Origin of the sequence: Terrimonas ginsenosidimutans (assembly GCF_022012415.1) — a bacterium.
Lineage (GTDB): Bacteria > Bacteroidota > Bacteroidia > Chitinophagales > Chitinophagaceae > Terrimonas_A > Terrimonas_A ginsenosidimutans.
In genome coordinates this window covers 519044-576714 of sequence record NZ_JAKLTR010000003.1, presented here as the reverse complement: position 1 = coordinate 576714, position 57671 = coordinate 519044, and the positions used below count along the sequence as shown (strand labels likewise).

The 57671-nt window shown below is 46.0% G+C and carries 47 protein-coding genes (1 of these 47 cut by a window edge); 29 read left to right on the top strand and 18 right to left on the bottom strand.

The window, feature by feature from the left end; genetic code table 11:
• The 3 genes from LZZ85_RS07445 to LZZ85_RS07435 form a co-directional block, all read left to right on the top strand.
• Window positions 1-370 carry the 3' end of a helix-turn-helix domain-containing protein gene (locus LZZ85_RS07445; RefSeq protein ID WP_237870201.1) on the top strand. Its footprint begins 494 nt before the window's first position, so 370 of the gene's 864 nt are visible here — the last part of the coding sequence; the start codon falls outside the window, past its left edge; its stop codon occupies window positions 368-370.
• Between the two features lie 177 nt (window positions 371-547).
• Complete coding sequence (locus tag LZZ85_RS07440; protein WP_237870199.1) at window positions 548-862, top strand: PadR family transcriptional regulator; 315 nt, start codon at window positions 548-550, stop codon at window positions 860-862.
• An 11-nt stretch (window positions 863-873) separates the two neighbouring features.
• A complete protein-coding gene (locus LZZ85_RS07435; protein WP_237870197.1) occupies window positions 874-3504 on the top strand; it encodes an ABC transporter permease in 2631 nt (876 codons plus the stop codon).
• A 50-nt stretch (window positions 3505-3554) separates the two neighbouring features.
• Here LZZ85_RS07435 and LZZ85_RS07430 read toward each other — a convergent pair whose 3' ends face one another.
• The 5 genes from LZZ85_RS07430 to LZZ85_RS07410 form a co-directional block, all read right to left on the bottom strand.
• On the bottom strand, window positions 3555-4616 hold the full coding sequence (locus LZZ85_RS07430) for a sensor histidine kinase (RefSeq protein ID WP_237870195.1): 1062 nt from the start codon (window positions 4614-4616) through the stop codon (window positions 3555-3557).
• Entirely contained in the window at window positions 4613-5671 is a 1059-nt protein-coding gene (locus LZZ85_RS07425) for a sensor histidine kinase (protein WP_237870193.1), read from the bottom strand. The genes LZZ85_RS07430 and LZZ85_RS07425 overlap by 4 nt, the downstream gene beginning before the upstream one ends.
• A 321-nt stretch (window positions 5672-5992) precedes the next feature.
• Window positions 5993-7378, bottom strand: a complete 1386-nt coding sequence (locus LZZ85_RS07420; RefSeq protein WP_237870192.1) for a hypothetical protein — start codon at window positions 7376-7378, stop codon at window positions 5993-5995.
• 209 nt (window positions 7379-7587) lie between these two features.
• A complete protein-coding gene (locus LZZ85_RS07415) occupies window positions 7588-8283 on the bottom strand; it encodes a LytR/AlgR family response regulator transcription factor (RefSeq protein WP_237870190.1) in 696 nt (231 codons plus the stop codon).
• Window positions 8280-9335 (bottom strand): sensor histidine kinase, encoded by a 1056-nt coding sequence (locus LZZ85_RS07410; protein WP_237870188.1) that lies wholly within the window; start codon window positions 9333-9335, stop codon window positions 8280-8282. Before LZZ85_RS07410 ends, LZZ85_RS07415 begins: the two co-directional genes overlap by 4 nt.
• A 206-nt stretch (window positions 9336-9541) precedes the next feature.
• Between LZZ85_RS07410 and LZZ85_RS07405 the strand changes: the two genes are divergently transcribed.
• The 18 genes from LZZ85_RS07405 to LZZ85_RS07320 all read left to right on the top strand — a co-directional run bounded on the left by LZZ85_RS07405 (window position 9542) and on the right by LZZ85_RS07320 (window position 29048).
• Window positions 9542-11959 carry an outer membrane beta-barrel protein gene (locus tag LZZ85_RS07405; RefSeq protein WP_237870187.1) on the top strand — a complete coding sequence of 806 codons (2418 nt, stop codon included), beginning with the start codon at window positions 9542-9544 and terminating at the stop codon, window positions 11957-11959.
• Window positions 11960-12299: 340 nt separating this feature from the next.
• On the top strand, window positions 12300-13001 hold the full coding sequence (locus tag LZZ85_RS07400) for a RibD family protein (protein WP_237870185.1): 702 nt from the start codon (window positions 12300-12302) through the stop codon (window positions 12999-13001).
• Between the two features lie 197 nt (window positions 13002-13198).
• Window positions 13199-13786: a (2Fe-2S)-binding protein gene (locus LZZ85_RS07395; RefSeq protein WP_237870183.1), complete on the top strand. Its 588-nt coding sequence runs from the start codon at window positions 13199-13201 to the stop codon at window positions 13784-13786.
• Complete coding sequence (locus tag LZZ85_RS07390) at window positions 13783-14760, top strand: FAD binding domain-containing protein (RefSeq protein ID WP_237870181.1); 978 nt, start codon at window positions 13783-13785, stop codon at window positions 14758-14760. The genes LZZ85_RS07395 and LZZ85_RS07390 overlap by 4 nt, the downstream gene beginning before the upstream one ends.
• Before the next feature lie 8 nt (window positions 14761-14768).
• On the top strand, window positions 14769-16991 hold the full coding sequence (locus LZZ85_RS07385; RefSeq protein WP_237870179.1) for a xanthine dehydrogenase family protein molybdopterin-binding subunit: 2223 nt from the start codon (window positions 14769-14771) through the stop codon (window positions 16989-16991).
• Window positions 16992-16998: 7 nt separating this feature from the next.
• Complete coding sequence (locus LZZ85_RS07380; protein ID WP_237870177.1) at window positions 16999-18177, top strand: cysteine desulfurase family protein; 1179 nt, start codon at window positions 16999-17001, stop codon at window positions 18175-18177.
• A gap of 31 nt (window positions 18178-18208) precedes the next feature.
• Entirely contained in the window at window positions 18209-19963 is a 1755-nt protein-coding gene (locus LZZ85_RS07375; protein WP_237870175.1) for an XdhC family protein, read from the top strand.
• Entirely contained in the window at window positions 19953-20936 is a 984-nt protein-coding gene (gene moaA / locus LZZ85_RS07370) for a GTP 3',8-cyclase MoaA (protein WP_237870173.1), read from the top strand. Before LZZ85_RS07375 ends, moaA begins: the two co-directional genes overlap by 11 nt.
• Window positions 20937-21015: 79 nt before the next feature.
• Window positions 21016-22221, top strand: a complete 1206-nt coding sequence (locus LZZ85_RS07365) for a molybdopterin molybdotransferase MoeA (protein WP_237870171.1) — start codon at window positions 21016-21018, stop codon at window positions 22219-22221.
• Window positions 22214-22954 carry a sulfite exporter TauE/SafE family protein gene (locus LZZ85_RS07360; RefSeq protein ID WP_237870169.1) on the top strand — a complete coding sequence of 247 codons (741 nt, stop codon included), beginning with the start codon at window positions 22214-22216 and terminating at the stop codon, window positions 22952-22954. The genes LZZ85_RS07365 and LZZ85_RS07360 overlap by 8 nt, the downstream gene beginning before the upstream one ends.
• Window positions 22951-23190 (top strand): MoaD/ThiS family protein, encoded by a 240-nt coding sequence (locus LZZ85_RS07355; protein ID WP_237870167.1) that lies wholly within the window; start codon window positions 22951-22953, stop codon window positions 23188-23190. The genes LZZ85_RS07360 and LZZ85_RS07355 overlap by 4 nt, the downstream gene beginning before the upstream one ends.
• A 6-nt stretch (window positions 23191-23196) precedes the next feature.
• Complete coding sequence (locus tag LZZ85_RS07350) at window positions 23197-24294, top strand: HesA/MoeB/ThiF family protein (protein WP_237870165.1); 1098 nt, start codon at window positions 23197-23199, stop codon at window positions 24292-24294.
• A gap of 7 nt (window positions 24295-24301) precedes the next feature.
• Window positions 24302-24742, top strand: a complete 441-nt coding sequence (locus LZZ85_RS07345) for a molybdenum cofactor biosynthesis protein MoaE (RefSeq protein ID WP_237870163.1) — start codon at window positions 24302-24304, stop codon at window positions 24740-24742.
• Between the two features lie 4 nt (window positions 24743-24746).
• Window positions 24747-25643, top strand: coding sequence for a bifunctional molybdenum cofactor biosynthesis protein MoaC/MoaB (gene moaCB, locus LZZ85_RS07340; RefSeq protein ID WP_237870161.1), 897 nt, complete (start codon window positions 24747-24749; stop codon window positions 25641-25643).
• Window positions 25644-25808: 165 nt separating this feature from the next.
• Window positions 25809-26774 (top strand): cytochrome-c peroxidase, encoded by a 966-nt coding sequence (locus LZZ85_RS07335; protein WP_237870159.1) that lies wholly within the window; start codon window positions 25809-25811, stop codon window positions 26772-26774.
• A 2-nt stretch (window positions 26775-26776) separates the two neighbouring features.
• Entirely contained in the window at window positions 26777-27271 is a 495-nt protein-coding gene (locus tag LZZ85_RS07330) for a molybdopterin-dependent oxidoreductase (RefSeq protein ID WP_237870157.1), read from the top strand.
• Window positions 27272-27416: 145 nt separating this feature from the next.
• A complete protein-coding gene (locus LZZ85_RS07325) occupies window positions 27417-28271 on the top strand; it encodes a class I SAM-dependent methyltransferase (RefSeq protein ID WP_237870155.1) in 855 nt (284 codons plus the stop codon).
• Window positions 28272-28340: 69 nt separating this feature from the next.
• Window positions 28341-29048, top strand: a complete 708-nt coding sequence (locus LZZ85_RS07320; RefSeq protein ID WP_237870153.1) for a DNA alkylation repair protein — start codon at window positions 28341-28343, stop codon at window positions 29046-29048.
• Window positions 29049-29058: 10 nt separating this feature from the next.
• On the opposite strand, the gene LZZ85_RS07315 is transcribed toward LZZ85_RS07320, so the two are convergent.
• The 3 genes from LZZ85_RS07315 to LZZ85_RS07305 all read right to left on the bottom strand — a co-directional run bounded on the left by LZZ85_RS07315 (window position 29059) and on the right by LZZ85_RS07305 (window position 31044).
• Window positions 29059-29493, bottom strand: coding sequence for a hypothetical protein (locus tag LZZ85_RS07315; RefSeq protein ID WP_237870151.1), 435 nt, complete (start codon window positions 29491-29493; stop codon window positions 29059-29061).
• Window positions 29494-29518: 25 nt separating this feature from the next.
• Window positions 29519-30223 carry a hypothetical protein gene (locus tag LZZ85_RS07310; protein WP_237870149.1) on the bottom strand — a complete coding sequence of 235 codons (705 nt, stop codon included), beginning with the start codon at window positions 30221-30223 and terminating at the stop codon, window positions 29519-29521.
• A gap of 140 nt (window positions 30224-30363) precedes the next feature.
• Entirely contained in the window at window positions 30364-31044 is a 681-nt protein-coding gene (locus LZZ85_RS07305) for a GNAT family N-acetyltransferase (protein ID WP_237870147.1), read from the bottom strand.
• Window positions 31045-31157: 113 nt separating this feature from the next.
• On the opposite strand from LZZ85_RS07305, the gene LZZ85_RS07300 reads away from it, so the two are divergent.
• The 5 genes from LZZ85_RS07300 (at window position 31158) to LZZ85_RS07280 (ending at window position 33743) form a co-directional block, all read left to right on the top strand.
• On the top strand, window positions 31158-31748 hold the full coding sequence (locus LZZ85_RS07300) for a TetR/AcrR family transcriptional regulator (RefSeq protein ID WP_237870145.1): 591 nt from the start codon (window positions 31158-31160) through the stop codon (window positions 31746-31748).
• 29 nt (window positions 31749-31777) lie between these two features.
• Complete coding sequence (locus LZZ85_RS07295; RefSeq protein WP_237870143.1) at window positions 31778-32275, top strand: hypothetical protein; 498 nt, start codon at window positions 31778-31780, stop codon at window positions 32273-32275.
• A gap of 1 nt (window position 32276) precedes the next feature.
• Entirely contained in the window at window positions 32277-32579 is a 303-nt protein-coding gene (locus LZZ85_RS07290) for a DUF3817 domain-containing protein (RefSeq protein WP_237870141.1), read from the top strand.
• Window positions 32580-32583: 4 nt separating this feature from the next.
• Window positions 32584-32946, top strand: a complete 363-nt coding sequence (locus LZZ85_RS07285) for a rhodanese-like domain-containing protein (protein ID WP_237870139.1) — start codon at window positions 32584-32586, stop codon at window positions 32944-32946.
• A 101-nt stretch (window positions 32947-33047) separates the two neighbouring features.
• Window positions 33048-33743, top strand: coding sequence for an ATP-grasp domain-containing protein (locus LZZ85_RS07280; RefSeq protein WP_237870137.1), 696 nt, complete (start codon window positions 33048-33050; stop codon window positions 33741-33743).
• 532 nt (window positions 33744-34275) lie between these two features.
• On the opposite strand, the gene selD is transcribed toward LZZ85_RS07280, so the two are convergent.
• The 9 genes from selD to LZZ85_RS07235 all read right to left on the bottom strand — a co-directional run bounded on the left by selD (window position 34276) and on the right by LZZ85_RS07235 (window position 49701).
• A complete protein-coding gene (gene selD, locus LZZ85_RS07275; protein WP_237870135.1) occupies window positions 34276-35334 on the bottom strand; it encodes a selenide, water dikinase SelD in 1059 nt (352 codons plus the stop codon).
• A gap of 12 nt (window positions 35335-35346) precedes the next feature.
• A complete protein-coding gene (gene mnmH / locus LZZ85_RS07270; protein WP_237870133.1) occupies window positions 35347-36387 on the bottom strand; it encodes a tRNA 2-selenouridine(34) synthase MnmH in 1041 nt (346 codons plus the stop codon).
• Between the two features lie 53 nt (window positions 36388-36440).
• The gene (locus LZZ85_RS07265; RefSeq protein WP_237870131.1) at window positions 36441-37286 is read right to left on the bottom strand and encodes an ion transporter; all 846 of its coding nucleotides are present in this window, start codon (window positions 37284-37286) and stop codon (window positions 36441-36443) included.
• A 235-nt stretch (window positions 37287-37521) separates the two neighbouring features.
• Window positions 37522-40239, bottom strand: coding sequence for a glycoside hydrolase family 78 protein (locus LZZ85_RS07260; protein WP_237870129.1), 2718 nt, complete (start codon window positions 40237-40239; stop codon window positions 37522-37524).
• A gap of 151 nt (window positions 40240-40390) precedes the next feature.
• Window positions 40391-42427, bottom strand: coding sequence for a family 43 glycosylhydrolase (locus LZZ85_RS07255; protein WP_237870127.1), 2037 nt, complete (start codon window positions 42425-42427; stop codon window positions 40391-40393).
• 161 nt (window positions 42428-42588) lie between these two features.
• Entirely contained in the window at window positions 42589-43773 is a 1185-nt protein-coding gene (locus tag LZZ85_RS07250) for a cellulase family glycosylhydrolase (RefSeq protein WP_237870125.1), read from the bottom strand.
• 59 nt (window positions 43774-43832) lie between these two features.
• The gene (locus LZZ85_RS07245) at window positions 43833-44825 is read right to left on the bottom strand and encodes a glycoside hydrolase family 43 protein (protein ID WP_237870123.1); all 993 of its coding nucleotides are present in this window, start codon (window positions 44823-44825) and stop codon (window positions 43833-43835) included.
• Between the two features lie 148 nt (window positions 44826-44973).
• On the bottom strand, window positions 44974-46509 hold the full coding sequence (locus tag LZZ85_RS07240; protein ID WP_237870121.1) for a RagB/SusD family nutrient uptake outer membrane protein: 1536 nt from the start codon (window positions 46507-46509) through the stop codon (window positions 44974-44976).
• A gap of 138 nt (window positions 46510-46647) precedes the next feature.
• Entirely contained in the window at window positions 46648-49701 is a 3054-nt protein-coding gene (locus LZZ85_RS07235; protein WP_237870119.1) for a SusC/RagA family TonB-linked outer membrane protein, read from the bottom strand.
• A gap of 294 nt (window positions 49702-49995) precedes the next feature.
• Here LZZ85_RS07235 and LZZ85_RS07230 point away from each other — a divergent pair, with 294 nt between their 5' ends.
• Complete coding sequence (locus LZZ85_RS07230; RefSeq protein ID WP_237870117.1) at window positions 49996-53142, top strand: ligand-binding sensor domain-containing protein; 3147 nt, start codon at window positions 49996-49998, stop codon at window positions 53140-53142.
• A 72-nt stretch (window positions 53143-53214) separates the two neighbouring features.
• Window positions 53215-54003: a response regulator transcription factor gene (locus tag LZZ85_RS07225; RefSeq protein ID WP_349291737.1), complete on the top strand. Its 789-nt coding sequence runs from the start codon at window positions 53215-53217 to the stop codon at window positions 54001-54003.
• 84 nt (window positions 54004-54087) lie between these two features.
• Here the strand turns inward: LZZ85_RS07225 and LZZ85_RS28630 are convergent, their stop codons facing one another.
• Window positions 54088-54969 carry a helix-turn-helix domain-containing protein gene (locus tag LZZ85_RS28630; RefSeq protein ID WP_237870115.1) on the bottom strand — a complete coding sequence of 294 codons (882 nt, stop codon included), beginning with the start codon at window positions 54967-54969 and terminating at the stop codon, window positions 54088-54090.
• A gap of 1047 nt (window positions 54970-56016) precedes the next feature.
• On the opposite strand from LZZ85_RS28630, the gene LZZ85_RS07215 reads away from it, so the two are divergent.
• On the top strand, window positions 56017-57624 hold the full coding sequence (locus tag LZZ85_RS07215) for an NADP-dependent glyceraldehyde-3-phosphate dehydrogenase (protein ID WP_237870113.1): 1608 nt from the start codon (window positions 56017-56019) through the stop codon (window positions 57622-57624).
• Window positions 57625-57671 lie beyond the last annotated feature (47 nt).

The following is a 57671-nucleotide window of genomic DNA, read 5'->3' as shown; positions in this document are numbered from 1 at the left end:
ACATCTGGAAAGCGCGGTATCTGAGCAGCACAGCAGCCTGGACTTTTTCAGAAAGTTTACAATGCTTGTTGATGCACATTATAAAGAGAAACATACAGTCGCAGACTATGCAGATGTGCTGGCGATGGCCCCCAAAACCGTCACCCATAAATTTAAACGGCTTAATCTTCCACAGCCAAATGAGATCATCAAGAACAGGATCATCCTGGAAGCTAAAAGACTGCTGGTACATACCGCAATGACAGCAAAAGAGATTGCGCACAGCCTGGGCTATGAAGATCCTGCTTATTTTAGTCGCCAGTTTATGGTAAAAACCGGGGAGTCTCCCTCGGGCTTCCGGAATAAGTTCCTGGAATCAGGCAAGGCATAATGCTGATGGTGCGGGTCAGTTACTTTTATGATCCATTATACATACACTGTCTGAAAATCGCACACCCACCGTCCGGTTCCGTACACCCCTGTCTTCTCCCCTTCAACCCAACGCTTCTGAAAAACAACCACTTACCTTCTGGCAGCCTATTTGTTTAGCAAATATCAATCAAATAATATGTACAGAAATTACCTGGGGGAATTTGAAGAGATCGTACTGCTGACAGTAGCAGCAATGGATGGTGAAGCATACGGAGCTCTCCTGCTGGATAATATCACTGCCTATACCGGCAGGTCTGTTCAGCTAAGTGCCATCCATGTTGCACTGTATCGCCTTGAAGAAAAGAAATTCGTTACGTCAACACTTGGCGGCGCTACGGGAGAACGTGGAGGAAGACGCAAACGCCTGTTTACTATTACCCCTGACGGCATGCAGATCCTTAAAGATATCCGCACTGTCCGCGAAGAACTCTGGCAATTGATCCGCGGATAAAACTGCTTATAATGAAAAAGTATTCAGATAAACCTCCACAATGGCTGCACTTCCTGTTACGAAGGCGGCTCAATGAAGACGCGCTTGAAGAAACACTCGGCGACCTTCATGAACTGTATTCGCGGTGGAGATCAGAATCTGGCGTATTTATCGCAAAGCTCCGTTACCTGTTGCAGATACTATTCTACCTGCGACCGCTGCCGGATAGCCTGAAGAAAAAAACCGTACCCGATCATTTCAAATCTAAAACAACCATCAACCCTGCTATGTTCAAGTCTTCTTTAAAAATCGCCTGGCGTCAGCTATTGCGCAGCAAAGGATATGCTGCTATTAACATCGGCGGACTGGCTGTAGGAATGGCCATTGTGCTGATGATCGGAATATGGGTATGGGATGAATTATCATTTGACCGCTACCATAAGAATCACCACAGGCTGGCCCAGGCCTGGCAAATGGTAAATTTTGATGGCAATAACTCCTTTTACAATTCCGTGCCCGTACCGCTTGCGGCAGAACTTCGCAGTAAATATGCAGACATTGAAGCTTCCAGTGTTACAACCAACGTAAAAGAGTTCATGGTGGGTTATAATGATAAGAAACTGATGCAGACCGGCATCTTCGCGGAAGCTTCCTTTCCGGATATGTTCAGCTTCGAAATGAAAGAAGGCGATATCCATTCACTTACAGATATACAATCCGTCCTGGTATCCGAGTCAACCGCAAAAGCATTCTTTGGCCATGAACCTGCGATCGGAAAGACGATCAGGATAAATGACAAGACCGATGTTAAGGTAACAGGCATCTATAAAGATCTTCCGTCAAACAGCACATTCAGCGAAGTCGGTTTCGTCGGAGCCTGGCCGCTGTATGTACAACTGGATTCTTACGCGAAAACCGCCGAACAGGAATGGGACGAAAACTCTTTCCAGGTATTTGCATTACTAAAAGAAGGCAGCAGCTCAACCCAACTTTCGGGAAAGATCCGTGATATACGCATGCACATGGAAAACCCGCCACCATACAAACCGGCTTTCTTTCTTCACCCCATGAGCAAATGGCATTTGTATAGCGACTTCACTGGCTGGGCGGAAAGCTCAGGGATGATCAAGCTGGTACGCCTTTTTGCCATTGCAGGCATTTTCATTCTGCTATTGGCCTGTATCAATTTCATGAACCTCAGTACTGCAAGAAGTGAAAAAAGAGCAAAAGAAGTCGGGATCCGCAAAACGCTGGGGTCGAAAAAAATCCAACTTCTTTATCAATTCTTTTCAGAATCTGTCCTCATTGCATTTCTCAGTCTGTTGCTTTGTTTGTTGCTGGCGCAACTTGCCTTACCGTTCTTCAACAATGTTACCGGAAAGAACATGCATCTTCCGTGGGACAACTGGATATTCTGGCTGGCGATGGTACTTTTCACACTGGTGACCGGCCTGCTCGCCGGTAGCTATCCTGCGCTATTCCTGTCTTCATTCCGCCCGGTAAGGGTTTTGAAAGGAACCTACAGAACAGGAACGGGTAATGTGTTTTCGAGAAAGATCCTTGTCGTGTTTCAATTTACAGTATCCGTTGCTCTGATCATCGGCACATTGATCATGGGAATGCAGATCGACCACGTGAAGGACAGGCCAACGGGATATCATCAGGAGCGATTGCTTGAAATAACCATGCATTCATCCAAACTCCGGAAAAGCTATGATGCGCTGCGCGCAGACTTCCTGAAGACGGGAATGGTATATGATATGGCAGAATCAGTGGGCAGTATCACCTCGGACTTTGGCGGCTCTACCGCCATCTCCTGGAAAGGCAAAACGCCAGGCACCAGCCCCCTGATTATGGCTTCGCAGGTAACACACGATTTTGGAAATACTGTTGGCTGGAATATTATGACGGGGCGTGATTTTTCACGGCAATATGTGGCAGATTCAACATCAGTGATCCTTAACGAAGAAGCTGCAAAACTGATGGGTTCAAAAGATCCTGTGAACGGATTGATCAACATCAGCGGAAAAGAATTCCGGGTGATCGGTGTTATAAGCAATATCATAAAAGGAGATCCGTTCAGACCCGTTCCTCCCAGCCTTTTCACGCTTAACTATAAAAGCGCTACACAGGTTATACTGCGGATCAAGGATGACGCGAGTACAGGCAAGGCGCTGGCGGCGATTGAAAAAATCTTTCATCAATACAGCCTGGCAGAGCCTTTCGACTTCAAATTTGTTGACGATAAATACGCAACAAAGTTTACAACAGAAGTCCGTATCGGCAAGCTTGCCGGCTTTTTCGCAGCCTTCGCTATCTTTATTTCGTTGCTTGGCTTATTCGGCCTCGCCTCGTTCATGGCGGCAAGAAGAACAAAAGAGATCGGTATAAGGAAAGTTCTTGGCGCAAATATCCTGCAGGTGTGGACATTGTTATCCCGGGAGTTCATTATTCTTTCGGGTATCGCATTTATCATCGCATCCCCGATCGCCTATTATTTCATGAATAACTGGCTGGCAAACTATCAATACAGGATCAGCATCCCCGTGTGGATCTTTATTGCAGTGGCCGGGGTGACCGTCTTCTTCACATTACTCACCGTGAGTCTCCAGGCGATACGCGCCGCAATGATGAACCCGGTGAGAAGTATGAGAAATGAATAGTCGAGATAAAATAAAAAAAATAACGAAGTAAATGAGATAGGTGATTGTTGCTATGGGGCTTTAATTGTTTCCCCGTAAGGATTTATCAAAGGAAGATTTACTGAAAAATATTCTTCGCCCTGGTGAATGGAAAATCCTTCATGGTTTAACAACTCATACTTCAGTTGGATATTTCGTAAACCGATCCTGTTGCTCGGCGCTTTTACATGCCTGCGCTGGATATTATTTCTTACCACGAGGCAGGGATTTCCGGCAGCTATAAAGATCTCTATCTGTAATGGAGCGGCGCGTGAAAGGATGTTGTGCTTTACTGCATTTTCTATCAACAGTTGTAAGCTCAGTGAGGGTAAAAGGAACTGATCGAAATCAGGATCAGTTTGAACACTGAGACTTACGGCTTCCCCATAACGGGTTTGCAGCAATTGAAAATACGAATGAACAAAACGCATTTCAGCGGCAACGGTACTTATACCCTCTTCGTTATTTTTTAGCAGATAACGGTAAACCTTGCTCAGTTCATCCAGGAATTGAATGGCTGTCACCTTATCCTCACGGATGAGTGATGAGACTGTATTAAAACAATTAAAAAGAAAGTGGGGATTTACCTGGTTCTTCAATGAATCAAACTCTGCGGTAAATGATTGCTGCCTTAGTAATTCTTTTTCTTCCTCGGCCTGCCTGTATTTGCTGATGGCATATTCCGCGTCATACAACGTTTCAAAAATAACATTCACACAGAAGGCTAGAATTGCACCTTGCCAGATATCAGAGAACCTGAAAGAATATTCCAGGATATTGAACAGACTGTAAACCGCAAGGACAGTGATAACAGAAGTCACCATCGAGATACAGCACACCAACATCTTCGAACGTAAACGCTTCCATGTTTGGTTAAGTTCGGGATACCTGCGTTCCGCAGCCGCGGAAGCGGTAATACGCATCAGCCAGGAAAAACAGCCGAGCAGGAAGACAAGCGGAAAAGAGATCACCCAGATCTCCCATTCACTCCATAGTCGTTCGCGGTAAAGGATCTGGTTAATAGCAACGTCAATGATCGGCATGGAAAAGAGGAACGAGTAGATCTTCAACCGGGGAATTGCCTTCACGATCATAATGCAGCTGATTTTTGAGGCTTGAACAATGGCACTTTTACTTCTCTTTCATTCCTGCTATCCAGGATCCTGATCTGCGCCTGATGAAGCAATGAATACCTTGTCACAAGATTATCGATCCCCGATTCAACATCCTGGTCTTCTGTAATGGTCTTGGGCTGAACGTTATTTCGGATCACAAGCCCTTCCTGATCCCTTCCGATCCTGATCATCAGCGGCTGATCTTTCATCATCACGTTCTGTGTAAATGCATTTTCAACGATGGTTTGCAGTGTTAATGGAGGGAGGCATTTATCCAGATCAGCAGGAAGAACATCGATCTCAACCAGCAGTCCGTCCCCATATCTTTCCTTTAACAAGTAATAATAAGACCCGATAAAATTCAGTTCAGCAGCCAGGGACACGAGCGACTCTTCTTCCGTGCGCAGCATATATCGATACACTTTACTCATCTCATCAAGAAACTTCTCGGCGCTATCTTCATCCGTATCGATCAGACTGGAGAGAGAGTTCAGACTGTTGAACAAAAAATGAGGGTTCACCTGGCTTTTCAACCCCTGAAGCCTGCTTTGACGGTTCATTCGGCTTAGCTGTTCATTTTCCTTCATCTTATTCTTCCAGATCTCATAACGTGCAAGACCTTCGATTAGGAACGTAATGAAAACGACATAGATCCCGGTGCCGATACAGGCCCAGGCAAACGATAGATCATCAAATTGGTAATGGAAAAAAGGGATCCATTCATATCCGTAAAAAAGGATCAGGAGGAACACGATCGTCATGATCAGGAAAACAAAGATCATCAGCAGCAAACGTACGCCAATGCCTTCTTCCCCTTTGAATAGCCGCCTCAGCCATACGCCGATCATAAGGCAAATGATAAACCCTATCGAAAAATCCGCAGCTGCCACAACCGTTGCAAGAAAGAATACCGACCAGTCAGAAAAATAGCGGGAGCCGAGCAAAAGGCTGTTAATGCTGATCGTAAACGGACCCACAAAAAAAGACAATATCAGGTGATCCTTTGCACTATATCGGGGTAGGTTCCATTTCATACATCCTGCTCAGCCTACAAAATAGCTCATAATAAAAATCCGTAGGAGCAGAACAGCCCAGATGCTTTTTTTAATGCAGGAATTGAGGAATATATATAATGAATTGCCTGGCCTGACCATGGCTGAATAAAGCAGGCGCTGCATCCGTACAAAGCAGGTCTTACAAGCGGTACATGACAATGCCTCGTTGATCAAAACAATAACCGTCACTCAATTTTTTCCAGGCACGTCTATGTCTGTTCCTCCTGCCCGGGTTTTCCGGTAAATCGGGAAGAATAGTGCGCGGTCCTGGTGAGATCATGGGTCAATTCCACTCAAAAATCACTTCCTGGTATAACCGGTGAATATGCCTGAACCCGGGTATTTTGCATCATTCATAAATAAGACCCGGCCGTCTTTTATTGCTGAAAAATAAACGTCATACAATTTTTCCTTGCCCTCGATCTTATTAAAAGAAAGCTGCCAGTTGTTAACGACTGTAAATTTTCCACCGCCTTTTGCACCGGCGGCTTTCGTTACACCGCCCATAGAATTCGCAGCAATGAGCTCCCAGGTGAATGTTTGGCTATTCCCGAAAACAAACCATTGTGACGAGGAATACGTACTCATTCCCGCATAGGCACCGGTGTAGTAGTTGGAGTAAAAAGTATTGCTTGAAAAGCGATTATCCCATTTGCCCGTACCATTCAGATCTGATGCAGCTACAGCAAACCGGTTGCGGCTGATCATACCATCCAGCGTTTTTAGAACATCCGGATCGCTGTCCCATCTGATCACCTCAGGATCAAAATTGAAATACTGAATAAATGTGTTCTTATCCGGCGATACCACTTCAATCCAACCCGCGCTTTGATGGAACAACACAACAAACACCTTTTGCTGTGTGCTGTTATCCGTCAGATAGCCCATTCCAAGGTAAGGACGATTATACGTATTGACATACGAAGTTTTATATTGTTGAAGATGACTGTACCGCGGAGCAACAAGAATATTCCACGCAGCATCCGTCATCGGTCCCGGATCAGCCGGAAAGATCGTTCCGTCTTTGGGGTAGTGCAACAATACTTTTACCTTCCCTTTCGTCACACTTACCCAATCCGCCTGCACCGCACTGACCCAGCCATCATCAAAATTAGTTGTGTTAAAAGCAAACCTATCCTTAAAAGCCGGCGTATTCTCCGGAACCTGGGTAACCGGAACAATCTCCTGCACCGGCTGTGTAGTCTCCGGTCTGGACAATTTCAAGCCTGATAAAAAATCCTGGATCGCGGGGAGATAATCCGCGCTGTTTGTATTACCGATCACACTCAGACAAACATTATAACCGCTGAAGACAGTCAGTGAAGAGGAAGCATTGCTGCCGTTGAAACTAAACGTCCCGAAACCGCTTTTCATCTTCCAGCCATCGAATTCCTGTGCCTCAGAAGTCTGCGGCGGGTTTGCTGCCCCCATAGGTTTCACGATCTCATTCCACTCACTTTCAAAGTCCGCATCGATCGACCCCTTGGATGCTGTTTCTTTATACACACCGATCTGGCACCATGTCCGTTTTTTCTTATCAGAGGATGAGAACGATACAAAGTTCTGTTTGGCATCCTTCTGCCATCCGGAAGGTATGGTATAGGTGACCAAACTAAACGTTTCCTGCTGCGAAAAGCATGCAGAGACCAATGTCATTGAAACGAAAAGAGACAGGATACTTTTCATGCCGAGATGTTTGAATAAAAATAGAAGATTGCCGTCCAGCGGAAAATCCCTCTTTCAAGGGATTTATAGACATTGAGTGAGCTGCCCGTTAGGATCGCTAAGGAGGGGCATTTGAAACCGTTGAGGTTGGAAAGCGCTACCGGCGAGTGGAGTATCAAGCCTTGCAAGACCCGCCCCGATGAGCGCTAAAAGCTAAAATGCCGTTGATCTTAACTATTCCTGCTTTTGTTGATCGATGCGAGGAACTCACTTTTATGGATTTCTCCTATCGGCAGAAAATGCTCGCCTATCACAACGCGGCTCTTCTCGATAGCATCTATCTTATCCACTGCCACTATAAACGACTTATGGATCCTTGCAAAAAGTGAAGAAGGCAATACATCTTCCAGATTCTTCAGGCTATCGAGTGTAATGAGCTTATCCTTCCTGGTATGTATAAATACATAATCACGCGCTCCTTCAAGGTAAAGGATCTCATCAAAATCCACCTTCACCAGCTTATTGTCTGTTTTCACAAAAATATGGGAAGCTGTATTCGTGGTTTCCGGAAGAGACAACTGCCCGGCAGCCTTTTGAACAGCCTTGCAAAACCGTTCAAAGGAGATCGGCTTCAGGAGATAATCCGTTACATTGTGTTCAAACCCCTCTACGGCATATTCAGCATAAGCAGAAGTAATGATCACCTTACACTGCTGATTGACTGCCTGCATAAATTTAATGCCGTTCAGTTCAGGCATTTGAATATCCAAAAAGATCAGGTCGGTTTTCTCGGGGTTTGCAAGCATCAACGCCTCCAATGGCTTTGTTGTTGCTGCAACAAGTTCAAGAGAAGGCAAACGCGAGATATAACTCGTCAGCAATTCAAGCGCCCAGGGTTCATCATCAACCAGTAAACATCTGATCATAATTGCTGCTCTTTTAGTGAATCAATGGATAAACTGGCTTCAAAAATACCATTCTCCGTTTTTACCGCCAGTGAGTGCGTCCCGGGATACTGGAGACCAAGGCGGCTTTCAACATTTTTCAACCCGATCCCGGATACGCTATCTTTTGAGTCCGGGTTGATCTTATTTGCGATATAAAACTTAAGGCTGTCGTTCATTATTTCCATCCTGATCACGACGGGGTTTGCCTGGTCCGTAACGATCCCGTGTTTGAATGCATTTTCAACAAACGAGATCAGTATAAGCGGCGCAATTACTTTGCTGGCGGGATCACCCATTATCGTATATTGAATGGCTGCATCTTTGATGCGGTATTTCTGGAGCTGTATATAATCATCAAGATAGAGAAGCTCTTTTGTAAGATCGATCCATACAGAATGGCTTTCCGAAATGATGTACCGCATCATACCTGAAAGTTTTTGAATGGCAGGCAAAGAATCCTCCGACCCATGATACACCATCGAATATATATTATTCAGGCTGTTAAAAAGAAAATGCGGACTGACCTGCGCTTGAAGAAATGCGCGCTCCGCTTCCACCTTTTCTTTCTGCAATCTCATTTTCTGCTTCTCCGATCTCAACCAGTCATCCGCAAACCAGATGATCGTTCCCGCCATTATAAAACTACTCAACCCCTGGAAGAAATTATTTACGGCATAAATAGGCCATGTCCTGCCGTAATCTGTGTAGCAGAAATTACAGGTATTGAAATATTTTAAGAACAGATATTCCTGGAAAAAGTATCGGAGCCCTACAAAACTTATTGACAACAAGATCCAGGACAGGATCAGTTGAAGGAATTTTCTGCGTTTAAAAAATCGGGGAAGAAGGACCAGGTAATTGAAATAAAATATAAAGCCAAAGATCACCAGGTTACTTATAAACAGCAAACCGATATTATCAGAAAGAGCGAACCACCTGTTCTTATAGGCAAGGTTATTAGCGAATTCGGTCACTATCATAAAGTAAAACCAATACGCCAGGTGTACGCCGATCAGTGCTTTTTTCGTCATTTGCGCACCAAAATAACGAAAAAGCCCCGCAAGGGCCGTTCGGACAATGAACAGCCCTTTTTATACTATCAACCTGCCTGGATACTCTGCAAACACCACTTCTCCCACCGACATACGTCAGACTTCGTAGTACGATAAGGGGCGTTTGCAGAAAATAAATGATCCGCGCGCCACAGGGAAATACTTTCGACAGCAAATACCTGCTAATGCGTTTACTCATCATCCTTTTGTTATTAACGGCCATTTCCATTGTTGGAGAAGCACAGACAGCCATCATCGTCAAAGTTCTTGACAGCCTTGAAACTCCTGTATCAAAAGCAACGGTTTCTCTCCATAAAGCTGATACAAGAACTATCCTGAAGAACAGTCTTACAGATTCATCCGGCAACGCTGCTTTCACGGGAATTGTCTCCGGCGAATATTTCATATCCGCAGCTTCAGTTGGATTTCTAAATGCTTCCACCGGGTCCTTCCTGATAGATACAGATCAAAAAAAAACAGTAACACGAACGGTTCTGCTGACGAGAAATGTAAGGGAACTATCAGGGGTGACAGTGACGGCAACAAAGCCGTTGATCGAGGCCAATGAAGACCGCATCGCTTACAATGTGGAACTGGACCTTTCCCTGCAGGGACGTTCTGCATCAGAAGCACTGGCAAAACTTCCCTTCGTGAGCGTGGACGGAAACGGTGGTGTGTATCTTAAGGGGCAAACGAGTTTTCAGATCTTATTGAATGGCAAACAAACTTCCATGTTTGCTTCCAATGCCGGCGAAGTACTGAAGTCCTTTCCTGCAAATACGATCAGCAGGATCGAAGTGATCACGAACCCATCCGCGAAGTATGAAGGGGAAGGACTCACCGGGCTGATCAATATCATCACAAAGAAAAAAGTTGCTGGCTACAATGGTCACGCAAGTTTCAACTATAACACCATCGGGCAGGTTAACCCGAATGCCAGCTTCAATCTTAAATATGGAAAGCTCGGCATTACTTCTTTTTTTTACTACGCGAGGAATCTGGGATTTAATACTCATGGTACGCAGGAATATACAGCATTGACAAATTCATCCCAGTTCTCCCGCCGCTATTTCGCTGATACGGGAAGACATGCAGGTTATAATTCGGGCGGCAACCTTGAATTAGCCTACGATATAGATTCCTTGCAAACTATCAGCCTGTATGGCCGGTTGAGCAATGGTGGCAACGAACCGAAACAACGCAGCCATATCTATACCTATGATCCTGCAGGAACCCTAATTCAGCAAAGCTATTTCGAGACAAAAGAAAACAGCGACTTTCCCGGCGGGGAGATCGGGTTTGATTATCTCAGGAAATTAAAAAAACCAGGACGATCTGTATCACTGAATGCAAACAGGCAATTCAGAAAAACAATAGCTATTGTCAACAGCGACCAGTATAACTCCGCTTCAGATGATCGTTTCCTCGAAAATATTTCCCGTGCGAAGAACATTCAAACCACCGTACAGGCAGATTATACTGTTTCGTTTGCCCGCCGTTCAAAAATCGAAGCAGGTCTCAGAGGCATCTTCCGTGAAGTAAGCTCCGCCTATATTAGTAATGTTAAAAAATTTCATAGTGATCCATACCTTTCTGATCCTAACAATTCAAATCAGTTGAAGTATACGCAGAATGTTGGCGGTATATATGCCGTTTACACTTATTCAATTTCAGAAAAGAAGCTCATGGTCAAAGCAGGTGGACGGTTGGAGAAGACGACGGTCAACGGCAATTTCGTTTCAAACAATACAAAAGTAGAACAGGATTATTATTCATTCCTTCCGAGCATATCATTAAATAAAACATTAAAGAATGGCAAGCGCCTTTCGCTTGCCTGGAACAGGCGGATGGCACGTCCCGGTCTTGGCTTTTTAAATCCTTTCCGCGACAACCGTGATCCTCTTTTCATCACCTTCGGCAATGAACGGTTAAGACCTGAATTTGCAAACAACATTGAAGTGTCCGTCGCTTCTTTCACTCAAAAGATCACCTACAGCATCGCCGCAAACGCCTCATTCGTAAGATCCGGCATACAGCGGTTCATCACGTTCGATGAAAGTACCGGTATATCAGCACAAACATACGAGAACATCGGACAGACAGACCTTTTTGGCTTGAACGGATATCTGTCCTATAATATCAGTCAAAAATTATCGATGACAGTTTCATCTAATCTGAATTATGCAGCGATAAAGAATGCGGCAATAAAAACGGAACACAGAAGCGGCTGGTACGGCTCTGCAAACGCCTCAATCAGCTATCACCTTTCCGGCAAAACAGATCTGTTCAGCAATATCAACTATAGTATGGCTCCGGTTCAGCTGCAAGGTCAAAATGGCGACTACCTTTTTTACAACATTGGAAGCTCTTACTGGATCTATAAAAAGAAACTGATGCTAAGTGTCGCACTGCTTAACCTGTTCAATAAATACTGGAAGACGGATAATGAGTTTGCGTCTGCAAGCTTCCGGCAACAAATCAGCACCTTCCGGCCAATGCGCGCATTCTCCGTTGGCTTACGATTCAATTTCGGTAAGCTAAACGAAACAACTTCCAGAAAAAAGGGAATAGCGGTGGACGATACAAAACAGGATATTAACTAATAAAAACGGCGAAACGCTTCCTGCATTTTGCCGTTTTCGTCTTAAGTGTTGTCTAAATCAACACTAACAAAAAACTTAGCCGGCTTATTTACTGATCACCCATAAAAAAATAAGAACTTCGGATTGTAATCCAGTGTCGCTTAGTTAAGAGATCTTCCTTCAGTGTTTCGATGGCCGATGTCTGAAAATAAGAAGACCTATTAGAGACAGTAATCTATACCGGCTGGTAGCAATAGCTTCCACCCCGGTGCGGCCATCGTCCATCTAATAAACTTTCGCGGGGAATTCTCAACTGAATGACATTGGATAGTAATTCCTAACCCGCATAAATATTTTTGCAATGCAGCAAAGACCCTATATCATCTGTCTCATGATGACCTCCCTCGACGGAAAGATCCTTGCGGACAAATGGGGAGATAGTGATACGGTGCAACGTTTGTCCAAAAGTTTCGAAGAAATACATGAAGAGATCGGGATCAACGCATGGATCGTTGGGCGGAAGACGATGGAAAGAGATTTCACAAAAGGTGCAGAACCTGTATTGAAAGAAGGAGCACCGCCTGTTCCCCGGACTGATTTTGTTGCCGATCCGGCTGCAACCTCCTTTGCAATTGCCGTAGATCCGAAGGCGAAACTGGGCTGGCACAGATCAACCATGCAGGGGGATCATGTCATCACCGTTCTGACAGAAGAAGCCAGCGACGCATATCTCGCCAACCTGCAGGATATCGGAGTGTCCTACATTTTTGCCGGAAAGTCCGGAATAGACCTCCATACAGCGACAAAAAAGCTGTACACACTTTTCGGAATTGAAAAGCTGATGCTTGAAGGAGGAGGTCTGCTTAATGGCAGTTTTCTGAATGAAGGGCTCGTTGATGAATTCAATCAGTTGCTTCTCCCGATCGTGGACGGTTCTGCGGAAAATTCAAGTGTGTTTGAGATCCCGAAAAAGAAAAATGACTCAACCTTGTTTAAATTAGAAGAGATCAAGAAATTACCGGACGATATCCTGTGGCTGAAATATAAGACAGCCATCGCGTAAGTACAGGCGCGGCCTACTGTGCTGCAGAGACCGCTCGCCGATATTCATGCAGAACACTTTTTTTCTACGCCGGTGCGGGTTCTAACTGAATTGTTAGTACGCTTTCGCCATTTCTGGACAAATCTTTGCGGATGAGTTGGAGAAGTTTATGCTAACTTCATTACGTCGCGTTTTACTGATCCACATAACCACATTTTATGGAAAAACAGAAGTACAGCAGAAGATTTTTCCTTTCTACCTCTGCCATGGCTGCTACACTTGCGTTCATACCTGTGGGCGTGAAGGCATTTTACAACAACGTAAAGAAACTGGTCATTCCGCTTAAGGAAAAGATGGCCATTAAACTCAGCATTAATAAAGCGAAGTATAACCTTACGGTTGATACCCGCACAACCCTCCTTGACCTGGTTCGTGAGCAACTCGATCTTACCGGTACAAAAAAAGGCTGTGATCACGGCCAATGCGGCGCGTGCACCGTGCATGTGAACGGTCAGCGGGTATTGAGCTGTTTAACCCTCGCGGCAACTGTACAGGGTAAGGAAGTAACGACCATAGAAGGGCTTTCCCAGGGTAGCGAACTTCACCCGATGCAGCAGGCCTTTATTGAGTGTGATGGTTTCCAGTGCGGTTATTGCACCCCCGGGCAGATCATGTCTGCGGTTGGCTGCGTGAATGAGGGCCACACTCACTCTGTGGAAGAGATCAAAGAATTTATGAGCGGCAACCTTTGCCGCTGCGGCGCATATAACGGTATTGTTCAATCCATTCAAAAAGTTGCGAAATGAGACCATTCACACTCCAGAAACCAACCACGATCGGCCAGGCTGTTTCCGGTAAAAAGGAATCAGCGCAATTTTTAGCAGGCGGGACGAACCTGCTTGATCTGATGAAAAAACATATCTCGCAGCCAGACAGGTTGCTGGATATCAATTCAGTATTATCCGAAAAAATTGAATCCACGGCGGGTGGTATTCGGATCGGGGCAAATGTGCGTAACAGTGCAGCGGCAGCAAATGAATTGATCCTGTCAAAATTCCCGCTTGTGTCTCACGCAATCCTGAAAGGCGCTTCACCACAGATCAGGAATATGGCATCTATGGCAGGCAATCTATTGCAGCGGACCAGATGCCCTTACTTCTACGACACATCACTTCCCTGCAATAAACGTAAAGCCGGAAGTGGATGCGGCGCACTGAAAGGAGAAACAAGAATGGCCGCGATCGTTGGGCACAACCCACAGTGCGTAGCCGTTCATCCCTCCGATCTTTGTATCGCTCTATCAGCACTGGACGCCAGAGTGATCATCAACGGAAAAGACAATAAGGAAACCAGCATTCCTTTCAAAGACTTTCATAAGCTGCCAGGCACAAATCCTGAAAAGGACAATAACCTTCCGGCAAATGCGATCATCACGGCCATTGAAATTCCATCCAACCCTTTTAATAAAAACTGCAGCTATCTGAAACTGAGAGATCGTGAATCTTATGCGTTTGCACTGGTCTCTGTTGCCGCAGCTTTACAATTGAATGGCAATCGCATTGTAGAGGCCCGGCTTGCTTCAGGTGGCGTTGCGCATAAACCATGGAGATGGTATGAGGCGGAAAAATTCCTGAAAGGAAAAACAGCCGACCTGAGCAACTTCAAACAAGCTGCAGAGATCATCGCAAGAGAGACGCATCCCTTGAACGGCAACGAATTCAAAGTGCCGATGTTAAAGGGCGCGATCGAAGTAGCTCTTCAAAATTGTCTAACCGCTTAATCTATTCTATGGGATTTTTTAAACGTAAGCACGAACCCAAAAAAGTACCGGAAGGACGGGTGGAAGGTTTCTACAAAGTGACCGGCAGTGGCAAATATGCTGCGGAATACAAGCTGGAGAACGTTTGCTATGCAGTACTCGTCGGAAGCACCATTGCTGCCGGTGAGATCGTAGATATCAATACAGATAATGCTAAAGATATTGAAGGCGTTCTTGATGTATTGACTCACCGGAATCGCCCGCAGATCCCCGCATTCGCAGATGAAGCCAAAGCAAAAAGAGCTGGTTTCAGCCTGCCTGTACTTCATACGAACAAAATATTTTTTCGCGGCCAACCTGTGGCATTGGTAATTGCCGAAACACTTGAAGACGCCAACTATGCGGCATCACTTGTAACGGTCTCCTATAAGACCGATCAGGCTAAGGTTGATTTTGATAAAGAGCATGCAACTGTGCCCATCGCTGCAACAGGAAAAGAACGCGGTTCTATGGACGCCTGGAGCAATGCGCCGCATATCAGGGAGCAGGCCTATACCATCCGCAACCAGGTCCATAATCCAATGGAAATGCATGCGACCATTGCAGTATGGGACGGAGATAAGAAATTAAAACTGTACGATAAAAACCAGGGAGTGAACAATGTTCAGCAGACGATCTCCCGCTTGTTCGACATTCCCCCAGCCAATATCGAGGTCTTCAGCGAATATGTCGGTGGCGGATTCGGGTCAGGCCTGAAGGTCTGGAGCAATGTTCCGCTGGCGATCATGGCTGCAAAGCAGGTCAATCGACCGGTAAAACTGATGCTTACAAGACCTCAGATGTTCACGCTTGTAGGATACCGTCCTCAGTCCTGGCAGAACGTCAGGATCGGCGCCGATGCAAACGGAAAATTCCTTGGCATACTTCACCAGGCCAAACATGGCACTTCCGTATTTGACAATTATGGCGAAGGAATCACGCGCATTTCCAGGCTGGTTTACAACTTTGGCAACCTGAAAACTGAATCAGCAACCGTTCCGCTGAATCTCGGCGCGCCAACATGGATGCGGGGTCCGGGCGACTGCACTGGTGCTTTCGCACTGGAATCAGCCATTGACGAACTCAGCTATGATATAAAGAAAGACCCGCTTCAACTGCGCCTGGATAATCTTGCAGTGATCAATGACCCCGATACAGGTAAACCCTGGTCGACGAACTTTCTGAACGAGTGCATGACAAAAGGCGCCGAGATGATCAACTGGAAAAGCCGCAACCCCCTCCCCGCACAAACGAAAGAAGGCGAATGGATGATCGGCTATGGCGTGGCAAACGGAATGTGGTTTGCCGGCAGAAGTAAAGCAAGCGCTTCGATCATTATGCAGAAAGATGGATCAATTACGGTACAGACTGCTATGACAGATATTGGTACAGGTACGGGTACCGGTATGCAGAATATTGCACACCTGGAGCTGGGCATTTCACATGATAAGATCCGGATAAAACTGGGCAACTCTAATCTACCCGCCGCGCCAAGCCAGGGAGGAAGTACCGGTCTGTCAACGATCAGCGGCGCTGTTGCCGCAGTCTGTGACGCGTTGAAAATGAAACTCGCTGGCTATGCCTCTTTACAGGATGCCATATATAAAGACGCAAAACCCGAAAGCATTGTGCTGTCTGACAGCGGCATCGCTTATCAACAGGCGGGAAATCATTTGATCTCTTTTGACAAGATCTTCTCGAAAGAGAATCTTCAAACAATAGAAGTTGAAGCCAGCTCAGGCCCCGGTGAAGAAAGACAGAAATATGCGTTCTGCTCCGGCGCTTCTCATTTCTGCAAGGTCAGAGTGCACACCAAAACAGGAAAAGTAAAGATCGACAGGCATGTCTGTGTAGTGGACGCTGGCTATGTTGTAAACAAACTTGCCGCAGCTAACCAGGTTTCAGGGGCCGCTGTCGGAGGAATTGGAATGACATTATCTGAAGAACAGGTGGTGGATAGTACCCATGGTTGTTTTATTGGCGGAGATCTGGCGGGTTACCATTTCGCCGTAAATGCAGATGCCCCGATCATAGAAGTTGATTTCATCAATAAGATCGATCCGAATATAAACCCGTCCGGAGCAAAAGGTGTAGGCGAAGTTGGCATTATCGGTGCCGCCGCAGCTATTGCCAATGCGATCTTTCATGCAACCGGCAAGCGTCTTCGTGATCTTCCGATCACTCCGGATAAAGTGCTGCTCGCTAAATCGTGAGATGTAAATGAAGAACAGGCCAATATATCTTGACTACAATGCTACAACGCCCTGCGATCCGGCTGTACTGGAAGCAATGCTTCCCTATTTCAGCGATCACTTCGGTAATGCGGCCAGCAAAGATCACTGGTATGGCTGGCATGCGCGCGATGGAGTTGACGAAGCACGCGAACAGGTGTCGTCACTGATTGGCGCAAAACCCGGCGAGATCGTGTTTACTTCCGGAGCAACCGAAGCGATCAACCTGGCATTGAAAGGGATCGCTGAAGCAGAGCACCGGCTGGGTGATCATATTATCACCTGCCAGACAGAACATAAGGCTATCCTGGATACATGTGCGTTTCTTGAAACAAAAGGAATCAGGGTTACTTACCTGAAGGTGGATCACAAAGGAAATCTTGATCCTGCAGAACTAAGTTCCGCTATCTCGGCAAGAACGATTTGTATTGCGCTGATGTTCGCCAATAACGAAACAGGTGTGATCCACCCTGTAAAAAAGATCAGCGAAATTGCGCGCAAACATAACATACCTTTTTTTTGTGATGCAACCCAGGCCGTTGGTAAGATTCCCGTAAATGTTATAACCGAAGGAATCGATCTGATGGCATTCTCCGCGCACAAGATGTACGGACCGAAAGGTGCTGGCGCGTTGTTCATTTCAGGATCGTTCTCAGCCCGTAAGTCTTTTCGGGCACAGCAACACGGCGGATCACATGAGAATGGCTTACGTAGCGGCACACTGAACACTCCCGCCATTGCCGGATTTGGAAAAGCCGCAGAGATCTGTAAAAGCAATTTGACTACAGAAATGCTGCGCATCGCCGGGCTAAGAGACTTGTTCGAAAAAAGGCTTTCTGAAAAACTTCCGGGAATTATCATCAACGGAGGCCCGAACAGATCATCCCAGGTTTGCAACTTCAGCTTGCCCGAAGGAAATGCCGAACAGCTGCTACTCTCCATTTCCGCACATGTCGCAGCCAGTCGCGGCAGCGCCTGTTCAGGACTTATCCAGCAACCTTCACATGTGCTGGCGGCTATGGGATTATCAACTGAACAAAATTTACGCTCAATCAGGATAAGTCTCGGTAAATTTACAACAGCCGAAGAGATCGAAAAAGCTGTCAGCTCTATAGCAAGTGCGGCACTGGAAAAGCAACAACTATCCCACTCATTACAGGTCAGGTAGTTTAAAATCGTTGGCCGGCAACACAGAAGTTATGAAGGAAATCAAACAGATCATCGCCGCTTATGATACAGCTATAAGTCAGCAGAAAAATGTTGTACTGGCAACGGTAGTACATATAGAAGGATCAGCTTATCGCGCGCCAGGCGCACGCATGCTGATCAGGGAGGATGGTTTTTTTACCGGAGCTATCAGCGGAGGTTGTCTGGAGGGCGATGTGCTGCGCAAAGCACTGATGGTGATAGCAGATCTCCGTCCCGCGTTGATCACCTATGACACATCGGATGAACCGGGAAATAACGGGATCGGCGCCAGCCTTGGCTGTAATGGGATCATCCGCATACTGATCGAACCTGTCGATCCGGATAACGAAACCAACCCTATTGCCCTGCTTCGTTCCGCAACAAAAGAAAGAACGCCGTCCATCCTCGTTACGTTTTTCAATCCCGATGACAAAAAGAATAAACAGCAGGGCACAAGATTATTACTGAAGGAAGACAATTTCGATCTCACATCAGTTGATCAGCCTGTCGAATCTGCGGATATCAAACAGTCATTTGCAACCCGCTCTTCGGCATTTATACGTTATAACGGACAGCCGGGATCTGTCCATGCATTTTACCAGTATATTGCCCCTAACTGCTCGCTCGTTATTGCCGGTGCGGGGAATGACGTCATTCCTGTTGTCCAAATAGCAGAGATCCTTGGCTGGGATATCACGCTGATGGACGGACGCACTGTGTACAATACGGCGGAAAGATTTCCTGGCTGCCAGCTCATCACAGGAAACCCGGAAGAGATCTGGAATAATATACGAACGGACGCCCAAACAGCTATCGTTCTTATGTCTCACAATTATGCTTACGATAAGGCTATTCTGAAACTCGCGCTAAATAGTGATGCCTCCTATATTGGCATACTTGGTCCGCCGAATAAGCGTGACAGAATGTTCAAGGAACTGAAAGAGGAAGGCATAGAGCTGAGTGCAGAACAGATAGAACGTGTCCATGGACCGACTGGTATTAACATCGGCGCAGAAACATCAGAAGAGATAGCACTCTCTATTATAAGCGAGATCAAGGGATATTTTGCGGGAGCTCCATCTGATACTTCATTAAAAAATCAAAGCAGGTCGGTTCATAAAAGACGAACCCGCATTTCCGCATCAATAAAAACGTACGGAATACTGATACTTGCGGCCGGCAGCTCAAAACGTCTTGGTGTGCCTAAACAACAATTAGTATACCAGGGAAACACGTTGCTCGGTAATGCTGTAAAGTCGGCGATGGAGATAGACACAGGTGCGACGGTTGTCGTTACCACTCCATCAGACGCAGACACACTGTCGCAGCTAAAAGAACTTAATGTCGAAATAGTGATCAACGGGGAAAGTTCGGAGGGAATGTCAAGCTCTATCCGTGCAGGAGTTCGCCATTTACAAAACGAATATCCCTCTATTCAACAGATCCTGATCATGCTTTGCGATCAGCCTTATGTTGACACTGCTCATCTGCGACAATTGATCCATCAGCAACAGAGCTCCGGCGCGCCAATTACAGCCAGCCTGTACGCAGGACGTAAAGGAGTTCCTGCAATATTTCACTCATCGATGTTCGACGAACTTTTATCACTGACCGGCGACACCGGCGCGAAACACCTGATCGAACAGTCTGACGAAAAGGTCGCCATCGTCCCTTTTCCCAAAGGCGCTATCGATATCGATACAGCCGCTATGTATCAAGAGTTGGTTTCGGGAAAAATACAGAAGGAGGCAGATCATGATCGTTGATAGCTATAACCGGACACACGATTACCTGCGGATATCACTGACAGATGTCTGCAATCTCCGTTGCACATATTGCATGCCGGACGAACATTACGCTTTTATGCAGTCTGAACGCCTGATGCAACCGAAAGAGATTGCAACTATTGCCGCAACATTTGTTTCTATGGGGGTAAGAAGGATCCGTCTGACCGGAGGCGAACCTCTCGCCCGCCCCGACTTTCATGAAATACTGCAACGCCTTTCTGTTTTACCGGTAACGATCACGTTAACGACCAACGGAACACTGCTCCACCGGCATCTTGATCAACTGATCAATGCTGGCGTAACAAGCCTTAACATCAGTCTCGATACATTGTCCCAGGATAAATTCCGCCTTCTCACAAGAAGAGATCAGTTCACACAAATCATGCGCAACATCCTGACAGCAGTAGAAAAAGGCCTACAGGTAAAGCTCAATGTTGTTGTCATGAAAGGAGTGAATGAAGAAGAGATCCTTGATTTTATTGCCTGGACAAAACATTCACCTATAGATGTTCGCTTTATAGAGTTCATGCCTTTCGATGGAAATAAATGGAGTGGCGAACAGGTAGTGTCCGAGAAAGAGATCCTCGATCTTATCGGCAGCAAATATTCTTTTCAGGCCGTACACAGGCCATTACAGTCGACGAGTAATCCCTACATCATTCCGGGACATGCGGGCTCTTTCGCGATCATCAGCACAATGAGTTCTCCTTTTTGTGCCGGTTGCAACAGGATGAGATTAACCGCAGATGGCCGGATGAAGAACTGCCTGTTCTCCAAAGGAGAAACAGATCTGTTATCCGCGTTAAGAGAAGGCCGGGAACTGAAGCCTCTCATTGAACAAAATGTTTTCGGGAAAGCGGAAAAGCTCGGAGGCCAGTTCGAAGAGAACTCCTTCCGTGAATTAAATGGGGAAGATCTGATCAACCGGTCAATGATCAGCATCGGAGGCTAATACGCCTGATTTTCTAAAATATGTTATTCACAGGTATTGCATCGTTTACATGAACAACATTTTCTAAACAGACTTAGGAATGATTAAAGACTCTTTAATTGCTGTAGAGGAAGCAAAAGCAATCCTTCGCCAGCAGGAATATATGCGTAAAACGGTACAGCTTCCATTAAAGGAAGCCGGAGGGCGGATCCTTGCAACATCACTGATCGCGCCAGTCAACATCCCGGCATTCGACCAATCTTCCATGGATGGATACGCTTTTGCTTATGACGCGTGGAAAACAGGAGACACACTGCGAGTGATCGGCGAGGTCCCTGCCGGTAGAAAAGATTTGCTGCATGTCAATAACGGGGAAGCCATGCGCGTGTTCACCGGCGCACCTTTACCCGATGGAACAGACACGGTGATCATGCAGGAACATTGCTCCGAAGAAAATGGCATACTGACACTATCTCCCAAAAACCTCAAGGCAGGCGATAACCGCCGCAGGATCGGAACAGATATTCGCCACGGCGATCTGGCGTTACCGGCAAATTCATTTCTCAACGACGCTGCTGTGGGTTTCCTTGCCGGACTCGGGTTCTGCACCGTACCCGTCTACGCAACACCTGCCGTGGCGCTTGTGATCACCGGGGACGAACTACAACAACCTGGCGAACCCCTGGATTTCGGACAGGTATATGAAGCGTCATCCACCATGCTCCAGGCCGCTTTGACACGCATGGGCATTTCTCAAATTAAAGTTTTCAGATCTCCGGATATACTGGAAGAAACGATACAGGTATTACAAACAGCACTCTCTTCGAGCGATGTGGTATTACTGACCGGAGGAGTTAGCGTTGGAAATTATGATTTCGTCGTAAAAGCGGCAGAGCATTGTGGCGTTCAGAAATTATTTCACCGTGTAAAACAACGCCCCGGAAAACCTTTGTTTGCAGGACGGAAAGATGATCAGCCGGTGTTTGGCCTGCCCGGAAATCCATCATCAGTGCTCACCTGCTTCTATCAATATGTGTGGCCTGTATTAAGAAAATTCTCGGGGCACCCGGATAACCTGGTAACATTTACCGCACCACTGTCGACGCCGTTTGAAAAAACTGTTCCCCTTACGCAATTTCTGAAAGCAGTATATAAAGACGGAGTAGTGGAAATATTATCGGCACAGGAGTCATATCGCATGAGTAGCTTTGCTGTTTGCAACTGTTTGGTAGAACTGAAGGAGGAAGTGCGTAATTACAACCATCAGGAACTGGTCACCATTCACCTATTGCCAAGCTATGGATAATTTAATGCTGATGCTGCCGCTTCTTTTCGCGGTAGCCTTTTTATATTCTTCTGTGGGCCACGGCGGCGCAAGCGGCTACCTGGCACTAATGGCAATGTTCAGCGTGGCACCGGCGGTGATGAAACCCACCGCTCTTCTGTTGAACCTGTTTGTTGCACTCACTTCGTTTATTTTTTACTACAAGGGGAAATATTTCAATAAGAAATTGTTTTTACCCCTCGCACTTGCGTCCATTCCAATGGCTTTCGTTGGAGGAAGCATGGTGATCCATTCGGATGTATACCGGAAGATGCTGGCGATTTTCCTGTTGATCCCTGTGATCCGTTTTATATTCTTCACGGACATCAAAGTAAATGAGACAGCCAGTCCCAAAACAGGATGGCTGTTACTTATTGGCGGCTCTATCGGCTTGCTTTCAGGAATGCTTGGCATAGGAGGAGGAGTGATCCTCTCTCCCATTCTACTTTTACTCCGCTGGACTGATCAGAAACAAGCCGCTGCGATCAGCGCATTGTTTATTTTCGTAAACTCGCTCGCAGGACTTTTTGGTCAACTCAGAAAAGGTGTGACATTTACACCAGATATGGTATATTTTGTAATGGCCGCATTTATCGGCGGGCTGCTGGGCTCTTACTTTGGCGCCATCAAATTCCAGCAAAAGACCATCAAATACCTGCTTGCGGCAGTGCTGGCCGTCGCTTCGTTTAAATTACTTTTACCTAACATGTCATGACGGATACTTTAACGATACGATGCTTTGGACAATTGACGGATATTCTGGGAAGCGCCAGGCTGGAAGTGCCCATCACCAACGATTCGGAAGAATTAATGCACTTACTGTTGAAAGAGTATCCTTTACTTAAAACGACCAGGTTCATTGTATCGGTCGACAGAAAAGTGATCAGGGAAAAAACAGTATTGACCCCCGGATCAGAAATAGCGTTGCTGCCACCATTTTCGGGAGGATAGAATTGTATGGAAATAAATTCTTCACATAACAGATATCATCGCCAGTTGATCCTGCCGGGCTTCGGAAAGGAAGCACAGGAAAAATTGCGGAACGCCCGTGTCCTTGTGGTAGGAGCGGGAGGCCTTGGCTGTCCGGTATTGATGAATTTAACAGGAATGGGCGTCGGCGAGATCGGGATCATTGATAATGGGATTGTTGAACTAAGCAATCTTCACCGGCAATTGCTTTATGACATGAACGATATCGGAGAGTTCAAAACAACTGCTGCCAGTAAGAAACTGCAACGGATGAACCCGGAGATCAGGATCAGCAGTCAGTCAATCATGCTGACAAATGATCACGCTTTAAAGACCCTTGAATATTACGACCTGGTTGTTGATTGCACCGATAACTTCCCTACTCGTTACATGCTGACAGACGCATGCTGGCTGCTGAAAAAACCAATGGTTTTTGGCGCGGTAGCCAGGTATGACGGACAGGTTGCTGTTTTTCATAAAAACGTCACCTATCGCGATCTTTTCCCCGAACCTCCGTCAGAAGGAGAAGTACCTGACTGTAATGAAGCAGGCGTCCTCGGAGTGCTTCCAAATATTATTGGCAATATCATGGCTGCCGAATGTATAAAGGCCATCACCGGGATTGGAGAGATCCTTTCAGGAAAGCTGTTCACCTATTCCGCCTTAACCAATGACTCGCTGATAGTTGAAATAAATGCCTCAGCAAACAAAAAACTTCAGCAGCCTCAATCCGCCGGGGAATTCGAAGCAATGAACTATCCGGCACTATGCGCGACAAGAACAGAGATCGAGATAGATAAGGATCAATTTGAAAAGCTGATCCAACAGAAAGACGTTCTGCTAATAGATGTACGTGAGCCGGACGAAGTACCGCAGCTGAACATTCACCATAAAAGAATCCCGTTGAACGAATTAATGGGTATGAGCCTGGAAGAGAATAAGACAGTCGTATTCATTTGCCAAAGCGGTAAGCGGAGTATAAGAGCCGTCAGGATCTGCGAAGAATCAAACCCGGCATTGGCCGGTAACATTTTCAGTCTCGCAGGCGGTATCAATTCGCTGCACGAAAAATTCAAAACTAATTGAGTAAAAAATGATCCTGCAAGGCGAACAACTATTTCACCAGGGCGCGATCCCTGCCGGTAAACTGGCTGACTACATTCAGCAATGGGGTGGCGATCATTCTACCGGGGCATTTGCATCGTTTCTTGGACAGGTTCGTGCTGATCTGGTCAATAACGAACCGGTCACCGCGATCGAGTATACTGCATATGAAACAATGGCTGAGGAAAAAATGCAGGAGATCGCAACCGGGGTTCAACAACAATACGGTCTAAATGCGTTGCAGGTAAAACATAGTTTAGGCCTTGTAAGGTCCGGGGAAATATGCTTAATGGTGATCACAGCTTCTGCACACCGGAAAGCCGCGATAGAGGGATGCAACGAACTGGTAGAACGCGTAAAGAAAGAATTACCAATCTGGGGTAAAGAGATAACCGGATCGGCTAATCATCAATGGAAAATCAATCAATAATTCTATGGTCGACATTACACATAAACAATTCACTTTACGGAAGGCTATTGCATTAGCGATCGTAAAAGTCTCTTCACCCGAAACAATTGCGGCCATCGAAGAGAAACGCGTTCCTAAAGGCGATGTATTTGAATTCTCCCGTGCCGCGGGTTTATTTGCTGTAAAGAAAACCAGCGACGTCGTACCTGATTGCCACCCGCTGCCTGTGGAATATACAGGATTTAATTTCGTCATCAATGAAATGCAGATCGAGATACGTGCCGAAGTACATACTGTCTACAAGACCGGCGTTGAAGTGGAAGCAATGCATGGAGCAATGATCGCCGCATTGACGATGTATGACATGTTAAAACCTATCGATAAAGAGATAGAGATCCGGTCTGTTAAACTGGAAAGCAAAACAGGTGGTAAATCAAACATACGCGTGGCAACGGAACGGCCATTAAAAGTTGCCATAGTTGTTTGTTCTGACCGGGCTTATAACGGCGTGTACGATGATATCTCCGGGAAATTACTGGCAGAGCTGATCGGAAAACATGGACTGACACCACAGGAAATAGTGATCGTTCCTGATGAGATAGAGAAGATCCAGGCCGCATTGCGGCAATTTAAAGAGCAGGAGTACGATCTTCTGCTATTTTCCGGAGGCACAGGAGCATCTTACAGGGATGTAACTCCTGAAGCCATCAAACCACTTCTTGATCTGGAATTACCGGGTTTGATGGAAGCTGCACGACAATACGGACAGCAGCGAACTCCATTCGCAATGCTGTCAAGGGGGATTGCCGGTTTCGCAGGAAATATGCTGGTGATCACCATGCCCGGTTCGCCAAGAGCAGTGGAGGAAACAACGGCAGCATTGTTCCCTTATGTATTGCATTTATTTAAAGTACGGGTCTGATAAACGAGACATTCAACCGGATTGAGATTTACGCGGCTCTATATAAAACCTCTGTTCATCTACTGCATCGCCGTGCTGTGCATTGCCTGCGCCGGCTCCGCATTCAGGACCATGCACAACCTGCAGGAACCTTACAAGCTGGAGTACCCGGCCAACTTCGGGAACATGATCTACATACCAGCAGACAATCCCTTAACGGTTGCAGGTGTTGAACTTGGAAGAAAGCTATTCTATGAAACCGCTTTATCCGGCAACAACCAGCTTTCCTGCGCATCCTGCCATAAGCAGGAACTCGCGTTCACAGATGGAAAGCAATTCAGCACAGGAGTAGACGGGTCGTCTACAAAAAGGAACTCCATGGCGCTCGTCAACCTTCTATGGACAGATAACTTCTTTTGGGATGGCCGCGCAAAGGGGCTGGAGCAACAGGTAAAATTCCCATTGGAAGATCAACATGAAATGGGGCAATCATTGAACATCTTGTCGCGTAAACTGAGCGAAATAAGATCTTATCCCGGGTTATTCAGGAAAGCGTTCGGTACAGCAACTATCAGCGGAGAACTTATTGCAAAAGCACTTGCGCAATTTGAAAGAACATTGATCTCATCCAACTCACCCTATGATCAGTATCTCGCGGGAAAATATTCACCGGATTCATCGCAACTCCGTGGCATGAAACTCTTCTTCATAAACCCACAGCCTGAAAAAGGGATCAGAGGAGGCGCTTGCGGCCATTGCCATAGCGGCGTAAAAACAACCAGTCAGCTTTATCATAATACCGGACTGGATACAATTTTTACAGATGGTGGAAGAGCTGATGTTACCGGGCAGACAACCGACAAAGGAAGATTCAGGGTTGCCACTCTCCGCAATATCACATTAACCTCTCCGTACATGCACGACGGAAGATTCAAATCACTCAACGAGGTACTGGATCATTACAGTGATCATATTGACGAACAGCCAAAGCTGAGTCCGTTTTTAAAAGATCTGTCTAACCAGAAAAATACAAAAGGGCTGCGCCTGACACTGCAGGAAAAAGAAGATATCATCCAATTCCTTCAAATGCTGACGGACTCAACATTTATTAAAGATCCCCGCTTTTCAAACCCATCACTCATCAGTCAATAGATATGAAACATAAAATAGCAGGAGCAATCTTACTCACAATATTATCTCTTACAACATCCGGTCAGACAGGCCAGGGTACACTGACCGTAAAAGGAGAGGTCGGATTACCTCTTACCATCACCACCGCAGGTTTGTCGGAATTCAGGCACGCTGAGGCAAATATGAAAGACCGGGAAGGTAACATGCACAAATACACCGGCGTCTCCGTGTTATCAATCCTTGATTCAGCAAAGGTCACATTGGGCAAACAACTCCGTGGCGAACATCTTAAAAAGTATCTGTTAGTAAAATGCGCTGATGGTTACCAGGTATTGTTTTCTCTTGCCGAACTTGACCCTGACTTCGGAAATAAAACAGTCATACTTGCAGACCGGGTAGATGGAAAACCTTTACCCGAAGGAAAGGGACCGTTCCGGCTTATTATTCCTGATGATAAAGCGCTTGCGCGAAACAGTTACGAAGTAATTGAAATGATCGTTAGCTTTGCAAAGGATTAACAGTTGCCCTTAGTTTGCGTTAAGCAAATCTTAAAGAACGTTCAGTTCCGATGATGGAACTTTTCAGTCAAGTATCTGGACGTTTTAGTAATCTCATCCGTGTCCCCGTCTTCTATTTTCGTGTCATAAACAAAAACTCTATTTTATGAACACACAAACAATTTCACCAGCGTCTACACAACAAGCCATTCATCCCAATAAAGTACTTTGGGAGAAAGGGGATTTTACTAAACTGGCCGCCACAATGCGGGATAGCGGAGCTAACCTTATACACCAGCTTGGCATCAAACCGGGTATGGAAGTACTTGATCTTGGCTGCGGTGATGGCACTACAGCCATTCCCGCTGCTCAACTTGGCGCCAACGTGCTGGGCGTGGATATCGCAGCAAACCTTGTGGAAGCCGGCAATAAACGCGTAAAAGAAGAAGGTTTGAAGAACTGTACTTTCCGGGAAGGTGACGCCGCTGACCTGAAAGGAATTGAAAACGATCGCTTTGATGTACTGGTAACTGTTTTTGGAGCAATGTTCGCTTCCAGGCCACTGGACGTAGCAAAAGAAATGGTACGCGTTACGAAACCCGGCGGAAAGATCGTAATGGGCAACTGGATCCCTAATGATCCAACCCTTGTTGCTCAGATCCTCAAGATCAGCTCTGCCTATACACCTGCCCCTCCCGCAGGCTTCGTTAGCCCAATGCTTTGGGGAATTGAAAATGAAGTTATCGAACGATTTGCCCAGGCGGGTATTCCGAAAGAACGTATTTCTTTTCAAAAAGATACATTTACATTCCGCGCACCGTTCTCGTCTGCGCAATTCCTCGATACGTTTAAAACGTATTACGGACCGATGATGAATGCATTTGAAGCAGCAAAACAAAACGGAAAAGAACTGGAACTGGAGAATGAACTGAAAGCATTGTTCAAAAGATGTAATGAAAGCAAAGATGAAAATGCCACGTTGATCCCGGCGACCTTACTCCGGGTCACAGCGATCAAGTAAAACACAATAAAGGACCTGCCTGTCATGATGTATTATCACCATGACAGGCTTTTTTTGTATCGTTGTATAATGGAAGATAAATTACGCTCCATTATACAGCAACTGAAAAAGCTGACAACTAAAGAAGGCCAGGTTAATGCAAGCCGTTTTCATAAAGAAGAGATCAAAACTTATGGCATAAAAGTTCCCATTGTAAGAAGTCTTGCGAGGGAAGCTTTCCGTGAAATAAAGCCAGTTGGCAGGGAAAAGATCTTTGGAATGTGCGATAAGCTTTTTGCCTCCGGTTTTATAGAAGAAACGCTGATCGCCTGCGAATGGACCTTCTCACTCAGGCGACATTATGAAAAGCATGATCTTAAACAATTCAAATACTGGATCGAAACTTATATAAACAATTGGGCAACCTGTGATAACTTTTGCAACAACACTGTCGGATCTTTTTTATTGATGTATCCCGAATTTGTACCGCAGCTGAAGAAATGGGCAGTAGCAAAAAACCGCTGGATGCAGCGAGCTTCCGCCGTCTCCCTGATCCTCCCCGCAAGAGATGGTCAATTTTTAGAAGAATCGTTCGCCATTTCAGATATACTGCTAAAGAGCGAAGATGACCTTGTACAGAAGGGATACGGATGGTTGCTAAAATCACAAAGCAAAACGCATCCGGAAGAAGTATTACAGTTTATAGATGAAAGGAAAGCTATTATGCCAAGGACCGCGTTACGATATGCGATCGAACATTTTTCAATTCCGCAGAGGAAAAAACTAATGACGAAATAAAACCGGCGCTTTACATTTTCTCATTCAGCCGGGCGAGCCCACGCTGAATATTCCTGCCAGACATCATTCTTATCGTGCAATATGCAAGCGGCAGCATCAGGGGAACTGGAATGACCATATAAGCTTTGTTCATGGAAGCGTATTTCCACAAAACAAGACTGCCCCAAAGTAATATTATTCCCGAAATCAGCATCCAACTTTCTCTTACCCGCGACATGCGAATGCAACTCCCGGGTATGAACAGATAGCCCACAACACCTGAAAGAGAACCGATGAACATATATTTCTCAAAGGGATCATCGCCGGCAAGGAGAGTCCAATTAGAAATATCAGCCAGGTAATAAAATTGAACGAAGCCAAGAGGGGCAAATCCGTGCCCTTCCAGCATAATGATCAGTGCATGACAGAGGAGAATAGAGATCTTCAGCGAATTGGATCGAATCATTGTCCGTGAACTTAGGCAAATTCTGCTAACCTATCACCAGAAATTCAACATAAATTCCCAGCAAAACATGCCATAATAAATAATGGCCGCATCTTACCATCAAAGCAGCAAACCAGCCGGACTTCCGCAGAAAATAGATCGCCAGTAAGTTGAAAGCAAATCCGCTTACAGTGGAATAGATAACGAGAGCCACCGATCCATCAGGCATTTGCTCAAGTGGTTCGTACAATGCCAGCATGGAAGCTGATACCCAGAATACGATCTCTGCAATTTTTGAAGTACCAATTCTGCGGGTGATCGCCATTATAATTGTCATCGGTAACAACTTGAACAGAACGTCAACATATATCGCACCACAGAAATACAAAAAAATGGAATGAGGAAAAGGCTGAAGAAAGGGAGGTAACTCCTTATAAGGCGGATGTTGTAAAATAACTTCGAACACCACTACATCCGCCACACCAAACAGAAAGCCTTTACATAAAGGCAGCATAAAACGCGATCTATTACTGATCCCTGGATCCAGCCAGTCAGGAAAACCCGCTGCACGCTGCAGGAATAATGCGCCCAACGCGAAAAGCCAGATCACCAGGATATTCCACCCCACGAGGCGGATGCTGTTATCTCCTCCCTCCCACCGGACACTCTCCAGTACCGATATGGCAAGAAATACCAACACGACAAGATAGCTGACCAAAGAGCTTTTCAGAGAGGTGGCTGGCTGGCGCATTTCGTTTTATCTAAAACTAGCATTCACCGGTGAAACTGAAAAACATGCAATATATGAATTGAGTTTTTTACCCACTGAGATGCCCGCACTTCAAGCTTCTGTGAATGACCTCTAACACGCGATCGATCGCTCTTTACAGATCACACTCTCTTCATAAAGTAAAAATGCATCGGCCGGCTCTCTGTGAAACCAAGACGTTTATACAAGGCGATAGCCCTTTCGTTATCATCCCGTGAATGCAAAAAGGCCCGTTGTCCCTGTTCACGGATAAGATACAACTGGTGGGTTATAAGCGCTGCGGCAAACCCTTTACCCAGATGATCAGGGTGGGTGCATACCGCACTGACCTCGGAATAATTACCCGGATGCAGCCTTTGCCCCGTCATGGCCGCAAGCCGTCCATTTTCAAACACACCATAGTAGTGGCCGAATTCTATAGTGCGTAAGCTGAATGGACCGGGCTTGGTGAGTTGAGCAAGCTGTATCATTTCTTCCACGTTGGTCCCGTCCAGCAGGACCGGAGTAACTGCAGATCTTTGCGGAAGTTCATCAGCGGTAAATACAAATTGAAGCCCGGGTATAGAAGCTACTACCTGCCAACCCGGCGGTTGTTCGATCGGCTCCGGCGTTGCGTACAGGATCCTGCGGCCGGAAGGAAAAAGGTCATACAGGTCCGAAAAGCCTTTGCTGTAATTGGTTGGGAAACCAACAAAAGGAGAAACAGCTTCGTCAAAATACTTTACCCGGTCTGTTCCTGCACCAAGATGAGCATCACGTAACAGTAGCGCATTATACACGGGATTATACAGCAAGTCTTCCATACTGGCAAATGTACGAAGCCGATGATTCTGATTCTTGCGGTGTTAAAAATCCGGTCTCATATCTCTCATCCCGTATATTTGCCTGTCACAAAAAAGTACCATACAGTATTTTTATGAAGAAATCCGAAGCGACCCGGCTCAATATCCTGCAAAAAGCGTTTGAGCTGATCTATATAAAAGGCTACCAGACAACCAGTATTGATGAGATCATCGCAACTACTCAGGTTACAAAGGGTGCTTTTTTTTATCATTTTAAAAATAAAGATGAAATGGGGCTTGCAATCATTAATGAATTGCTAAAGCCTGTATTGAACAACAGCTTTATTGATCCGCTGACCAATCAGCCCGATCCGCTGGATGCTATTTACAAGATGATGCACTACCTGCTGATCGAAAACAAATTCCTTAAACCCGAGTATGGTTGCCCTGCCGCAAACTTCACACAGGAGATGGGTTCCTGGAATACAGACTTCAATAATGCACTGAATGAGCTGAGCAAACAATGGCAAAAAGCAATGACCCATGCCATTGATAAAGGAAAGAAAGACGGTACTGTAAGAAGCGATGTAACAGCAAAACAGGTCACAACGTTCGTACTGTCTGGTTATTGGGGTGTTCGAAATCTTGGCAAGCTTGGTAATAGTAAAAGTGTTTATTCCGCCTACCTGAAAGAGCTGAAAAACTACCTCTCTCTATTGAAATAATTTTTTTGATCAGAAACATACTAATTAGTATGTTTTCAATACTTTTGCTTTGCACCGACAGAAAAGATATGTATCAAACTCTGACCTTTTACCATTCATTTTTCCGATGGCTGGTTCTTGCAAGCCTGGTATTAGCAATATATCGGGGATGCGCAGGACTTATAAAAAATGCAGCGTTCAGCAGAAGTGACAATCTGGTCAGGCACTGGACGGCAACGATCGCACATATCCAGTTAATGATCGGGATCACGCTGTATGCGCAAAGCCCGGTCATAAAGTACTTTTGGAACAATAAAAGCGCGGCGCTCAAAAACCTGGATACAACATTTTTTGCACTGATACATCTTATATTGATGCTTACGGCGATCGTGTTGATCACAATTGGCTCTGCACTGGCAAAGAGAAGAACTGCAGACAAAGAAAAATTCCGGACAATGCTGACCTGGTTCGCCTTCGCGCTGCTGATCATTCTCGCTGCGATCCCCTGGCCATTCTCCCCTTTAGCAAACAGACCTTACTGGAGATAATATGATACATCTGTTTAAAACAAAAATTGGCCGTCTGCGCATCATTGGATTTCTTGAAGGAATATCCCTGCTTGTACTGGTATTCATTGCTATGCCGCTGAAATATTTCGCCGACGATCCCGAACTGACATCAACCCTTGGCAGAATCCATGGCGCCTTATTCCTGCTCTTTTTATTCAGTACGCTGAGCGTGGCAATTGAACAAAACTGGAAATTCAAAACACTTACATGGAAAGTGATGCTGGCCTGCTTAATTCCATTCGGGACCTTTTACATCGACTACAAATACCTGAGAAAACAATAGACTGATGAGATCCATTTTAGTTATCGTTGGAGCACTGGTATTAGTTTATTTATGTTACCGGACATACCGCGTGCTGACGCTGGACAGGGGGCTTGAAAACAGAATTGCCACGGGGGCAATAATTTTAGATGTAAGAACTGAGCAGGAATTCAATACAGGCCATATAGAAGGAGCGATCAATATTTCACTCGGAACGATCAGGGAAAGATATACGGAACTTGATCCTTCGAAAACATACATCACCGTTTGTTCTCATGGCTTGCGAAGTGTAAAGGCGGAAAATATTCTGAAGGAACGCGGGTTTAAATATGTGTTTAACGGAGGAGCATGGACTGACCTGGAAAAGATCGTTGCAAAGAAAAAATAACTGAAAGGCAGACACGTCCCGGCAGAACTTCATAATTTCCCGCCTGCAGCAGGATCATGTATTTTCAATAACACTACAATCAAACCTTCAAGCCAGGTGATATGTCAGAAAAAGTATTATTAATTCCAGAAAAGGCAGATAGCGAAACACATGAAGTTGCGGCTGCCTGGGCAAAGTTTGGCAGACCCGTCAGAAAGCTGGGAAAATACTGGATAAAAGAGGATGATCTTAATGGCCAACTGCTGACAGTTTATGGTAATCAGACATTCTCACTCATACTTGCGCAGATCTACGACCTTGAACTAATATCGCCGGATGATTCTTTAATTGCAAACCTGGATCAAAGGTGGACAAAGCGGAATATAAAGCTTTCCGAAGCGGGCAAAGTTAGTCACAGTAGCTTTCCCGTATTTATCAAACCTGTTGTTCACAAACAATTCCAGGCGGCCATATTTATTTCGCCTGCGGAGCTTCAAAAGGCTGTAGAGGGCCTTCCTGAAAACGAACCAGTGCTGGTTTCGGAGATAATTCCGGTTATACGGGCGGAGGCGCGGGCGTATATAATGGATAACACCATCTGTGATATCGCTTTCTATGAAGGAAGCGGCAACCAACAACAAGCCATTTTATTCTTAGAATCATTCCTTCGTACAAACGCGGAGGATGGAACCTGGCCCCGTCGCCCAAAAGATTTATCGCCCTCAGCCTGTCAGCTTGTCACCATGTTTCACTCCCTACGATCCCGTCCAACTTTGGACGACCAAAGGACGACCAAGAGACGAACTAACGACGACTAACAAGCATTTCAAAAACACGCGAAGTTTGACCCTGAATGATTATCATCAGTCAACACATCAGCTGGCTTCGCGTGCCAGAATGTCGTATCTAAGGAGCATATATCGCTTCAAGGCGTGCTCACGTTTTTTGTGCCCGATCAGACAGCTATCGCTTAAAAACCTGTAAGTAGCCAAGTGATAATAACCCGTCTGCACAATACCGGCAAGCCTGATTACATCAGGCGAGGTACCGAGGCAAAAGCAAAAACTTTAAACTTTTAAACCATTAAACACTTAAACACTTAGACAACCATCCCACAACTTTTACGCTTGATCCAAAATAAATAGCTTTTACCACTCCGCGCATAAAAAAGGAACGGGCAAGACTACCCATTCCGTGTTTATTGCTTGTTAAAAATGAAAAATGTATAGCGCCGGGTTTCCCCTTCACCTATTTAAACATTGAAATTTTACATCCGGAATACATTTTCCCCTCTCCATTCTCTACTGTCCCCTCCACATATATACCAGAAGACTTTCAGGAAGTGTGAGATCACCTTACCGTGATCAGTTCGTCTCCGGCCTTCTCCACGATCCGTCCAAACGATCTGCAGCATTCTTCCGCTATTCCCCTCTCTCGCAAGAGCAGCTCAAACTCGTCAGCACTAGCCTCTTCTACCGCAACCAGTAATCCGCCACTTGTCTGAGGATCTGCCAGCAGATAACGTTGCAGGTCGGAAAGCTGACTGATCTTATGCCCATAGCTATTCCAGTTACGCGTTGTTCCGCCAGGATAACACCGTTGCTCAAGGTAACCGTTCAATGACGGAATAACCGGAACCTTATCCATTTCAATTTCCGCTGCCACGCCACTTCCTTCACACATTTCCGATAAATGACCGAGCAAGCCGAAACCGGTCACATCCGTCATCGCTTTCACGTATTGAAGCTGTCCAAAATCTTCACCCACACTATTTAATGTCACCATGCTTTTCAGCGCAATGGCTGCATCCTCTTCTTTCAGTAAACCTTTCTTTTGCGCGGTGGAAAGGATCCCTACACCTAATGCTTTGGTCAGGTAAAGGCGGCAGCCTTTGGTAGCCGTTGAGTTTTGTTTTAAATGACCGATATTAACCATACCGTTTACAGCCAGACCAAAGACCGGCTCAGGACAGTCGATACTATGTCCGCCAGCAAGGGTAATACCTGCCGCAACGCAAATGGCCCGTGAACCTTCCAAAACCTGTTGCGCGATCTCCGGCGCCAGTTTATCGATCGGCCAGCCCAGTATCGCAATGGCGAGCACCGGTTTACCTCCCATGGCGTAGACATCGCTGATCGCATTGGCAGAAGCGATCCGGCCAAAATCGTATGCATCATCCACGATCGGCATAAAGAAATCTGTAGTAGAGATCAGTGCAGTTCCATTACCAAGGTCAAGCACCGCTGCATCGTCCCGCTTATCATTTCCAACCAGGAGACGCGCATCAGGCAGCTGAGCAGATGTACTGTGAAGTATTCTGTCCAGTATTGCAGGACTGATCTTACATCCACATCCTGCGCCGTGAGAATAAGAAGTAAGTTTTATTTTATCCGGAGTATTTGTGCTCATTTCTTTGAAGATTTAGAAGAGACTTTTATTGTTCTGCTCCTGCGCTGCACTTAACAGCACGGAGCCTTGTAATGAAATATCCTGGCTGCCCAGGCTTACCGGTATAACGAGATCAGGGGAACGATCCGCGATCCCCTTCTTATAGGTCTTATCATAATAAACAATAACCTGCCTTATGAAATCGTCCATCCTGTCTTCCTCTATGGCTGTGATGGCCTTTTTAGTCTGATCCGGTCCAAGTCTTTTGCGGATCCTTTGTGTGCATTCGATCAGGAATTCTTTATCAAGGCAGCCGTATTCCTCCACGAGGTTTTGCAAGCGGGTTTCGGGTGGTATTTGAAGATCAAACAGTATTGCCTGCTGAATTTGTTGCCAGAATTTCCTGGGGATATATCGCTTCCCGATAGAAATGCTTTCGTCTTCCACCCAAATTGCAGCCGCGCTGAAACGATTCAGCTCGAAGGCGAGGCGGTTCTCAAACTGCTCCTGCGTTGGTTGAACCAGCTTATTGAGCGAGCCATAGGCAGATCCCTGGTGTTGTGCAATATCTTCCAGGTCAATGACCGGTTGGCCGATGTTTTTTAACTGTCTTAACAATTTTGTTTTGCCGCTACCTGTCATCCCGCCTATCACTTTCAGCCGGTACTCCTTTTCAAATTGCTGGAGCGCCCATCTTCTGTAAGCCTTGTAACCGCCCTGCAAAACATACACCTCAAAGCCATAGAGATTCAGGGCCCAGGCCATTGCACCGCTACGCATGCCGCCCCGCCAGCAATGCAAGGTGATCTTTTTATCCGGCGCAAAGGTTAGCGCCTGCCGGATAAAACCCGACCATTTATTCCCTGTCAGATCAAACCCTAATAATATTGCAGCTTGCTTGCCCACCTGTTTATAGGTTGTGCCGACCTGCACTCTTTCCTCATTGCTGAAAAGCGGCAGGTTGACTGCACCCGGAATATGCGCCTGTTCAAATTCTGCGGGCGTGCGCACATCAGCCACAGGCATTGAAAAAGAAGGATCGAGGAGATCGGAGACATTGATCGAATGAATCATTAGCAGGTTATCGATGAACGGTAAAGATATCAGATATTTTCCCGAGCAAAAAACTAATCACCGCCCGGCCGTGCTGCTGAAACCTCAAGCGAAGATCCGCATCTCTTGCAATACAGGGCATCTGTATCATGCTCTTCAAAACCACAATTAGGACACGACTCAGCTAAAGCCGTTTTGCCCCTGAACGCAATCGCGAGGTCGTGTGTAATTATACCAGTCGGTACCGCGATGATCGAATACCCGATCAACATGACAAGAGAGGCAAGTAACTTTCCAAATGGAGTGATCGGTGATATATCTCCATATCCGACAGTTGTGATCGTTACAATAGCCCAGTAAACACTTTCAGGGATGCTGTTGAATCCGTTTTGCCTTTTCTCCACCAGGTACATGATTGAGCCAATGATCACGGCTATTGTAAGTACGGTCAGTAAGAAGATGGAGATCTTGCGAACACTTCCTTTCAAAGCCTGCTTTAGAAAATGGATCTCAGAAATAAAATGGCCCAGTTTAAAGATCCGGAATACCCGTAACAGTCTTAGTGCCCGGAATACGAGCAGCGATTGCGCACCGGCAAAGAAGATACTGAGGTAAGAGGGAATGAGTGCGATGAGATCGACCATACCGAGAAAACTGAATACATAACGCCAGGGACGGCGGATGCTGATCAGTCTGAGAATGTATTCGAGTGTAAACAGAATCGAAAAGACCCATTCCCAAATAAACAGTGTATCTCCATAACGCTGATGTATAGAGGGAACACTATCCAGCATCACCACTACGATGCTGGCAAGGATCACGATCAGCAGGGCAAGATCGAACATCTTACCAGCGGTTGTATTGGCTTCGTAGATAGTTTCGTGCAACCTGGTGCGCCAGTCTTTTCGGGTTTCTGCCATGGGAGCTGATTGAGTTAATCCCGGCACTTCAGTCCGGGACATCAATCAGTCAATCAATTTTTGAGCCATTGGTGATTTATACGCTGTTCAGACCGAATAGTAAGGCTGGGAACTGATCCGTATACAAGCCGCCCGGTTAAGGATGACTGGTGTAGTGTTCCGCTACAACGATCTGTTGCCAGAGGCTGATCTGTGGGATCTGCGGAAACCCATGCCATTTGATCTTAACGCTTGCTCAACGTAAATTCCCTTTAAACAAATACTTCCCCGCACCAACCTCCACGACTACTGCATCTTTTTCACTCTTCATGTTTTTCAGATCCTTTACCAAACTTAAGGGCTTATCACTTTCCGTAAGCCCTTCTGCGGACATCACCGGTACATATACAGTAGCTGTTGTATTTGGCGGCACTTCTATTTCCAGAACCAACTGCTTGCCGTTTACGGTCCAGTGAGAAGAAACTTTACCATAATAAGTCTGCAGACTCGCAGACACGTCTGTTAACCCTCCGCCAATATGCGGCGCAATGCGGATATGCTTATACCCCGGCGCATCATTATAGGTATCTATTCCAGCAGCTACCCTATACATCCAATCTCCGATCGCTCCATAAGCATAGTGATTGAACGAGTTCATGGATGCAGGTTCGAAACTTCCATCCGTTCGGATCCCGTTCCATCTTTCCCAGATAGTGGTCGCGCCCATTTTGACCGGGTATAGCCAGGAAGGATAACTTTCCTGCAATAGTAATTTATATGCCCAGTCAGTATAACCAAACCGGCTCAGGACATGACACAGGTACGGCGTACCAAGAAATCCTGTGGTAAGATGTGTTCCATAATCACTGATGTTGTCCACCAAACGTTTCGCCGCCTGTGCCCGCAGATCTTCCGGCAGCATATCGAAATGTAATGCCAGCACATAGGCTGTCTGCGTACTGGAAACAAGCCGTCCGTTCGGCGTCACGAACTCTTTCAGAAATGCCTCTTTGATCTTTTTGAGCAATGCCGTATATGCTTGCTCATCATCCGGCTTACCAAGCACCTTTGCGCTGTTGATCATCAGCTGAACAGAATATGCATAGAAGCATTGCGCGATCAGGTTCTTATCTGTTACCGCTGAACGCCCGTCATTATCATCAAACGGGCGATAGAACAACCAGTCGCCATAATGATTGGCTTTATTACGCAGATCATTCGTCGTATTCTGTTGCATGTATTGCACCCACAATTTCATGCTGGCATATTGCTGGGTCAGCATTGTTGTATCGCCGTAGGCGATGTACATGGTCCAGGGAATGATCGTGATCGCATCGGCCCATCCGGTAGCTCCTGCTTCATTCTTATTCAACACATCGGGAATGACGTGAGGGATCTTTCCGTCAGCATGCTGATCTGCCATTACATCTTTTAACCATTTAGCAAAAAAATTATCTACTTTCCGGTTGAACGATGCCGTACGGGCAAAGACCTGTGCATCACCTGTCCAGCCAAGGCGTTCGTCACGTTGCGGACAATCGGTTGGCACATCCAGGAAATTGCCTATCTGTCCCCATTGAATATTGTGCTGTAATTGATTCAGCAATGCATGCGAAGAAGTGAACTGTCCTGTTGCCGGCATGTCTGAATACAGGGCAACGGCAGTGATGTTTTCCGGCTTCAATTCACCCGGAAATCCTTCCACACGTATGTAGCGGAATCCCTGGAAGGTAAAATGCGGGTGAAACGATTCTTCATCGGTCCCTTTTAGTATATAGATGTTCTCCTGTTTGGCAACACGGAGATTCTCTGTATAAAAATTACCAGCTTTATCCAATACTTCAGCATGATACAATTTAATGGAATCTCCGGCTTTGCCTTTTACCTTCAATTCGACGAATCCTGTAAGGTTCTGTCCAAAATCTGCGACCAGTTCTCCTTTGGGAGTGGTAAAGATCTTAACCGGCTTTAAGCTTTCATGCTTTTTAACTGTTTCGTTGTATGTAGCCACCAATGTATTTTTAGGCAGGTCAACTACCTGCACGCTATTCCAGCCGGTAGCGTCATACCCAGCCAGCAACCAGCCATTCTTTTCTTTGCGGGAATCATTGATCTCTCCATGATAGATCTCTGAATACTGAATAGCACCGAGGGATGATCTCCAGTTTTCATCAGTGATAACCGTCTGAACCGTACCATCTGCGAACGTGATCGTCAACTGTGCCAGCAATGCCAGTTTGCTACCATATAGATTCTTGCTATGCCAGGCGATCTGACCACGATACCAGCCGCTACCAAGATGTACACCGATAGCATTATTACCGGTTTGAAGAAGACCGGTCACATCATATACCTGGTATTGAAGCCGCTTATTGAAACTGGTCCAGCCAGGCGTAAGAAAATCATCGCCTACTCTTTTGCCATTGATGAATGCTTCATATAAACCGTGAGAGCTGATGGACAATGTTGCGCTGCTGATCTTCTTTGCTGCCGCGAATGTGTTACGGAACAAAGGGCTCGGCCGCATCACTTCATCTTCTGTTCCTGAGGCAGAGATCCATTTCGCCTGCCAGTCGGATGCCTGTAGCATACCCGTTTGCCAGAAAGCGGTTTCACTCCAATTGCTCCTTCGGTTGAGGTTATCCCATACACGAACTTTCCAATAGTATCTCTTTCCGGATTCGAGAGGCTTCCCTTTATAGGGCACATGAACGGATTGTTCAGCGTTTACTTTTCCGCTGTTAAAAACGATACTCTTTTTACCAGATGACACTGTTTCAACAACAATCTCATAAGCGACCTGCAGAATATTACGTTGTGGAGATGAAAGCTGCCAGGAGAAACGCGGGGCTGTATTATCAAGACCGATGGGATCAGTGCGATTCTCACACAGCGGGTTCACCACGGAGATCTGTGAAAATGAAACAGCAACGATGCCCGCGAGGGCAATCGACAATGACAGCAATTTCTTCATAGCAGAGAATTAGTTGAATGTTACCGGAAGATAAGAAATTTGAACGGCGTTGCCCGCCCGCAGATAACGCAGAATTTTGCCCGCTTAACAGCAATATCCCTTCCCATGACAGATTCTTCATCCGATGCCGCACAACCGCAGATAACGATGTTTACCGGGAGATCTCACCGATCCGCACTTTGATCGCATGCCCGCCTTCCGGACGGGCTGCAGAGTTTACGACCATGATCTCCTTTTTATCGCTTTGATATATGGATGGCCATAAAGTTTTCGTCCATGCGGCACTGGTCGTATGCCAGTGCTTCCCATAATCATCGCTCACGGAGATATTACTCTTGTTGGAAGTGACCACCAGCCGGCCATCAGACATGGAAAGAATATACGGTCCCGCCCACTGATCCGGGATCGGCGTACCCAGGCCAGGGCCCCAGGCAGAGCCATCTTTGCTTGTCTTGTAATACACATTGCATTTTTCGGGGCCGCAGATCTCGTACACCACGATATACTGACCGTTCTTCATTCTTGTCCACACCGGCATACCCGGCCTTGATTCCGGGTGACCTGGTTCGTATGCCACCCAGATCTCTTCTCCCCAGGTCTTACCATAATCGGGAGATATTTTCTGGGAGATGATCTGGCTGAAAGACGGATCATCCGTCACATGCTTTTCGCTTGCATACATTACCGCTAAACGCCCGTCATGCAGCATATAGAAATGAGGTTCGTATACGCCTTTATCTGGCTTACCCAATGTTCCAGGCTTGCCTTCATTTGCATCGATCGTGCTGAGCATGGTCCAGGTAAGTCCATCGTCCGTGCTCCGGTATACATACAGGCGATATGATTCCTGCCAACGAACCGAACGGCAGGAGAGTAAAATGCTTTTATCGGGTAATTCGATCAGTTGAGCATTATCGAGATCTCGACCAGGGTCAGCAATGGTAGAAATCGCTTTCCAACTCCTGCCATTATCATCACTGCGGGCTATTTCGAGTTCCAACCCTCCATCAGGTTCTTTTGCATAGCCACTATTACGGCTGATGGTGTAACCCGCAAACCATGTTTTCCCTCTTCGCTGCAATAGTCGTCCGTATTGTGCCCCGTACCGCCCATGGATCCGGCCCTGTGTACCACCGGCCTCAGATACTTTGCCCTTATCTTCAAACACGGGAATATTTCGTACATCCACCGAATCTTTCCAGCTGATGGACGATCCCGGATTTCTTCTTACCACAGGCCATCCATTTTTATACTCAAGTCCGTCGATCAAAAACACGCGGATCTCTCCGGATACTTTTTCTCCTGGTTTTGCCTGAATGGCGTGATATGCGATGTAGCGATTGCCTTTTGTGTCCATGATAACGGAGTTATGCCCCGGACCAACCCATTGCTCATTCATCTCCAGTAATACGCTGCTGCCGGTTCCGTTGTATTCGCCGAGTGTGGTGTAAGGGCCTTCTGCTTTGTCGGCGCGCGCAACGAGTACAGCATAGCTAGGGTTTGGCCCGCAGCAATTGTCGCCGGAATAATAGAGATAATATTTCCCCTTATAATAATCCACCCAGGCGCCCTCCACCAGCTGATCATACTTCTTTTCCCGTTTAGGGAAGATTAGATCTTTCGGAGCAGAACCTGGCTTGAACGCACTCCAGTCGTCCAACATTTCCTGTACCCTGATGGGTTTGAAAGCCGATCCCCAGTAAAGTAATTTCTTTTTTGTAACCGGGTCGATAAAAGACATCGGATCAATATTGACAAAACTTTCCCCGCAGATTAGCGGAGATCCTTTGTCTATAAAAGGCCCCTCTGGTTTGTCGGCATATGCGATACCCAAACATTTGCCCAGTGTTGTATCGACTGATTCAGCAGAATAGAACATCACATATTTTTTGATCTGCTGATCATACATCACATGCGGCGCCCAGAAATCATGACTACCCCAGGCCGGCTTTTGCGGAAGTGCATCACCGGCAATGTTCCAGTTCTGCAGGTCGGTACTGGAAGCAACCTGTATATGAATAGTTCCGCCGCGGCGGTTGGGATTGGTTGCGTAAGCATAGTACTTACCATTCGCCCGGATCACGGTCGGATCAGGGAAATCCTGGTCAAGCACAGGGTTGATGATCTTTTGCTGCGCGATTCCTGAAAGGGAGACGAGCGCATATGCAAACAACAAAACAGCTTTCATCCTTTTTCATTTCGTGACGGTCGGGTGTGTTGAACAGCAAGGGAAGGGTCCCGCAGATCAGCATACAACTGCCTTTTTTTTGCAGCATATCTGCGCACAAGCTGCGTGGGTCTTCGGAGTACGGACGCATTAAATCACTTAGATGACTTATTGCGTAACCGTTATTTCTTTCCGTTTGCTTCGTTGGTGAGGCTGGTGATCAGCTCCACTTCCTTCTTTTTGTAAGGCTTTCCATCTGTATGAAAGATCTCGTGAAACCAGATTTCCGGCTCTGAAGTATATGTTCTCTCCCAACTGTTCCATGCATATTTTGTCTGGCTCTTTCCATCTACCAGGCCCCAGTTCACCGCGCCAACTTTATACTTCTTTGCGATGGGTAAAGATGATTCGAAGTAGCTGTTATTACCTCTGGCCATATATTCGGTGCAAATGATCGGCCGTCCCAATGGCTGCAGCCATTTGATCCGTTTTTCAAATTCCTCTCCATTTTCATAGTTGTGGAAAGAGATGATATCAGATTCATCCAACTGTATTTTTTCAATCGGCTTTAATTTATCAGGAGCAGACCAATCGCCCGCCCAAACACCACAGGTCAATGGCTGAGACGGGTTTACTGAACGGGCCCAGGCAAACGTTTTTTTCAGCAATGGAATTACGTATTTCGGCTTTTCCGGTAATTCTACATGTCCGTAAGCTGTATTATTGGTATTATCCGGCTCATTCCAGACATCCCAGGCGAGTACACGTGCATCATTGGCAAATTTTGCCACCACACCCTTCACATATTTTTCAAGACGCGGTTGCTGAGTTGAATCTTGTAAAGCATCAATTCCCGGACTTTGTACCCAACCTGAGTTGTGAACGAACGGCTTTGGTTCGCGTTGCTTACCAGGTTTTGGGAACGGGTCCCAGCAGGAATCAAATAAAACGAAGATCGGTTTGATATGATGGCGGCTGGCGATCTCCAGGAATGTATCCAGTCTCTTCTGAAAGCCATCCGCATCCTGCTCCCACAAGAGATCATGAAGGTATACACGAACAGTGTTCATACCGATCGCTGCAGCCCAGCCAAGCTCCCTATTGATCGTTGCGGTATCAAACGTTTCCGCCTGGAACATTTCCAGTTCATTGATTGCGGTACTGGGGATAAAGTTACAACCGACAAGCCAGGGCTGTTTGTCATACCATGCATTAGCCTGCTCTTTAGTCCAGATCTCCCGGCCAGCAGATGCTTCCTGTTGAACGGCTTCCTGTTTTTCATCTTTTTTCTCTTGTTCTTTACACGAGGTAGACTGCATCAACAGCACCGCTATCAATGCGAGCCCGGAAAGTCGGATTAACTTCATGTTCGCTATTTTTCAGATTATTATTTGATATGTTTTAAATACCGTCACCCGCAACCATTTTATTTTACGATTGAAAGGGGAATTTGCTTGAGTGGATTGACTTTGAACACATCCACTCCGTTTTCTCCGGCAACAAATTCACCGGTGCTGAACAATGTCCGGCGAGGGCCGACCTGTTGCGGGTTATTGTGCGCATGATAGTACATCAACAGGTCATTACCCACTTGTACAAATGCGTTATGACCGGTTCCCTGGATATTATCCGTTTTAGTAATGATCGGATTACCCGTAAATTTTGAAAATGGCCCGAGCGGTGAACTGGAAATGGCATATCCAACATTATACGCCGGGCTTCTGAAATCATTGGCGGTATAAAAAAGATAATACAGGTTCTTATGCTTCAGCATTGCCGGCGCTTCCGTTACCGGCCATTGCGCACCGGAAACAACTTCCCATTGCTGGTTTTGCGAGATGCACCTGGCCACTGTATTTTCTTTGATAGATTTCCAGTCGTCATTCAACTCTGCGCCAAAGGTTATATTGCCATTATCGAACCTTACAAAATAGAGATATGCTTTGCCATTATCATCCAGGAATAAATGCGGATCGATCTCTTTTTCTGCATGCAAAGGCTGAAGATCTGTTTGTGTGAATGGTCCTAATGGAGAGCTGCTTGTTGCAACAGCAATATGTTCATTTGCCGTATAGAACATGTAAAAGACATTATTGCGATAAAAAACTTCAGGCGCCCAGAACCCGGCTGTACCATAAGCCTGGCCTCTTACGAGAGCCAGGCTATTACCAGCCTTGCCTACCGGCCCTCCCCAGTTCTTTCCATCAGTTGATCTATATACAGGAATGCCTGCATCGGCGTTATCGCCGGATGTTCCATACAAATAATATGCACCGTCATGTTTCAATACAAAAGGATCAGCCAACATTACTGGCAACGGCACCGGATCCGGAGTCGACCCGGCCGGAGCCGGCTTATCCTTCGAACACATGATCCCTGATAACAGGATCGCAATGTAGATGAACATTGGTTTCTTCATTTTTTCAAACATTAATTTGGGCGAGAGCGGCGCGATGGGTGATCGACGATCATCGGATTACAGAATCATATCCGGCAAACAGTTCCTGAATAATCAAGATGAGATCCTGACTCAATACCCGAATCCCGATCATCGACCATCACCTCTCCTAGTACTTATCATTCTGCTTAAGATTCGGATTATTCAGCACTTCCGTTTGCGGGATGGGTAACCGTACGTGTTTACCGACGACGAAATTGTTGAAGTCAGGGTCACGCTGTGCAACAGCGGACACTTTCGCCGGTGTTTCAAGATCACCCCAGCGTTTCAGATCAGCCCATCGTACGCTTTCACCGCAGAGCTCCAGCATGCGTTCGATTTTCAAACGATCGCGGAATGCATCTTTACTCATGAGAACTGCAGGATGAGCGGTAGCCAGCGATGCCATGTTTGAACGCGCACGAACTGTGTTCACGTAGCCAGCTGCAGTGGCGGTCTGATCCAATTCATTCAGCACCTCTGCGTACATCAGCAACACATCCGCATAGCGTATCAGCCGTACATTATTTTGTGCGAAGTAATCTTCATTTGTACGGAAGTAATCACGCTGATATTTACGGAACCATGCTTCATTGGCATTCCATTCCCAGTTGCGTCCGTATATCTTATCGCCGAAGTCGGCAAACAATGCCGGGTAAAACAATGTATAACGTAAGCGGGGATCGATCGCATTAGCCGTTGTCTTTTCCTTCTTGAACTCATCCACCATCCAGTAACGCGCCTGCCCATCACTCCAACCTATTCCGCGTGGAGCGAAGAACTGTGCACGGTTATGACCCATGTTCTGATTAGGATCATCACCATCACCGCCTTTGTTTACGTCAGAGAACTGGATCTCAAAAACGGACTCTTTATTATTCTCATTTGTATGGGTGAAATTATCCTGGAAGTTTGTCACCAGTTCATATTTACCGGCACCTGCGCCGGTAATGAAATAATCGAGTGCTGTTTTCGCCTGCGGCCATTTGCGCTGCTGCATATATGTACGTGCGAGAAATGCATTGGCAGCTCCTTTATTAGGTCGGCCCACATTGGCTGCATCCCAGCTCACCGGCAATACCGCTAAAGCTTCGGTAAGATCTTTTTCTACCTGCGCCCATACTTCAGCCAGCGGACGCTGTGCGGGAAGATCGTCCGGCTTTGAAGGTTCCAGTACCAACGGAATATTTTCCCAAAGAAGGGCGGCATAGTAGTAATGCAAGCCGCGGAGGAATTTTGCCTGTGCCAGTAACAGTTCTTTCTTATTGTTATCTGTAAAGGGGATCTCCGGAAGATTCGCCAAAACCTGGTTGCAACGAAAGATCGCCTTGTAAGTATCCCGCCATGTTATGGCATTCCCTTCCCAGAAGTTATAGTTCACGTATTGAAAACGTGTCCAGTCAGCCAGCTCGATCCACGGACTGTTACTGAATCCTTCATCGGAGGTAAGATCCAGGCGGAAATAGATCCAGCGCGACCAGCCGCCGGGTTTATAGAACATGGCATAAGCCGCGTTCACGCCTTTTTCTGCATCACTTTCAGTTTTCCAGAATTGTTCTTCCGTGATCGTATTCGGATTATCTACGTTCAGCAGATCTTTTTTGCAGGATGGCATGATCAGCACCATCAAACTTATCGCGATCGTTAGTTTTATATACTGTTTCATATAGTGCAATTAGCGTTAGATGAATTGGTATGCGGGGAAGAGATGTTTAAAAGCTTTATGTTTAATAGTTTAAAAAGTTATGGATCGAACTCAGGCGAGACTTTGAAACATTTAAACGATTAAACTTTTAAACTTTTCCTAGAATCCAAACTGCAACCCTGCTGAATACATTTTAAGGTTAGGGAATTGAAAACCATACACGCCTCTTTCGAACATATTTCCGTTGTTGAATTCCGGATCCAGGCCGCCGAAGCTGGAGAACGTCAACAGGTTCTGCCCAGAGATCGTTATCTGTGCATTCGCAAATCCGATGCGTTTGATCAATGCATCCGGAAGACGGTATGAAAGGCTTACAAATTTCAATCGCATGAATGTTCCGCTTTCCAGCCAGCGGTCACTATCACCTCTGGAGTTAAGCGTTGATCCGTAGAACGCACGGGGAACGTTCGTGTTGGTGTTATCCGGAGTCCAGGGTTGAATACCTTCACGATAATTTGAATTGTCATCAAAGCGGTCAACCAGGCTTCTGTAGCCGTTATAGACAGTAGAGCCAAATGATCCGAACCAGTTCATCGTGAGATCAAAATTTTTATACGATGCTCCCATATTTAAGCCGAGCTCCCATTTCGCCCAGGGACTACCCAATACGATCTTGTCATCATTTGTGATCTGGCCATCGCCATTATGATCCACAAAACGAAGATCACCCGGCCTGGCGTTAGGCTGAATGGTGATGCCGTCTTTATTTTTGTAATTGGTAACTTCCTCCTGCGTTTGGAACAGACCATCTGTCTGTAAAAGGAACCACATTGCGGCAGGGCTACCCAGTTTGGTAACAGTAGTTCCGGTAAAAATATCATTGCGTCCATAACCAAGATTCAGGATCTTGTTACGAAGCGTTGTCACATTTGCCGTTACATAATAGCTGAAATCTTTCGCTTCTGCCCTGTAAGTTGCAGAAAGTTCGAAGCCTGTATTGCGAAGGCTGGCTGCATTCACGGCAGGATTACCTCCATCATTACCGGTCGTCATCAGGATTGGCATATAGGTCAGAACATCTGTTGTTTTTGCGATAAAGTACTCGGCGGTTACAGACAATTTACTATTCAACAGGCTCGCATCAACACCAAAGTTTGTTTGGGTCAGCTTCTCCCAGCGAAGATCCTGGTTGGCCAGCCGTACCTGCGTTGCTCCGGGAAGTACGTTCTGTCCCGTTCCCATCGCAATCGTTGAGAACGTATTGATCACAGGCAGGTAATCCCAATAGCCAAGATTGCTGCTGCTTCCCAGTGTACCATGACTTATGCGAAGTTTAAGATCATTGACGAAGTTCACTTTAAAGAACTCTTCGTTACTGACACGCCATGCGGCGGAAACGGAAGGGAATGTGCCCCACTGCTCATTACGGCCCAGGCGTGATGATCCATCATGCCGAACAACAGCGTTCAGCAGATATTTATCAGCGAAGTTGTATTCGATCCTTCCGAGATAAGAAAGCAGGATCGCTTTCTGATCATAGCCGCCAACCTGCGGCTCACTTCCCTGATCAAGCACCCAGTAATAGGAGCCGGATGAAGAGTTCTGCAGGATGTTACGTTTTGTTCCCCAGATCTGTCCATAATTATCACGCTGGTATGTCTGACCGGCAATAGCATTCACACTGTGTTTTCCAAAACGTTTATTGAACGAAAGCGTATTCTCAACAAGCATCGATTGATAACGTGCCCTGTTCTCATTGAAGATCGCCGGATCATAGGCCTGGTTCAAGGTCCAGTTACCTTCTTTCCTTTTATACCTATAGTTATCCGCGCTTGTTTCATAACCAAAATTTGCACGGTATTTCAGGAAAGGAAGAAGTTTCAATTCACCCCAGATATTACCTCTTACCCTGAAATTCTCCAGGGCCCGGTCTTCGAGATCCGCGATCGCCACAGGATTTGTACCAAATGTACGCGCCCGGCTTTCGCTCCCATATCCGTATCCGCCAGGATTTGCAGGATCATAAACAGGAATCGTTGGTAAGAGCCGAACAACATCCGCGTAAGGGTTGCCGGACATTTCATCAGATTTTGCATTGCTGATCGCAAGGTTTTCACCAAAACTGAAAATGCCTTTCGAGCCTTGTGAATTCACCCGGAGACTGATCCGGTCAAACCCGGTACTGATCACGGCACCTTTATTCTTAAAGTAGTTTGCAGATACCATATAGCTGCCATTATCACCGCCGCCGGCAAAGCTTACGTTGTAGTCCTGCATATAACCTGTCTGGAATGATTCATCCTGCCAGTCGGTAGTAACATCAAGATTGAGGTTCTGGCGGGGAACATTGGCGTTATCATACGCCATATAATTAAGGCGAACAAATTCGTCTTTGCCCGCAAGATCCCATCTTGGCGTGGTCTGAATACTTGTTTTAGCGGCAAAGTCGACACGCATCGGGCCTTTCTTCCCTTTCTTTGTGGTGATGATGATGACACCATTAGCAGCCCGCGAACCATAGATCGCCGCAGCCGATGCATCTTTTAAGATCTGTATCGACTCCACATCATTCGGATTGAAGTCCCGGTTTGCATAAGTGATCATTCCATCGATCACATATAAAGGATTTGTGCCGGTCAGATTTTTCAAACCGCGGATCTCGACCCGGGCTTCGGAACCTGGCTGACCACCACCACGAACAAATACGCCTGAAGCAAGGCCCTGCAGCGCTTCCCCAATAGTTGTCGCCTGGCGTTTCGTAACTTCTCCCGTTTCAACAACAGCAACAGCGCCTGTAAGATCACGCTTGCGTTGCGAGCCATAACCTACCACAACCACTTCTCCCAGATCCGCAGTTCCCTGCTGCAGTTGTACATCAATGGACGACTGCCCATTAACAGCAACCTCTTTATCTGCATAACCAACATTACTGAAGACCAGCGTTGACTGTGCATTGGCGACCTGCAATGTATAATTACCCGATGCGTCAGTGGATGTACCTGTATTAGCACCTTTTGCAGTAACACTGGCACCTTCAAGCGGTTCGCCTTTTTGATTGGTAACTTTTCCTTTTACTGTGTGAGTTGATTGTGCTGAAAGTAGTAGAGTGAAGAACAGTGCGATCAGCAGTAGAACAGCACCGGCGGCGCTGCGTACCTTTTGCATGCAGGCAGGCGCATGCAAAAAGGTTGGTGCTAATGACCTTTTTCTCATAATGGCAATTATTAGTTAGATGTTTTGGTTTAGAAACCAGTTGAGTGTAAGTTGGAATATTTCAGGTTAAGGAAGGCACCAGATCGTCTCAATCTTTCCTCAATTTGTCTCACACCGCACTCACTCCGGAATTATAATGCCTGTTTCTGATATTCGCTGATTGTATGCATCTGCACAGTTGAACAGGATGCCACACATGTATCCGTTCAATGCCGGTCACATTCCCACAAGAAATCAAAACCTGCACTTTTTTGATTAAGTTCGTTTCCGCGAATGCAAATTCCCGGCTGCTATATGAAACGTCTGTCAACGGTAATAGTACTCATGTTAACCATTGGTTTTGCCGATGCTCAATCTTATTACTTCACACATTACCAGGTAGAGAACGGGCTTTCAAATAATGCCGTGATCTCCAGCCTGCAGGATCACAACGGTTTTTTATGGTTCGGCACAAAGGATGGCCTCAATCGGTTTGACGGTTATTCGTTCAAGATATTCCGTTACGAAGCCGGCGATTCAAACAGCATCGGCAGCAATTATATCTACAGCTTACACGAAGGGCGGTCTGGCGTATTATGGGTTGGGTGCGATCGTGGACTGTTCGCGTATGATGCAACAACAGAAAGTTTCCGAAAAGTCAAAGGAGCTCCGGAAACAGAAATACTGGATATACAGGAAGATCCCAAAGGCGGCATCTGGTTCGTATCACGACTGATACTGTATTACCATGACCCGAAAACTGGATCTCTGCAGGCTTATGATCAACCGGGGCATCTGACAGTATCATCTGTGTGTTCTACTGATAACGGAGAATGCTGGGCCTCATCAAGCAACGGCACCGTTCATCGTTTGCGGGAAGAGGGGCCGGATAGGCAGGGTTTAAATGTATTTGATCATAGCGGACCTTCAGGCAATAACTGGATCGAAAAGATCTGCGATGCGGGAAATGGAAAAATTCTTGTCGGCACATCCAAACAAGGTGCAAAGCTCCTTGATACAAAATCCGGCACTTACAAAGACATTCTCCGTCACACAGCCGACGAACCTGAAATATTCGTGCGGGATTTTATCCGTCAATCTGATCATGAATTCTGGATTGCGACCGAATCAGGCATCTTCATATATAATGACGTTACCGGCAAATACACCAATCTCAAAAAAAATTATAACAATCCATATTCCATTTCAGACAATGCCATATACACATTTTGCAAAGACAAGGAAGGCGGCATCTGGGCGGGTACATATTTCGGTGGCGTCAATTATTACCCAAAACAATACACCAGTTTCAAAAAATTCTTTCCTCAGTCCGGTGGCACCTCTGTAAGTGGAAACGCGGTTCGCGAGATCGTAAGCGACCATGATGGCAATCTCTGGATCGGCACAGAAGATGCGGGTTTAAATAAATTGATCACCAGTTCTGCCACATTCACTCATTTCAACTCCCTCCACACGAACTATACATCCGCCTCTAATATACACGGGTTACTTGCATATAATAATGAACTCTGGGTGGGAACTTTTCACCGTGGGCTCGATGTACTGGACATAAAAACAGGTCAAAAGCTTCGTCACTATTCCACCGCCACGCACAAGCTTCAAAGCGATTTTGTTTTTTGTTTCCTGAAAACAAAACAGGGAAAACTGATCGTTGCAACTGACAGGGGGCTTAGCTATTACAATCCACAGACCGACAATTTTGATAATACCACAGGAGCTCCGGAGAATTTCTACACGTTCTTATATGAAGATGTGCAGGGGATCATCTGGGCGGGCACCTATGCGGATGGGGTACATTGGTTCGACCCGAAAACCGGCCGTAATGGGCATTATCGTTATGAACCCGGAAAACAGGGAAGCCTCGGCGGGAATCGTGTCAACTGGATCTTTGAAGACTCCCACCGGAAACTATGGATCGCTACTGAAGGCGGGTTATGCAAACTAAACGAAAAACAGCAAGCTTTCACTACTTATACGACCAGGAATGGCTTCCCCAGTAATATCATGTACGCGGTGCTGGAAGATAGTCAGCAGAATTTTTGGGTAAGTACATCAAAAGGCCTGGTTCGGTTTTCCCCTGTCAATGCAAACATCACCGTATTTACGCGCGCGCATGGATTACTGAATGATCAGTTCAACTACAATTCTGCTTACAAAGATCCAAAAGGCAGAATGTATTTTGGCAGCGTGAAAGGCCTGATCAGTTTTCATCCTGATGAGTTCGTCCGCAACAATTTCGATCTTCCGGTATATATCACGGGGTTCCAGGTGTATGACAAAGAACTTGCGATCAATAAAAAAGGTTCACCGTTGGAGAAATCCATCACCTATACTAATACGATCACACTCACGCATAACCAAAGCTCTTTCAGTATTGACTTTGCCGCCCTTAGCTTTACCGCCCCGGACATGACGGAGTATGCGTATAAAATGGACGGTCTGAATAAAGACTGGACCTATCTCAAAACAAACCGAAAGGCATACTTTACCAAATTATCCCCCGGCACTTATGTTTTTACCGTAAAAGCGAGCAATAGCGGCGGCGAATGGAACTGCCAGCCGGCTACCCTAACGATCAGGATCCTGCCGCCGTTCTGGGCCAGTCGCTGGGCTTATCTACTCTACACGGTAACGGCCGTGGCATTGGTTCTTTTCCTGGTCCGGAGCTATCACCGGAGAACAGAAGAAAAGAATCGCCGAAAGCTTGAGTTTCTTGAACATGAAAAAGAGAAAGAGATCTACCAGGCGAAGATCGAATTTTTCACAAATGTGGCACATGAGATCCGAACGCCGCTAACACTGATCAAAGGACCAATGGAGAAAGTGATGAAACAAATTGAAACAGTGCCGGCTGTAAGCAATAATCTGCAGATCATGAAACGGAATACCGACCGGTTGCTTGACCTGACCACGCAACTGCTCGATTTCCGTAAAACGGAAACGAAAGGATTCAGCCTCAACTTTGTCAAAGCAAATATTTCAGAGCTCATTACGGATGCCCACCTGCGTTTTAAACCAGCCGCTGAACAAAAACGGCTCGTATTTACGATAGAAATTCCAGCTGTATTTAACGCTTATGTTGATACGGAAGCTTTTAATAAGATCATGAGTAATTTGCTTGACAATGCCGTCAAATATGCAGAATCATACGTGCATATAAAAATGCCCGTAGAAAATGAGCAGGACGCTTCCTTTAAGATCGAAGTGGAAAATGACGGTTACATCATTCCTGCTGACATGAAAGAAAAGATCTTTGAAAGCTTTTTCAGAATAAAGGAGAATGGGAAACAATCCGGTACAGGCATAGGACTCGCGCTTGCACGTTCACTCGCTGAGCTGCACAAAGGTTCTCTACACCTGAAAGAGCCATCAGGAACGATGAATGTGTTTGTGCTGACATTACCCGTTCACCAGGAGATAGAATTTAATTTGAGCCGATAGACGAAGCCAGCAGGATTTTTAGGACGAAAACTCCTGCGGGCAACAAAACATCAGATCAGCCATAAACCAAACATGAAAATGAAACCGGTCATACTACTTGTGGATGACAATTCCGAGATCCTTGACTTTCTCTCAGAAGACCTGAGTGAAAAATATACCGTACTGAAAGCACTGAACGGAAAAGAAGCCCTTGACCTTCTTATGCAGGAACCGGTTCATTTGCTGATCAGTGATATTATGATGCCAGTGATGGATGGTTATCAGCTTTGCAAAAACATCAAATCCAATTTTGAGTACAGTCATATTCCCGTAATATTGCTCACCGCTAAAAACACCTTGCAGTCGAAGATAGAAGGGCTGGAGATAGGAGCGGATGCCTATATTGAAAAGCCATTTTCTCCAGAACACCTGCAGGTACAGATCGCAAATCTTCTTTCTAACCGCAATAAGATCAGGGAATATTTTGCCAGCAGTCCACTTGTGCATATCAATACAATGGCTTATTCCAAAGCAGATGAACAGTTTCTTGAAAAACTGAATGAAGCCATTTATCACAATATTGAGAACATTGAACTGAGTGTAGATCAGCTGGCTGATGTCATGAATATGAGCCGTGCTACTCTTTACCGTAAGATCAAGGCGATCTCAGATCTTACACCAAACGAACTGATCAATGTAACGCGGCTTAAAAAAGCGGCTGAACTGCTCGCAGAGCAGGATTATAAGATCTATGAAGTAGCGGAAATGACAGGCTTCGGATCGCAAACGAACTTTGGAAGGAATTTCACCAAACAGTTTGGAATTTCACCAACGGAGTATATATTAATGAAGAAGACAGACAGAAAAAGAGGATCCCAATAAATCCTGTCTGATGGTGTGAACCGAATACTTTTTTACCGGCAATGCGATCAAAGCGGTAGGAAAGTGAAGTTGACGGCCTTCGCTTTACGCAACAGATGCTGTTACATTCATGATCGCCAGCTGCTTCATTGCCGTAGGCGGATGACCAAAGCGCTTCCGGAATGAACGGCTGAAATGAGAATAGCTTTCAAAGCCACTTTCGAAAGCAGCTTCAGCAACGTTCCTTCCCATATTGGTAAGAAGATGAAGAGAATGACTAAGCCGCTTTTCCATCAACCATTTACCAGGAGATATGCCATATAATTTTTCAAAATCTCTTTTAAAAGCAGAAAGACTTCTGGATGAAAGCCTCGCAAATTCTTCAAGCCGGAGGTTGAAGCAAAAGTTCTGTTCCATTACCCGCTGTACGGAAACGATCTGAGGTTCATTCATCAATGCACAGAAGTAAGATAACAGTGCTTCGTTACGCTGATCAGCAAGGGCCATGACCAACTCACGGAATTTGAGTTCCAGCAACGAAGGATCTGGCTCATTCCCATCAATGAAATAGGGGTACATCGACTGGAAATAGGTCATAATAGTGGCACTGCTTTCCACCGCGATGATCGGTTCCGTTTCGCCCCAAACACGCGGGACGGGTCGGGAACGTTTATTCAGTACATCACAAATAAAATCGTCAGGAATAAAAAAAAGAAAGAAGCAAAAATCTGTATCAAAGAACTGCTCCACGATGGCTCCTCCTTTTTTAACAAATACGCAGGTCCCTTCACGGAGATCATAAGAGCGATGGGCTGTATGCCAGATCTTTCGGCCCTCCAGCACATAGAGTATATAGTTATGATGACTCCAGATATCCTGATAACGGCTATCCTGCTTGCAGTTGAACAGGGTCAGCAACGAATCCTTACAGATCAGTTTTCTGAAGCCTCCCGGCGTAGAAGTTATATTTGTGTAGGAATTGATCACATCAGCTCATTCAGATCACGCGAGACACAGGAAGTCCATCCCTCCAGGCACATAAAGCAACCAAAAAATTGCAGTGTCACGGCAGGCCGATTAGTATTTGGCAATTTTTGCTATGCTATTGAACCAAAATATCGGGTAAATAGCATAGGAACGAACGTCCTCCGTCACCCTGCCTCAAAAACATTACAGTAAAGCCCGCGACCCGCCTACGCTTTCCCGGACAACCGCAAAGGCCAGATCAATATTGAAACGGTAAAGACATCCGCCCAAACGATCCTTAACGTAATTAAGGATGAGGGTATCGGCCTGCCCGAAGGCTGGATAAGAAGAAAAGAAAACTCCCTGGGGTTAAAACTCATGAAAGGACTAAGCGAAGATATCAGGGCTACATTCGAAATAGCATGGGATAACGGGACCATTGCTATGCTGGAATTCAGGGAGGCGGAACTACCGGGCAAGCAACATGCAGGATAGTTCATCCATTTCTTTTTTATCGCAAAAAGGATAGATCGGTCAACATTATCCATAAATTCGGAAATGAAAATTCGCCGTGTTCTCTTCCTGGGATTCATCTCCCTGCATCGCTTTCTGCATAAAAGCTTGCTCGCAGAATACGACAGAGATGTGTGAACGAATCCCCTCTTATAGACTACTTGTTAACCTCAGTATTGGATGGTACCGAAACGTTTTCCAGCTAAAATTCACTAACGTTCCTGAAGCAATGCGGGCAAAAAGAGGGCCTTCGCCTACATGTTAAAATACAGACCCCTGTAGTCATCCGGCTTTCATTGATTATCACCTCCCCAATTGCCATAATATCCGCATGATAATGAATTTTTGTAGTAAGAACATTGATCGACACATTGCTCTTTCTAAAATGAATAGGGAATTTCCATAGAAATTATCTAAAACTTTATCAAATTCCTTATCATTTACCTAACTTTCCAGACAATTTTTAAACCAAAATAGCAAAAACCGGCAGATTCAACATCGCCTGCTAAAGGCAGGATCAAAATCAATTCAACAACAGCAAGTAAATAATTGAAGATGGCGCAACAAATTTTTAAAGAAGAGAGCAGCATCCCCGAAGAATATCGTGTAGAAGAGATACACCAGAAAGAATACCTTCTAAATGGCAAACTTGTTCCCTGGGCCGGTGCAGTAAATAAGATCTATTCACCTGTTTGCATCCCGGGAAAGAATGGCCTCGAAAGAAAACTGGTTGGCAGTGTTCCCGACACAACACCAAAAGAAGCACTCGAAGCGCTTGATGCCGCAGTGAATGCATACAATAACGGACTGGGAGAATGGCCGACCATGTCTGTGGAAGGACGCATAAAATGCATGCAGAAGTTTGTATACCTCATGATCCAGCAACGTTCGATTGTGATCAAGCTGCTGATGTGGGAAATTGGAAAAACATTACCCGATGCAACAAAAGAGTTCGACCGCACTGTTGACTATATCAATGACACCATTGATGCGTTGAAAGACCTCGATCGTGAATCATCACGTTTCCAACAGGCCGAAGGCACGATCGCGCAGATCAGGAGAGCTCCTCTGGGTGTGGTACTAAGCATGGGTCCATTCAACTACCCGCTGAATGAGATCTTTACCACACTGATCCCCGCATTGATCATGGGGAATACCATCCTGTTCAAGTTGCCTAAGCACGGCGTGCTGGCGCACTATCCTTTGCTCGAAGCATTCAAAGAAGCATTTCCCCCAGGGACGGTCAATACGCTATATGGAAAAGGTTCAGAGATCATTGCTCCGATCATGGAAAGCGGGAAAGTAAATGTGCTTGCTTTTATCGGCTCCAGCAAGGTGGCAAACGGATTGAAGAAACTTCATCCAAAAGTAAACCGGCTTCGCGCGATCCTGAGCCTCGACGCAAAGAACGCAGCGATCGTTACCAGGCATGCCAATATCGACGTAGCGGTGAACGAATGTATCCTCGGAGCGCTCTCCTTTAACGGCCAGCGTTGCACAGCATTGAAACTGATCTTTGTTCAAAAAGAAATTGCCGACGAGTTCACAAAGAAACTCACTGCCGCAGTCGCCGCACTCAAACCTGGTTTACCATGGGAAAAAGATGTAAAGATCACTCCACTGCCTGAAGCAAATAAACCAGCTTACTTGAAGGACTGCATTGACGACGCGATTGCAAAAGGCGCGAAAGTGATCAATGAAAATGGCGGGTACACAGAGGCTTCATTCGTATCCCCCGCAGTCGTTTATCCTGTAAATGACCAGATGAAACTTTATCATGAAGAACAATTCGGACCTATCGTTCCTGTAGTACCGTTTGAAAGCATTGAAGAACCCGTGAATTACCAGGTGAACGCTTCACATGGCATGCAGGTAAGCATCTTCAGCGAAGATGCAGAGGAAGTGGCACACCTTATTGATTCATTTGTAAACCTTGTCAGCCGGGTAAACATTAATTGCCAGGCGCAACGAGGTCCCGATGTATTTCCATTTACCGGAAGAAAAGACAGTGCGGAAGGTACCCTTTCCGTATTCGATGCGCTCCGTTCATTCTCTATCCGGTCCCTGGTAGCAGCAAAAGTGACAGAGTCCAATAAAACATTACTCAACACCATTGTCAAAAAACGCGACTCCAACTTCCTCAGTACCGATTACATTTTTTAGAAGATAGAAGTTTTTGTAAATCCCGGTCGGCCTGAGCGCGACCGGGA

Bases quoted from the DNA above. Each gene is read 5' to 3' on its own strand.
- LZZ85_RS07440 (WP_237870199.1), top strand. From the start codon at position 548: ATGTACAGAAATTACCTGGGGGAATTTGAAGAGATCGTACTGCTGACA.
- LZZ85_RS07435 (WP_237870197.1), top strand. From the start codon at position 874: ATGAAAAAGTATTCAGATAAACCTCCACAATGGCTGCACTTCCTGTTA.
- LZZ85_RS07430 (WP_237870195.1), bottom strand. From the start codon at position 4,616: ATGATCGTGAAGGCAATTCCCCGGTTGAAGATCTACTCGTTCCTCTTT.
- LZZ85_RS07425 (WP_237870193.1), bottom strand. From the start codon at position 5,671: ATGAAATGGAACCTACCCCGATATAGTGCAAAGGATCACCTGATATTG.
- LZZ85_RS07420 (WP_237870192.1), bottom strand. From the start codon at position 7,378: ATGAAAAGTATCCTGTCTCTTTTCGTTTCAATGACATTGGTCTCTGCA.
- LZZ85_RS07415 (WP_237870190.1), bottom strand. From the start codon at position 8,283: ATGATCAGATGTTTACTGGTTGATGATGAACCCTGGGCGCTTGAATTG.
- LZZ85_RS07410 (WP_237870188.1), bottom strand. From the start codon at position 9,335: ATGACGAAAAAAGCACTGATCGGCGTACACCTGGCGTATTGGTTTTAC.
- LZZ85_RS07405 (WP_237870187.1), top strand. From the start codon at position 9,542: ATGCGTTTACTCATCATCCTTTTGTTATTAACGGCCATTTCCATTGTT.
- LZZ85_RS07400 (WP_237870185.1), top strand. From the start codon at position 12,300: ATGCAGCAAAGACCCTATATCATCTGTCTCATGATGACCTCCCTCGAC.
- LZZ85_RS07395 (WP_237870183.1), top strand. From the start codon at position 13,199: ATGGAAAAACAGAAGTACAGCAGAAGATTTTTCCTTTCTACCTCTGCC.
- LZZ85_RS07390 (WP_237870181.1), top strand. From the start codon at position 13,783: ATGAGACCATTCACACTCCAGAAACCAACCACGATCGGCCAGGCTGTT.
- LZZ85_RS07385 (WP_237870179.1), top strand. From the start codon at position 14,769: ATGGGATTTTTTAAACGTAAGCACGAACCCAAAAAAGTACCGGAAGGA.
- LZZ85_RS07380 (WP_237870177.1), top strand. From the start codon at position 16,999: ATGAAGAACAGGCCAATATATCTTGACTACAATGCTACAACGCCCTGC.
- LZZ85_RS07375 (WP_237870175.1), top strand. From the start codon at position 18,209: ATGAAGGAAATCAAACAGATCATCGCCGCTTATGATACAGCTATAAGT.
- moaA (WP_237870173.1), top strand. From the start codon at position 19,953: ATGATCGTTGATAGCTATAACCGGACACACGATTACCTGCGGATATCA.
- LZZ85_RS07365 (WP_237870171.1), top strand. From the start codon at position 21,016: ATGATTAAAGACTCTTTAATTGCTGTAGAGGAAGCAAAAGCAATCCTT.
- LZZ85_RS07360 (WP_237870169.1), top strand. From the start codon at position 22,214: ATGGATAATTTAATGCTGATGCTGCCGCTTCTTTTCGCGGTAGCCTTT.
- LZZ85_RS07355 (WP_237870167.1), top strand. From the start codon at position 22,951: ATGACGGATACTTTAACGATACGATGCTTTGGACAATTGACGGATATT.
- LZZ85_RS07350 (WP_237870165.1), top strand. From the start codon at position 23,197: ATGGAAATAAATTCTTCACATAACAGATATCATCGCCAGTTGATCCTG.
- LZZ85_RS07345 (WP_237870163.1), top strand. From the start codon at position 24,302: ATGATCCTGCAAGGCGAACAACTATTTCACCAGGGCGCGATCCCTGCC.
- moaCB (WP_237870161.1), top strand. From the start codon at position 24,747: ATGGTCGACATTACACATAAACAATTCACTTTACGGAAGGCTATTGCA.
- LZZ85_RS07335 (WP_237870159.1), top strand. From the start codon at position 25,809: ATGATCTACATACCAGCAGACAATCCCTTAACGGTTGCAGGTGTTGAA.
- LZZ85_RS07330 (WP_237870157.1), top strand. From the start codon at position 26,777: ATGAAACATAAAATAGCAGGAGCAATCTTACTCACAATATTATCTCTT.
- LZZ85_RS07325 (WP_237870155.1), top strand. From the start codon at position 27,417: ATGAACACACAAACAATTTCACCAGCGTCTACACAACAAGCCATTCAT.
- LZZ85_RS07320 (WP_237870153.1), top strand. From the start codon at position 28,341: ATGGAAGATAAATTACGCTCCATTATACAGCAACTGAAAAAGCTGACA.
- LZZ85_RS07315 (WP_237870151.1), bottom strand. From the start codon at position 29,493: ATGATTCGATCCAATTCGCTGAAGATCTCTATTCTCCTCTGTCATGCA.
- LZZ85_RS07310 (WP_237870149.1), bottom strand. From the start codon at position 30,223: ATGCGCCAGCCAGCCACCTCTCTGAAAAGCTCTTTGGTCAGCTATCTT.
- LZZ85_RS07305 (WP_237870147.1), bottom strand. From the start codon at position 31,044: ATGGAAGACTTGCTGTATAATCCCGTGTATAATGCGCTACTGTTACGT.
- LZZ85_RS07300 (WP_237870145.1), top strand. From the start codon at position 31,158: ATGAAGAAATCCGAAGCGACCCGGCTCAATATCCTGCAAAAAGCGTTT.
- LZZ85_RS07295 (WP_237870143.1), top strand. From the start codon at position 31,778: ATGTTTTCAATACTTTTGCTTTGCACCGACAGAAAAGATATGTATCAA.
- LZZ85_RS07290 (WP_237870141.1), top strand. From the start codon at position 32,277: ATGATACATCTGTTTAAAACAAAAATTGGCCGTCTGCGCATCATTGGA.
- LZZ85_RS07285 (WP_237870139.1), top strand. From the start codon at position 32,584: ATGAGATCCATTTTAGTTATCGTTGGAGCACTGGTATTAGTTTATTTA.
- LZZ85_RS07280 (WP_237870137.1), top strand. From the start codon at position 33,048: ATGTCAGAAAAAGTATTATTAATTCCAGAAAAGGCAGATAGCGAAACA.
- selD (WP_237870135.1), bottom strand. From the start codon at position 35,334: ATGAGCACAAATACTCCGGATAAAATAAAACTTACTTCTTATTCTCAC.
- mnmH (WP_237870133.1), bottom strand. From the start codon at position 36,387: ATGATTCATTCGATCAATGTCTCCGATCTCCTCGATCCTTCTTTTTCA.
- LZZ85_RS07265 (WP_237870131.1), bottom strand. From the start codon at position 37,286: ATGGCAGAAACCCGAAAAGACTGGCGCACCAGGTTGCACGAAACTATC.
- LZZ85_RS07260 (WP_237870129.1), bottom strand. From the start codon at position 40,239: ATGAAGAAATTGCTGTCATTGTCGATTGCCCTCGCGGGCATCGTTGCT.
- LZZ85_RS07255 (WP_237870127.1), bottom strand. From the start codon at position 42,427: ATGAAAGCTGTTTTGTTGTTTGCATATGCGCTCGTCTCCCTTTCAGGA.
- LZZ85_RS07250 (WP_237870125.1), bottom strand. From the start codon at position 43,773: ATGAAGTTAATCCGACTTTCCGGGCTCGCATTGATAGCGGTGCTGTTG.
- LZZ85_RS07245 (WP_237870123.1), bottom strand. From the start codon at position 44,825: ATGAAGAAACCAATGTTCATCTACATTGCGATCCTGTTATCAGGGATC.
- LZZ85_RS07240 (WP_237870121.1), bottom strand. From the start codon at position 46,509: ATGAAACAGTATATAAAACTAACGATCGCGATAAGTTTGATGGTGCTG.
- LZZ85_RS07235 (WP_237870119.1), bottom strand. From the start codon at position 49,701: ATGAGAAAAAGGTCATTAGCACCAACCTTTTTGCATGCGCCTGCCTGC.
- LZZ85_RS07230 (WP_237870117.1), top strand. From the start codon at position 49,996: ATGAAACGTCTGTCAACGGTAATAGTACTCATGTTAACCATTGGTTTT.
- LZZ85_RS07225 (WP_349291737.1), top strand. From the start codon at position 53,215: ATGAAAATGAAACCGGTCATACTACTTGTGGATGACAATTCCGAGATC.
- LZZ85_RS07215 (WP_237870113.1), top strand. From the start codon at position 56,017: ATGGCGCAACAAATTTTTAAAGAAGAGAGCAGCATCCCCGAAGAATAT.